The organism is Listeria sp. ILCC792 (assembly GCF_900186135.1).
Classification (GTDB): domain Bacteria; phylum Bacillota; class Bacilli; order Lactobacillales; family Listeriaceae; genus Listeria; species Listeria goaensis.
This window is the reverse complement of record NZ_FYBO01000003.1, coordinates 173,014-230,684: the sequence shown is the minus strand read 5'-3', so window position 1 is coordinate 230,684 and position 57,671 is coordinate 173,014. Positions and strand designations below refer to the sequence as shown.

The window sequence follows — 57,671 nt, the reverse complement described above, 5'->3', positions numbered from 1 at the left end:
AAATAAAATGGTGTTCGTGCGTGCAGAAAGTTCCGCGATAAGCTGCTTCATGCGCTCTTCAAACTGCCCGCGAATCCCCGTACCAGAAACGAGCGAAGCCACATCAAGTAAAATCACTTCTTTGTCTAAAAGTTTGTTAGGGACAGCACCTGCCGCTATCGCTCTTGCCAGTCCTTCAACAACAGCCGTTTTACCGACCCCAGGTTCCCCAATTAAAACGGGATTATTTTTATTGCGGCGATTTAAAATTTCAATTGTCCGTTTGATTTCGTCATCGCGACCAATCACCGGATCTAATTTGCCATCTTTCGCCATTTGTGAAAGATTCGTTCCAAATTCATCAAGCAAGCCTGATCCGCCCTGCCTAGTTTCCGTTTGAACTTGGCTTCCTCTTTGGGCTGTCGCCCCGTTTTGATTCATATTCCCGCTAATTTGACGGAAAAAATCATCAAGCGGAGAAGCTCCGTTTTGCATGAAGTTTGCTTGATTATTTTTAAGTGACGCGTAACAAGATTCGCATAGTGGCATCTCCACGCGCTTTCCATTTACATTCATATAAAGTTGAATTCGTGCATCATTTTGATTACAGTTTTGACATAACATAAATTGATTTCCTCCTTTTAACAATAAGAATCAATTTCAGGTCAACTGACTTTGACTATATTTGACCTTATGTTCATAGTATACACTGACCATTTCTGACTTTCAAGCATTTTGCTCGTATTTTTTGTAACTAACAAACAAAAATTTAGCGTTTAGTCAAAAATAAAAAGCACCCCAAAAGGATGCTTAATAGATTGGCAACGCAGAAAGTAATAAAAATGCAAATAGGAGATGTGACATATATAACATAAGTAAGCTGGGTCGCCAAATGTACAAGGCACCCCAGAAGAGGGAGGCTACGAAAATGGCAATGACCATGGCAATATTACCACTTGCGACGACGAACAAGGCTGATAAAATCGATGAAACGAGTAAGGCGAACCAATTCGCATATGAATCCAGCAATCTTTTTAAAACGAAACCGCGCCAAAAAATTTCTTCACCAGGGACAATGGCGATGACAAGTAAGATCCACACTAACCAGTTATCTGTTGCGTATTTATTAAACGCGCTATGTACGGCTGAATTTAAACCAAAGGGTAAGAATTTAAAAATAAATGCGCCTATATAAAAAATAATATATAAAATGATAGCTGAAAAAATAGCTGGTAAAATACCTTTGAATATGGAAAATTTCTTTCTTAAATCAACATTGAAAATACAAAAACTGAGTAAAAATAACATGCTTGCTCCGTACATATACCAGAAACTTTTTGAAAATTGATACGTGATGAAAATCAGGATGGCTGCTAGTAGAAGCCCGGTAATTAGCTTGAAATCTATTCTGTTGCTCCTCAATACAAAAACACCTCTTAAAAATTCTTCTTTATACCATACTTTAATCGAAAATGGTTAATTTCGCAACAAAACATATTTTAAACGGCTTTTGTCGGCGAATTTTGTTATAATGAAACAAAGATTTTGTTTTTTAGCAATAGAGGAGTGTTGATGTGTTAGAAAAAAACTATAAATTTCTATTGTGGCTATATATTTTCTGGTTTCTAGGAAGCATTTTATTAATTTCAATCGGTGTCCTACCATCAAAAATAACGGGTGTGCATTCCATCTTTCTTATATTTACTGGGATTTTTGCTATGGTGTTTTTCATCGTTCAGTACGGGAAAGGGCTTGGGACAGCTATTACCATTTTAATTTTTGCGGTTACAACTTGTATTGAATGGATGCAATTGAGTTTTGCGGATGATATGTATACGTTTAATTATGGTTTTATGATAAAAGGAATTCCAGTTACATTTGGCTTTATTTGGATAGGGTTAATCGCGGGGACGCACGTTATCGCACGCGAAATTACGCTGAAAGTAAATATTGATTGGCTTCGCGGCGGGATGTACGCGGTTATTGCGGCGACGATGGTGATGGTTTTTGAAGTGCTTGTTGAGCCGATTTCCACACAAGTTAAACAATTGCCTTTTCTCGGAAATGGTTTAACGATTTTACAATTTTCGGATATCACGGATTGGTTTTTGCTAGGATTAATTCTCCATTTGATGATTTACTTTATTTTAAGTTTGACAAATCGTTGGGAGAATTTGAAATATCCCGATTTAAAATCTGAAATTGTTGTGGTCTATTGGATTATTTTAGCTTTCTTCATTTTTTTATCACTATATGCAGATCTTTGGGCAACAATAGTAGTAGGGCTAATTGCAAATGTGATTTTTACAATTTGTTATTACTTAAGCTTGGAAACAAAACCAGATTTCACATCAAAAAAAACGAAAACGTGATAACATCATGTTTTCGTTTTTTTGATTTGTTCGGCAACAAAATTGGCGCTTTCAATAATATAGGGTAAGGTTGTTCCCGGATGGGCGCTTGTGCCAACGACAAATAAATTAGGAAATTTTTTCTGCAAGCGATGCACAGGGTGCCCCGTACCAGTTTGTTTGATGCTCCGAACTAAGCCGTGAATGGCCCCTTGGTAAAGATGAAAATCGTTTTCCCATTCTTTCGGCGTAAGCACCTTTTTTTCGACAATATGTTCTTCTAAATCGGGAATATGAAGCCGTTCTTTAACAACTGAGAGCACTTTTTGTTCGAAAGCTTGGCGTTCTTTGTCCCAATTGATTTGGCTTTCATTATTTGGAACGAGAACCATAATCCGGAGTGCCGTATGACCAATTGGTGCCATTGTTGTATCGGAAACGGAAGGGTTCACGACGTAGACGGTAAAATCCTCTGGTAAAGTTTTCAAATGAATTAATTCATCTTCATATTGCTTGTAGTTTTCAGGGAAAATAACGGACTGATGTTCCAAAGGGAAAGTTTTATTAAGTCCCAAGTAGATCATAAATGCGCTTGTAGAAAATTTCTTTTTCGTCAAGTTTTTAGGTGGCGGCGTGTCATGCATGAGTTCGGTCATCGTATAGGCATAGTCGGTATTAATGATATATTTATCCGCCTGAATGTGTTCACCGCTTTTAAGTGTAAAGCCATCAATTTGTTTGTTGTGGAATGAAAAATGTTCGACTTCCGCATTTAAATGAATGCGACCACCATTTTCGAGAATGACGTCTGAAATGGCTTTGAAAAGCTGGCTATGCCCACCAATTGGGTGATACAGGCCGTAATAAAATTCGGAAAATGGAATGATGCTATACATGCCTGGTGTTGTAGACGGGCTCATGCCCATGTTGCGAACTTGGAAGGAGAAGGCTAGTCGCAAATTTTCATCGGTGAAAAAACGCGAAGTCTCATCTGCCAAATTGCGACCTAAGGAAAGGCTTGGAAGTGCGCGCAGCATGGTAGGTTTGAAATAGTCCCAAAGTGAAGAAAGGCTCGACATCATTAGCGGTGCGAGGTAGAGTGACTTCTTCGCATTTTCATTCATGTAGCGTAAATAGTTTTTCTCATTATTAGGGAAGTGTTCGTTCAGTTCTCTGATGGTTTGAAGTTGGTCGTGATAGGGTGAAAATGTTTGCCCATTATTGAAGAAAAGCTTGTACATAGGTTCTACGGGGACAAGTGTGACGTAATCTTCTAAATTGCGATTTGATTCCATGAAAAGAGCAGTTAAGGTGTGTGGCATTGTAATGGAAGAAGGGCCAATGTCAAATTTATAATCGCCTAGCGTAAGCCGACTGGTACGCCCACCAATAAAAGCGTTTTTTTCATAAATATCGACTTCGTAGCCAGCTGAAGAAAGGCGCATGCCAGCAGCTAACCCACCTGGTCCAGCACCTATGATGGCAATTTTTTCTTTTTTCACAATTTGTTCAGCTCCCATTTTATTTTTGGCATTAAAAAAGCGCCAACCGATAATGCGGTTTTAATGCGCCATTTTTTAATCTTCTTTAGACGAGTGAATAATTTTGTAATTTTTATGATTGACAACGGTTTTTTCTTCGATGCCGAGATCGTTAAAATTTTCCATATAGGTTAAATCAACAATAACCGAGTTTTCATTAATTTTCTCTACAATTCCTGTGAGTCCATCTTTAAATTCAATAATATCGCCAACATTTGCTTTAGCCATTTATTATCACTCCCATATATTTGAGGTGGAAACAAGTTCTTTCACTTATTAAATTAACTCCTAGTTTGCACTAAATTCACAATAATTGCAAATAATACGGTTTCACTGGGGATTCTCAAGAAAATGATTGTTAAAAAAATATCGATATTAGCTATAAAATGTGTTTTATTAAACTGTAATTGCCCGGTGGAACTACTGGAAAATTGCGTTTCGAAAGGAATTCAGCTAAAATAAAAGGGTAGCGATTTTTTTACGCCAAAAATATCAAGAAATGGTTGTAACCGATGCAAAAACATGGTACTCTTTTTAATTGAGGGATAGCCTTTTTTGCTGAGAAATCATTTTGGTGAAAAAGGTCACAATAAATTTCTTTACAAAGGAGAATGTAATTATGGAACAAGCAAGTTTTGTAGTAATCGATGAAACAGGAATTCACGCACGTCCAGCGACTTTGTTGGTGCAAGCTGCAAGCAAATACAGCTCTGATATTCAAATTGAATATACAGGCAAAAAAGTAAACCTTAAATCTATCATGGGTGTTATGTCTTTAGGTATCGGTAAAGGTGCTGACATTACGATTCATGCTGAAGGTAGCGACGAAAAAGAAGCTATTGAAGGTTTAACTGAGGTACTTAAGAAAGAAGGCTTGGCTGAATAATGGTAAAAGAGTTGAAAGGGATCGCAGCATCTGATGGGATTGCCATTGCGAAAGCTTATCTGCTCGTTGAACCGGATCTTTCTTTTGGAAAATCTGAAGTGGCTGACGCAGAAAGCGAAGTAAAACGTTTTCAAAGCGCGGTAGATGTTTCTAAATCTGAACTGACTAAAATTCGTGAGCAAGCGGCGAAAAGCTTAGGTGAAGATAAAGCACAAATTTTTGATGCACATCTACTTGTTCTTAATGACCCAGAACTTGTTGGGCCAATTGAAGAAAGTATTAAATCAACAAAGACAAATGCTGAGGCTGCTCTTCAGGAAACTACGGACATGTTCATTTCGATGTTTGAATCCATGGATAATGAATATATGCGTGAACGTGCGGCAGATATTCGTGACGTTAGAAAACGCGTCCTGTCACACTTACTTGGCGTGACGATTCCGAACCCAGCTTTAATCGATGAAGAAGTGGTTGTTGTGGCAAGTGATTTAACACCTTCTGATACGGCTCAATTAGACCGTAACTTTGTTAAAGGCTTTGTCACTGACATTGGTGGTCGTACTTCTCACTCTGCGATTATGGCGCGTTCTCTTGAAATTCCAGCTGTTGTTGGAACGAAAGAGGTAACCGCTGATACAGCAGAAGGTGAATTAATCATCATTGATGGTTTAGAAGGAAATGTGATTGTCAATCCAACTGAAGAACAAGTGGCTCATTATAAAAAAGTTCAATCTGACTTTGCGGCTCAAAAAGCAGAGTGGGAAAAACTTAAAAATGAGGAAACTGTTTCTAAAGATGGTAAACACGTTGAACTAGCTGCTAATATCGGAACACCTAACGATTTAGAAGGTGTTGTAGCGAACGGCGGCGAAGCGATAGGCTTATACCGTACTGAATTTCTTTATATGGGGCGTGACAACTTCCCAACTGAGGAAGAACAATACGAAGCGTATAAAGCGGTTCTTGAAGGTATGGAAGGGAAATCTGTTGTTGTTCGTACACTCGACATCGGCGGAGATAAAACACTTCCGTATTTAGAATTACCTGAAGAGATGAACCCATTCTTAGGTTTCCGTGCAATTCGTCTTTGCTTTGCAAATGAAGACTTGTTCCGTACGCAACTTCGCGCATTACTTCGTGCAAGTGTACACGGTAAACTGAAAATCATGTTCCCAATGATTGCAACAGTTGGCGAGTTCCGTCAAGCGAAAGCAATTTTACTTGATGAAAAACAAAAATTAGTTGCGGCTGGAACTGATGTAAATGAAAATATCGAATTAGGTATTATGATTGAAATCCCAGCAGCTGCAGTAATTGCGGACCAATTTGCTAAAGAAGTTGATTTCTTCTCCATTGGTACGAATGATTTAATCCAGTACACAATGGCGGCAGACCGTATGAACGAACGCGTTTCCTACTTATACCAACCGTATAACCCATCCATTTTACGTTTAATTAAAAACGTCATTGATGCTTCTCACAAAGAAGGCAAATGGACTGGTATGTGCGGGGAAATGGCCGGGGATCAAACAGCGATTCCATTACTACTTGGCTTAGGCCTTGATGAGTTCTCAATGAGTGCTTCAAGCATCTTGAAATCTCGTTCCCTTATCAAACGTCTTGACCAAACTGAAATGGTTAAACTTGCTGACGAAGCACTAAACAAAGCAACAGCGGAAGAAGTTGTTGAGCTTGTTGAAAAATATACAGCTGAATAAGCTGAATGGAGAAACTAGGAGCGATGATGCTTCTAGTTTCTTTTTATGGTGAAAATAAGTGAATGAACTTTTCTATGTGATATGTTATTATGAAGTGAGGGAGGAGGGATATAAATGAGATTAAAAGTCAATTTTCAATTTACAGAAAATGAAATTCCGAGAGATTATCGGAGAAAGTTTTTGAGCATTATGAAAATGGGACTAGAAAAAGAAAATCCACAACTTTTTGATGAACTTTTTCATTCAAATAGACAAAAAGATTACACATTTTCGGTGTTCTTGCATAACCCAGTTTTTAAAACGGATATGATTGAGTTGGGTTCAAATGAAGGCGTATTCAATTTTTCAACGGGCAATACAGAACTATGTGTCAATTTCTATAATGCATTTTGCGGACTTCGTAATAAGAAATTGAATTTCACTAAAAATAATCAGCTAGTAATAAAGGATATTCAAATTGTTTCTGTGCCTGATATCCATCAGGAGCAAGCGTATTTTAAATTCTTGTCACCGCTTATTATTAAGTCACATAATCGAGAAACGTACAAAGATACATTCTATTATTTTGCTGATGATGCTTTTGAGGCAACATTAAAAAGTAATCTTTGTACAAAATTGCATAAGAAATACGGGAGTTATATTGAAAAAGATATTCAAGATTTGCAATTTGATACACGACAAATGAAGAAAACTGTAGTGGATATTTATGGAATGAAAGTAGTTTGTTCAATCGGGACGATGGGCGTTTTTGGGAAAGCTTATTTGCTGAACGAAATGTTGCGAAATGGAGTAGGCTCAAACACGGGTATAGGTTTCGGTTTCGTCGAGGTTTAGGCTACAGGAGGTGAAAACATATGTTGGAATTTGAAACATCAGATTGGGCTTTTAATTCAGCTCTTTCTGGATTTATTAACATTGTAGGTGAGGGAAATGTAACTTACATTGATAATCAGCGAGTGTCAGTCAATCGGGAATTGTTAGAAGACTTCTCCAAAAAGTATTTTGATTATTTGATTGATACATATGAAAAAGTTTTACCTTGGCATAGGATTGTGTCATATAAAGAAAAAATAACTGAGTTTGAAGAAAATCAATTTGATAATTTTTCAGAAAAAGATTTAGAAAATTTAAATCTTTATATCAAAAATGTAGTAAAATACTACTTTTCAAGCGCTAGCTATAAAGCTGCTTTTTCACTAATTGACACAGACTTTGATCCAGAAATAGAAATAAAAACTTTAAAACCGATTAATTTGAAAAAGAAAGACGTTTTTAGTGAGGTTAAGGCAGATATTCTGCCACAAGTAAAAGAAAACTTCGAGGTTCTGACAAAGCTCATTGATTACGCCTCATCAGAAAAAGGTCGGAAATATTTGGCAGGGAAGAATGTCGTTTATACGTTAATTAAAAATAATTGGGAGGGCGTTTCTTTTTTGAATCGCAATACGAAAGAGAAAGATTTCTACATTGACTTTGAAAATCATTTTGTAGAACCAGCAAAGGCTTATTTAGAGGCGGATAAAACGAAATATAAGTATCACTGTGCCAATTGTGACGCGAAAATAAAAGATTTAAAGCTAGACTACTCTTTTTTAACAAATACAGGGTTTGATGTTGCGAGGAAAGCATCGCATATTTGGAATCAAGATAATGATTTGGCGATGTGTCCAGTTTGTAGACTTGTTTATGCGTGTATGCCTGCTGGTTTTACGTTTATTCAACGCGAGGGAATTTTTATTAACAGCAATGCGAATATTAAAGAGATGGTTCATGTGAATCAAGCCATGAAAAATGACTTAAACACATTATTAAATGACCGCAATAAATCGGTTTATCGTGCACTTGTTTCGTTGGCACAGAAAAAAAGCGCTGAGAAACATCGCTATGAGTTGGCTGATATTCAAGTTGTTCGTTATGAAAATGAAAACTATCGCTTTAATTTGTTATCTAAACCAGTCCTTGAATTGATGAATCGTTTTGAGGACGAACTGAAAAGTTTAATTGGAATGAATTTCAAAGATGGTAACGATAGGTTGTATCTCTTTCAGGAAGTCATTAAAAACTTGCTCGATAATCAAAACCTATTTTTGCTAATTCATAAGCTTGTTTATTATAAAATCGCGAATTATGGTCAATTATTTTATTATAGTCATCATATTATGATTGTGCTTAAAATGAATAGTTATTTTACGGGAGGAGCGGGGAATATGTCGCAAACAATTACGCTTGAAGATTTGGAGAAAGTACGCGCTAATGCCTATTATTTCAAGGAAGATTTAAAATCTCGCAAAAGAGATCAAAAAATACAAGGTATTGCGCATCAGATGCTTAACGCGGTTAAAACAGTGAATCGTGGCTTGTTTATGGATATTTTACTTAAAAATTATTCTGCTGTAGATAAACAAGTACCAAAGATTTTCTTACGGATTTTTGATAATGATGATAATTTTAGAACGATTGGTTATGCCTATTTGACAGGATTAATCGGTGAGACGAATGTGAACAATAAGGAGGAAGCAAAATGAAAACTAAAGGATTAACAGCAACGATTATTTTTCAAGCAGAAAGTGCGAATTACGGAGAATCAATTGGGAATGTATCGGCACTGAAGAAAATTTCACGTGATAATGGTGATTTATATACATACATTTCGCGTCAAGCGCTTCGTTACAATATGATTGAACAGCTTGGTGAGGAGACTGCACCAGTTCAAGCAGAAGGTAGTGGCGATAAAAAAGTGATTCAATTTGACGCAAATGCACAAATTAATAAATATCCAGAAATTGATTTTTTTGGTTATATGAAAACGGAAAAAGGGACGAGTGGCCAAAAGCGTAATGCGAAGGTCCGTCTTTCGAATGCAATATCAATGGAAACATATAAAGGCGATTTAGACTTTTTAACAAATAAAGGTCAAGCGGATAAAATTGGGGAGCATATGAATATTGCGCAGTCGGAAATTCATCGTTCTTTTTATCGCTACACAATCACAATGGATTTGGATCAAATTGGGATTGATGGGGATATTCAAATTGATAATGCGGAAAAGGCGCGCCGGGTGAACAAGTTGCTTGATACGATTCAATTTTTATATCGTGATATTCGTGGTCGCCGAGAGGATTTAAAACCGTTATTTATTATTGGTGGCGTGTACGATATTAAAAATCCAATTTTCCAAAATGAAGTCTTTGTGAAGGAAAATAAGGTTGCGGTTTCCGATGATGTCTTGCCTGAGACGATGCGCCAAGATACGCTTTCAGGTGTTTTGAAAGGGATTTTTGATAATGAAACGGAGATTCGTGAAACTTGGCATGCGACAGCTGTTCCCGTCTTTTTTGATGCTTTAAAATCGAAAGTAAGTGCGTATTATGAAAGCAATTAGGGTGAAGCTTTGGCAGGATTTTGTGAATTACAAAAAGCCGACTAGTTTCCAGTTGAAGGAAACCTATCCGCTTCCGCCTTTTTCAACAGTGATTGGCATGGTTCATGCGCTGGCTGGTTTTGAGTCGTATCATGAGATGGATATTAGTGTGCAAGGAAAATATTTTTCAAAAGTGAACGATTTATATACGCGTTATGAATTTAAATCTGGTATGAGTTTTGAGAAAGGGCGGCATCAAATTGATGTTAATGGGCTAGGCGTTGGTCGGGGGATTGCGACAGCGGAGCTATTAGTTGACGTCGAACTTTTACTTCATATTTTACCCGAAAAAGAAGAAGATTTTGAAGTGATTTTAGATGCGTTTAGCCGGCCGAAAGAGTATCCGTCGCTTGGGCGTCGTGAGGATATTGCGACGATTATAGAAGCGAAGGAAGTTGATGTTGATGTGAAAACACTTTCCAAACAAGCTGGTTTGCCGGAAAATTACGGGGCTTATGTGCCAGTTGAGAGTGAAACTGATGTGAAGCGGACAGAATTATACGGTTTAGAACAGGTCGGAACGCGTTATCGTTTACCAAAGAACTATGTGTTAGAAAATTTTGGAACTGCCAAAAAACCTAAAATTTTCCGTAGATGGAATAAAAAAGATGTGTTTTATATGTCAGAATTTCGTGGCATGCGAAAACGTGATTTCTGGGTGGATTCGGACGGAGATTTAGTGTTTTTTGTATAAAAAAGAGAAACGGGGGATTGTGAGATTCTCCGTTTTTCAAATTTGGAGGGAGATATGAAAACGTTTTATGCGAAATCAAATCCAAAAGAGACGATTCAAGAACATACAGACGAATTACTGCGCAATTATGATATTTTAAAAGCTATTTATCCAGAAATCAAAATTGATTGGTATTTGTTGCGATATGTTTGTTTATTACATGATTTTGGTAAGATGAATGACTTATTTCAAGCTAAATTATTTTCAGGTAAAAAGAAATTAGAAAATGAGATTCCTCACGGTTATTTAAGTTTAGCTTTTATTGACTTAGAGCGTCTGGAAGAGCTTGGGTATAGCAAAAATGATATTAAAGTTGTCTTTCAAGCGATTGCTTATCATCATGAACGAAAATTTCACGGGAAAACAAAAGATATTGAAGCAGGGTTTAAAATGCTGAAAGAAGCTGCGGCAAATTTTGATTATACGAAATGGGAGCAACCAATTGAACCCGCAGATGAACTTGAAACAGAATTTTTCGCTGTGGGGGAACTAACCTTTGAAAATGATTATGATAACTTTAAAAAATACGTCCTCTTAAAAGGTTTGCTGAATCGGATTGATTATGCGGCTAGTGCTGGCGTGCCGGTTGAATGGGAAAATAAGTTTTTGGAGCGGGATTTGGCGGCTTGGAAAGATGAAAAAGAGATTTTAGAGTGGAATCCGCTGCAAAAATTTATGTATGCGCATCAAAATGAGAATGTCGTTGTGGTGGCGCAGACTGGAATGGGTAAGACGGAAGCAGGGCTTTTATGGATAGGCGATGCAAAAGGCTTTTTCACTTTACCGCTAAAAACGGCGATAAATAGTATTTATGAACGGGTGAAAACGGAAATTTCGACCGAGAATACGACTGAAAAAGTTGGTTTATTGCATTCGGATATTTTTTCGCGCTATTTGTTAGATGAAGAAGAACATGATATTGATGAATATATGACGCGGACGAAACAATTGTCGCTACCGCTTACTATTTGCACATTAGATCAGATATTTGATATTGTTTATCGCTATCCGGGTTTTGAGCATAAACTTGCAACTTTATCTTATAGTAAAGTGATTTTAGATGAAGTTCAGATGTATTCACCTGATTTGCTTGCTTATGTTGTCATTGGGCTTAAGTATATTCAAGATTTTGGCGGCAAATTTGCGATTTTAACAGCGACTTTGCCTGGAATTGTTACGCATTACATGAAACAGGAGAATCTTGAGTTTACTATGCCAGAAAAACCGTTTATTACTGACGTATTTCGCCATTCAATACGTGTGTTGCACCGCGAAATAGATATTCAAGATATTTTAGAGCACTCTTTTGGAAAACGAGTTTTAGTCATTTGCAATACGGTGCAAAAAGCGAAAGAAATATTTACTGCCATACGAAATGCTGGCATTAATACCCATTTGTTCCATAGCCAATTTATTCGCGGAGATCGCCGTCAAAAAGAGGAAGCTATTTTTAGTGACGGAGAGCTAGAAGCGGATTTTACGGGTGTTTGGGTCGCGACACAAGTCGTGGAAGCCTCGTTAGATATTGACTTCGATTTGTTGTTTACGGAGCTTTCTGACATAAATGGTTTGTTTCAAAGAATGGGACGTTGTTATAGAAAACGCGAAAATCCGGCTGAAAACAATATTTTTGTGTATGATGGTGGTGAGAAATGGTGTAGTGGTGTTGGTTATGTTGTTGATAAGGACATTTTTAAGTTTTCTAAAGAAGCGATTTCTGGGCTTGATGGGAAATTGTTGGAGTGCGAGAAGATGCGGCTGATTGATGAGGTTTATTCGTATGAGAAGTTAGCTGGGACGATGTATAATGAAGAGCTTGAAAATAATATTAAATACTTGAAGGATATGTGCGCGTATGAACTAGATAAGCAAAAGGCAAGAGAGTTATTCCGCAATATTCAATCGGTGTCGGTTATTCCGAGAAAGATTTTTGAGGAAAATAATATGCTTATGGAAAAATATCAAAATGCTTTTGGCAAACTTGAAAGGCAGAAATTATGGGAAGAAATAAAGGATTTGCAAGTGGATGTTCCGGCGTATTGGTATGATAAATCGGAGAGCGATACCTTTAAACTGTCAGAATATAAACGGCTTAATATTATGGAGTGCTTGTATGATAAAGAAATTGGCGTGACACGAAAAGAAAGGGAGAAAGAAACTCAGTTTTTCTAAGGTGGCATAATGCGAATTAGAAGATTGAGCTGACACGGGATATTTATTTGTTTGGTGAGGTTACGACGAATACGAAGTGTTTAAATTATTTAGCAGAGAAAAAGATTCCCGTACATATTTTTAATTACTACGGTTTTACTCTGGAACATATAATAGGTGATCGATTAATTTTTTCTTTGTTGAATAAAAATACGATTACGGAGGGCGACTTTGAGGAAAAAGCCAATTTCTATTATATGAAACCGAGTGGTCAAAAGAAAGTGCTACAAGCGTATGATGAAAGGCTAAAAGAAACACTTCGTCATCGAGATTTAAAGCGAAATGTTTCCTACCGTCGCTTAATTCGTCTGGAATGTTATAAAATTGTTAAAACTTTAATGGAAGATGAGCCTTATCAAGGTTTTAAGATGTGGTGGTGATTTTATGTATATTATCTTAATCTATGATATTCCAAATGGCGAGGGCAGTGCGAAAGTTGCGCGTAAGATTTTTAAAACTTGTAAAAAATATTTAACACACATTCAAAAGTCCGTTTTTGAAGGGGAGGTTACACCAGCACTTCTCATGCAACTAAAGCTTGAACTTAATCAACATATTCGAAAAGAGATGGACTCTGCCATTATTTTTAATAGTCGCAATCAAAAGTGGCTAGAAAAAGAGTTTTTAGGTCTTGAAGATAGTAAGACATCTAATTTTTTCTAATCTGTCGATGCTAGATAGCGTAAAAACACCTGGGGGTCGACAAAAACTTGTTATCCGTTCTGGCAGAATGGATAACAAGTTTTTTTGTTTGTGAAACTAAGGAAAACTTGAAAAATGACTCCCGAAAATCAGAGGTCGACAGAAAAGCCTTTTTGAGGTAAGATGGGAGTAGGGCTCGCGAGGGTACCTGTTTTAATCTATGTATTATGAAATGTAAATTAAATCTTTTTAATATTTTATAACTTGCCATGTTTCAGTTTTAATCTATGTATTATGAAATGTAAATTGATTTGTTTGTCGGCATAAGCTTGTCCCTGTTGTGTTTTAATCTATGTATTATGAAATGTAAATGAGGGATTTAGACCAAGCGAACGACGCGCGCGAACATGTTTTAATCTATGTATTATGAAATGTAAATACAAAAGTTGACGGTTGGGGATACGCCGAGAAAGACACGTTTTAATCTATGTATTATGAAATGTAAATGCTGTATCTTTGATTTCAAATTGAACTCCAGACAGGTTTTAATCTATGTATTATGAAATGTAAATCCACATCAGAACGTATCTGGCCCAATTCGGCAGTGTTTTAATCTATGCATTGTGAGATGGAAATACAGGAGGCGTATTTTTAGGGTGTTCCATACATAAAGTTTTAATCCGTGCATAAAAACTACAGTTTCTGCATTTTTGTGGTATTCTAGTCTACATATTATGAAATATGGCTGCAATTTAGCATTGGGAAACTAGTTTTTTTAACTACAAAACTACACATTCTAAAAAAGCAAAAATCATTAGAAGCGCAGTGCATCTGCGGAAATGATTTTTGCTTTTATATGTGTTTGTATAGTGATTGCATATGCAATTTGTTTGCGGGGATAAAATGGGTAAAACCCGCTGTTTTTGTAATAATCCGCACTAGCTTTCTTCAAAATGAACAAAAAAGGGGATTATTTTTGCGCGATTGTTCAAAAAATGTCTACAGAAAATGGCGGTGAAGTCTGGTAAGATATTACTTGTGATGAGGAAAACACTGTATGCCTCATCATAAGTATTCCTTTAATTACAAAACGAGCTGTTCAACCTTTTGACCTAGCCATCTTATCTTGGCTAGGGTCTTTTTGTTTTTAGTTGGAATTAACCTTACTTGAGTGCCTAAAAGCACTCTTTTTTTTATGCTCAGCAAATGGCGCGTTTGCGTTTTTTGCCAATGCGGTCCATTTCGATGACTTTTTGAATGTACGTAGATGCCACGGGGACTTTACACGCGGTGTTGCCCATATCCACATAGACTGTGCCGATGTTCTTGGCAACAGATTCCGCTTGCGAAAGAAGGGGTGGGTAATAGGTTCCGGTGCAGATAACAAAATTGTTCATGGTGTATTTGACGTTGTTTCTTGCGTCGTGGATTGTTTTTTCGACTTTTTCTAACAAATGAAGCACTTCGGTTTTATTGATTTCTTCGTCTTTCGCGATGGAAAGGTAATTTGCGTAGCAGCTCCAGCCAGTGCTTTCAAGTTCTTTTGGTGCCTCGTGAAGCCAATAATTGGCGAGGGCAGTAGCGTACGGAGTTTCTGCTGCAAGGCTTGCGACAATTGCTTCACGAATGCTTTTCGAATTGGCAATTTCTGCCCAGTGAAGCAAATCTTCTTTTGTAAGTTGCTTTGGGTCACACGTTAAGCCCGCTAAATACTGCGCATCATAATTTCCGGTTTCGAAAAGGGCGTGTGCCAAATTCGCAGCTTTTACTTTTTTCACAAGTTGTTTTTTCATATCTCCAATTTTCACACCGAACAACGGCTCGTTCACATCATGACGTAGCAAAGTCTTCTTCGTCTGCTCACTCCCTAGCGCCGCAAGCTCGTTCATAACCGACTCAAGATTCATGTTGTTCCTCCTTTTTATAGCGTTTATCCTCAGTATAACGAAGGTTTTTTGGAAAAGCTAGCTGGGCTTCACAAAAAAGAAGCTGAGTGTAGCGAAATAAAGCATGAAAAGTTATAATGAATGGGAACAATAAAAAGGGGATGAAACGATGTTTTTTGCTTTCTTTGCAGCCGTTTTTTTAATGGTTTTTGCTGTGCTTTACGTGTGGGATAGGCGTAGAATTAGTAACGGGATATTTTTGACAATTGGTTTGTTTTTCTTGTTGTTGTCAATTCTTTATGTCGTTTTGACGGTTTCAGACCGAGTTGATCTCGTTCGGGTTATAGTGACGGGGGTTGCGATTATTCTCTTTTTGCTTATTCCGTTCTTTTTCTTCGGTCTTATTTTCGGGCTTATAATGAATGGGCGTACGATGATGAAAAAAGAAGGGAAGCGGCTTGCTAACTTGTTGCCGATGTTCGCTGGTCTAGGGTTGTTAGCTTTGTTTATTTGGGGCATTGCACAAGGGTCAGTAATTTCGATTCCGCAACTTGCGGTCCTTTACGCAGCGATTATTACGATTTTAACGTATTTCACGTTTTTCTTCGTGACGTTTTTAATTTCTTGTTTCGTCTATCAATACAATTTCCCACGCTACAACCAAGATTTTATCATTGTGCTCGGAAGCGGCTTAATCGGTGATAAGGTCCCACCATTACTTGCGAGCAGGCTAGACAAAGCGATTTCTTTTTACAAAAAACAGCTTGAAAAAAAGGGGAAACAAGCGACGATGATCGTATCTGGTGGGCAAGGTGAGGACGAACTGACGTCTGAGGCGAACGCGATGCGGCTTTATTTGCTTGAAAAAGGGATTCCCGAGGACTACATCATGATGGAGGACAAATCAGTGAATACGCTGCAAAATATGCGCTTTTCGAAGGCGAAAATGGACGCGATTTTGCCGAAGTATAACAGCATTTTCACGACGAACAATTTTCACTTGTTTCGAGCAGGTCTTTATGCGAAGAAAGCGGGTTTAAAGAGCCAAGGAATTGGTTCAAAGACGGCCTTCTATTACATGCCAAGCGCTTTAATGCGCGAATTTATTGCGGTTGTGATGATGCATAAAAAATTAAATTTAATGATTGCCGGCTTGATTTTGCTTATGTTCCTAGTGCTATTTCTTATTTCATTTTTATAGAGGAGGAGTTTTGATGAAAAAAATTGGTTTTATTGGTATTGGTGTGATGGGAAAAAGCATGGTTCGAAATTTGCTGAAAGCGGGTTTTGACTTACATATTTATACGCGAACAAAATCCAAAGCAGAGGAGCTTCTAAATGAAGGGGTGACTTGGCATGACAACCCAGCTGAATTAGCGGCTACGGTGGACGTTTTAATTACTATGGTTGGCTATCCGAGCGACGTCGAAGAATTGTACCTATCCGAGGGCGGCTTTTTAGAAACGATGCAACCTGACACACTCGCGATTGATATGACGACCTCCTCACCAGAACTAGCTGCACAAATTGCTGCGGAAGGTATAGAGGCAGGCATTGCAGTTTTAGATGCCCCTGTTTCAGGTGGGGATATTGGCGCGAAAAACGGTACGCTTAGTATTATGGTCGGCGGGGACGAGTCGGCGTTCCAGCGCGCCAAACCGATTTTTGAGGCGCTTGGCGAAAGCATCATTTTACAAGGCGGTGCTGGTTCTGGCCAGCATACGAAAATGGTGAATCAAATTGCGATTGCCTCGAATATGATAGGCGTCACAGAGGCGATTTTTTATGCAGATAAGGCAGGACTTGATCCTGAACGCGTCTTGAAATCCATCGCCGGTGGGGCGGCAGGCAGTTGGTCGCTCAGCAATTTAATCCCACGCGTCCTAAAAGACGATTTCTCACCGGGCTTTTTCATTAAACATTTTATTAAAGATATGCGAATCGCAATTGATGAAGCAAAAAAAATGGGGATTGACTTACCTGGTTTAATTTTAGCTGAACAAATGTATCAAACTCTCGCTGAACGTGGTCTTAGCGAAGCGGGAACGCAGGCGCTAATTAAATATTATAATTAAAAAACATCCCGTAAAACCTATTTACGGGATGTCTTTTTATTTAGTATACGTTTTTAAAATGGCTCTGCTAAAACAGGAGCAAGAAATGGTTCGCTTTTCTTAGTGCGGTTAGCATTCACCGCTGTAAGATAAACGGGAACAGTGTCTCCTTCTTGCCATTTAACATTGTCTGGTACGGGAATCTTGAAGTAACCATTTTTATATTCAATTTCAGTAATAATTGTGTTTGTATAGCCATTTTGAGTATCGAAGACGGCATTAGCATAAATTTTTGTCCCACTAGGAATTTGAGAAGTGTCATCATAAGTGGTATAACCAGAAATGCTAGTAGATGCTGTATTAATAGGATTGACTGATGTTATTTTCCCAATTTGGAAATTTTCCCAATCGTCCTGCACGGTAACGATAATCGTTTTGGTTTCAGTGTTACCTGAAGAATCTGTTACGCTATATGTGACGTCATACGTACCTGCTTTAGTTGTATCAACATTGTTTGAAACGACTTCGATTTTATTGGTAATATCTCCATCTCGGTCATCGGAAGCTGTTACACCTGCTTTTGGATCAAAATTATCTCCGACGGATATCGTTTTATCTGTGGCACTAATAGTCGGTTTTACTTGATCAGGAAGTGTAGTTTCTAATGAGGCTTGTGCCGCATTTGGATTTCCAAGTAGGTTCAAGTTTAAAAGGGTGTCGCTACTTAGTGCAGCAAATTCCAATTGACTATCTGGAGATGAAGGCAATTGAGAAATACCTAAACTTGCTAAATCGATAGTTAGCGTGAAGTTATTTGTTGCCGCAATTCCAACTGAGGCTAGACCATGATTGATTTTTGCCCCAATAGACTGATGTTCTTTATCAATGATTAATTGATCGCCAGTGACCGTTCCTTGATGAGGTGGCAATCCGACTGGTCCTATAGAAAGAATTGGTATAGAGTATGAAAGTGTAGTATTTGCGCGAACTTCAGGTGAATCTAGTAATGACGTAAGTTCGGTAGGCAAAGTAAAGTATGTGTAGTACTCGGAAATTAAGCCAATATTCGCCAGCTGTTGTCCTGTAAGTGTTAATTGTAGTTTCCCGTTTTGATAAGTTGGTTGTAAATGGGCATCTTTAAGTAAATCAATATTTGCAGCACTAGCTTTTTGGTCCCCTGTCTGAATTGTTGGGACAGCGTTCTCAAAATTAGTAGATACGGGTGCTAAAACGAACACTCCTGCTGTAGCTAATGCGGTCACAAATTGTACTTTTTTCTTCATCTTTCTTCCTCCTTTTGATTCCTTGTTTCCAAGGGGATAACTAAAGAAAGGGTCTATATAGTATATTTTTGTGACTATTTTACCTAAGTAATATGCCTTCCCCCCCTCAAAAAATGTGTATTCTTTCCAAATATTAAGAATACAAGCAAATTATAACCACTTTTAAAATACAATTCAATAAATATTGCTTATTGATGCAAAATTTTTATTAGTTTGCGTTTTTATTAATAAGATTGTCATCGCCTTTAAATAATCGTTTTATTAGGTAACAAAATATAAGCATAAATTCAGTAATAATATCATCTGGAGACATGGTTTTTACTGAATTTATGCTTGTTTTTATGTAACAATCTCGATTTTAAATAGAATAATTTTTTTCCATAAATTTAGCCATATTTTCCGTTGCAAGCGCGAGTTTATTAAGTGAAGCGGCATAAGATAAACGGAAGTAGCGGTCGCCTTTTTCGGAAAAGGCATTGCCGGGCACGACTGCTACTTTGGCTTCTTTAGCTAGTTTCAAAGCAAAATCATACGCGTTTTCAGTGACGAAATCGGGTAGCTTGACGAAAAAATAAAATGCGCCGTCTGGGGGGATGACCTGAAAGCCCATTTTCACAAGGCGATCCTGCACGAACTTGGCGCGGACTTTGTATTCTGAGCGCATCAGCAAAGCATCGTTTTCACCTTTTGTCACCGCTTGAAGCGCAGCTTTTTGACTAATCGAAGAAGCGCAAGTTACGGTGTACTGGTGGATTTTCAGCATTTCTGTAAGCAGTGGTTTGGGTGCCATGAGGAAGCCGATGCGAAAGCCAATCATCGCGTGCGATTTCGATAGTCCGTTGATGACAATCGTTTGCTCTGGTAGCATCGGGCGCATGGACGTATGCGGTTTCTCGTAAGTTAGCTCGCTGTAAATTTCATCGGCGACGACGTAAATTCCCGTGCCTTCTAGGACGTTTGCAAGCTCTCTCAGCTCGCTTTCCGTTAGCGTTACGCCAGTTGGATTCGACGGGTAGGGCAAGATAAGTGCTTTTGTTTTGTCAGAAAGGACTCGTTTTAATTGCGACGGGGTTAATTTGAACGCTGACTCCGTCGTGTCGACTTTGACCGGAACGGCGTCCATCAATTTGATGAGCGGTTCATAGCCAGGGTAGATGGGATCAGGCAAAATGACTTCATCGCCTGGTTCTAAAATCGTTTCGAGTGCCACAGCAATGGCTTCGGTTGCGCCAATTGTGACGATGATTTCTTCTTTTGTGAAACCTAGCGCGTATTTTTTGTTAAAATAATCAGCGGCGGCGGAAACAAGTTCAGGCATGCCGGCATTGTTTGTGTAGTTTGTAAAGTTATCTTGAATAGCGTTTATTGCGGCTTGTTTGACATGTTCTGGAGTATCGAAATCTGGTTCGCCAAGTGTTAATTTCATAATGCCTTCAATATTCGCAATTTCATTGTTAAAACGGCGAATTCCGCTAATTTGAATGGCAGCCAGTTCGGGGCGTATATTTTTAGGCATAAGCTTCACCCTTTCTTTCTTTTTCTGCTTCATCATATCATATTTTAGCGGAAATAGGGGCTACTGTTTTCAAAAATAGTAGGTTGAGTTGCTGTGTCTGGCTTTATATTTGTATAGGCTTCGAGGCAATATTTGGCGCGCTTTAATGACAACGATGTTTTGGTCTTATATTGTAAACGAACCTGCTCGCCGAGGTGATGCAGCTCTTTTAAATCGTTTTTTGTGGGCGGGATATGGAAAAGGAAATCGCCACATTTGACCAGCACGAGCGAGTGTTGGCGGCAGTTTTTTGGATTTTTTGAATATTGCAAGCCGACTTTTTCGGCATGGCCATCTGAGAGCAATTTGGTGATGGCGGCTTGTTTTAGCTTGTACAAGTAAGCCGGGTTGGTGGCGACTTTACTATGACGGTTAACGATAAAAATGGCTTCGGCAATTTGTTTCGTCTGGTTCAAATGAAAACCCCCTTTTTGCATGTAATCAGAAAATTTCAATTGAGTATAATAATTTAATTATAACGAAACAATTTGATAACACAAATCAAAAGTTGAAAAAATCTGATAATATTTACATTTTGTTATTGCATATTTTGCTTTTTTACCGTAAAATAGTTTTAATAATGATAATCATTTTCAATTGGAAGTGGTTTGAGAGGGGAAGCGCACATGACAAAAGCTGGTAAATACGAGGCGTTCTTTTTTCCAACAAAAGATGGCCTTTTGAAAATACATGCTTACGGTTTTAACCCGACTGGTTCGTGGGGGGAAGTTTACGCGACTTTAAATGGCGAAACGATTTGTGTGAAGGGCTTTAATCGCCACAAGACAATCATGCGCGCTGTTAAAACGAAGCTGGATATTACGGAAAATCAAAACAACGATTTATAAACCTGGTTGCTTTTCGCACTAGGTTTTTATTTTGATTAAAACGCTGTAGCGCGCACAAAAACTAAAAAGCTCGTTGTGGCAAATTTTATTCAAAGAAAATTGCTTTTTCTGAATTTTTACAGATGACTTGCTTAATAGGTGCTATATGCGCTAAAATTTGATAGTATTAATTTAGTGGTCTTGCGAGTTTGTTTCGTATAGGTGGATTTTTGAGAGGAGAATAAGCGATGTCTCAGTTATTAGGAATTATTCAACGTTTAAACGCGATGCAGGAGGATGAAGCTTCTGAAACGCAAGCACGTCGTTTTGAAAAAGACGGTAAGGTAATCTGTGAAGTGAAATACTTTCGAGCGTCTAATTCGTTTGAAGTCGAAATTTATGAATTAAACAGTAAATATCAATTTGATGATATTGATATGACAGCAATTGAGATTTTTGAAGCGTTACAAGAAAATTAATTTGTAAGGTGTAGCTAGAACGGGGAATCTGTTCTAGTTATTTTTTTTGCGCAACAATAGAGGAAATTCTTGTTTTTCTATGCTAGAATAAGAGTGATGAGACACTTACTTTAGAGAGATAAAACGTGAATTTAATTGAGAAGAGGGTTCCACGTGATTTCAAATAGATTAGGTTATTTTTTCAAAGATAAGCTCGAAGAAAGTATGATTTCTGCTGAGAAGGTTGCCCATGTACAGGTAGGGAATAATTTGGAACATGCGCTTTTAGTGCTTACGAAATGTGGCTATTCAGCTATTCCAGTGCTTGATTTCGAATTTAAACTGCACGGACTGATTAGTGCTGCACGTATTACAGATTCGATTTTAGGCCTTGAGCGAATTGAATATGAAAAGCTTGAAACGTTAAAAGTTGAAGATGCGATGCAAACGGAATTTCCTGTTATTAAAGGGGCAATTAATCCGGAACGTGTCGTAAGCTTGCTTGTAGATAATCCATTTTTATGTGTGGTCAATGAGGAAAATGAGTTTCAAGGGATTATTACGCGAAGAATTATTTTAAAACAGGTGAATCGCTTTATTCATGCACCGTTGGAGGACGAAAAATGATTGTCACAGAATATGAATTGCTTGTTTGTCTAGCTGATGAACTGAATATGCGTCGTAGTGCGGAAAAACTTTTTTTGAGTCAACCGGCTTTATCGCAACGTTTACAGACGATTGAAAGCAGATGGAATACGAAGATTTTTATTCGCACACAAAAAGGCTTGCTTTTAACGCCAGAAGGGGAAGCGATTGTCAAACATGCGGCGAGTGTCATTGCTAGAGAGCATGAAATTCAGGAGCGGCTAGAGGCGATGGAAGGTGTCGTGCGCGGTACGCTTCGAATTGCTTGTGCAAGTGTTGTGGCGCAGATGTGGCTGCCGCGGGTATTAAAAATGTTCACAGAGAAATATCCCGATGTGACGATTTCACTGCAAACGGGTTGGAGTAGCGATGTCCATGAATTGCTTGCTTCTGGTTCAGTACATTTAGGGATTGTGCGTGGCAGTACGCCGTGGAAAAGTGTGAAGCGGCATTTATTTACGGACCGGCTTATTTTAGTGGATCAGGAGATTGAACGAATTGAAGATGTTTTTGAAACGAATCGGCCATTTATTCAATTCCGGAGCGATTCTAACTATTATCAAGTGATTCAGGATTACTGGCAGCGAAACTTTTCGAAGTTGCCGAAACAAGTCATGTTGATGGATCAAATTGAAACATCGAGGCAAATGGCGATAAACGGAATTGGTTTTGCGATTTTACCTGAGGTGACAATGAGTCAAGAAATCGATGCGGTCGTAAATCGTATTCCGCTAACTGAAAAGGACGGGACAGAACTCGGGCGGGATACCAATTTGCTGACGTATGAACAGTCGCTTGAATTACCGCAAGTTGCTGCTTTCCTAGAAGTGACAAATCAATTTCTTGAAACAAGCCGCTAGCTATGGCAAACTAAAAAATAAAAAAGGGGCGTTTAAATATGGAACAAATGGATGCACATCAAATTATTTCTTTTATTCAAAACAGTAAAAAATCAACACCGGTCAAAGTTTATTTGAAAGGTGATTTAGACAAAATTGCTTTCCCCGATGAAGTTAAAACGTTTATTACGGGTAATGCGGGAACAATTTTTGGTGAATGGGCTGACATTGAGCCTCTTCTTGCTAAAAACGAGGCGCATATTGCGGATTATGTAGTGGAAAACGATCGCCGCAATTCAGCTATTCCAATGCTTGATTTAAAAAATATTAATGCGCGTATTGAACCAGGCGCAGTCATTCGCGACCAAGTGACAATTGGAGATAATGCGGTTATCATGATGGGGGCTAGCATTAATATTGGCTCTGTCATTGGAGACGGTACGATGATTGATATGAACGTCGTGCTTGGCGGACGCGCAACAGTGGGCAAAAACTGTCACATCGGGGCGGGATCAGTACTTGCGGGTGTTGTTGAACCACCTTCTGCGACACCAGTTATCGTGGAGGACGATGTTGTCATCGGGGCAAATGTCGTTGTCCTTGAAGGCGTACGAATTGGTAAAGGCGCAGTCGTTGCGGCTGGCGCGATTGTGACGAAGGACGTTGCACCGGGAACAGTTGTAGCCGGCATTCCAGCACGTGTCTTAAAAGAACTTGATGCGAAAACGGCATCGAAAACCGAAATTATGCAAGGCTTGCGACAACTTTAAATCAAATGAAAAGAGGGGCGTGTTCATTTGGCACGTCTCTTTCTTTTAGAAAAGGAGGGTTTTTCGTGAATCGTTTTATTGAGATTAGACGGGATTTACACCAGATTCCGGAAATTGGTTTTGAGGAGCATAAAACGCAGAAATACTTGCTCGATTATATTGCGGGACTGAATCAAGAGTTCCTTGAGGTACAAACTTGGCGCACGGGGATTTTTGTTCGCGTCACGGGGCGAGTTGGTGCGAAAACAATTGGGTACCGGACGGACATGGATGCGTTGCCGCTAGCTGAAAAAACGGGTCTGCCGTTTGCGTCTACGCACGCTGGAGCGATGCATGCATGCGGCCACGATGTTCATATGAGCATTGCGCTAGGGTGTTTGACGCACTTTGCGACGAGTCAGCCTGAACAAAATCTTGTTTTTATTTTTCAACCTGCGGAGGAAGGTCCTGGCGGGGCTTTGCCCATTTTAGAAAGCGAAGAATTTAAAGCATTTTGGCCTGACGAAATTTACGCCTTACATATTGCGCCAGAGTATAAAGCGGGGCAAATTGCGACAAAAGTTGGTCTTCTTTTTGCGAACACATCGGAACTTTTTATTTCGTTTAAAGGGCGCGCTGGGCATGCGGCGTACCCGCATCTTGCGAATGATATGGTCGTTTGTGCGAGTCATTTTGTGACGCAAATGCAGACGATTGTCAGTCGGAATATCGACCCGATGGACGCGGCTGTTATAACGGTTGGAAAAATTTCAGGTGGCGATGCGCAAAACATTATTGCTGAGGTGGCGCACCTAGACGGGACGATTCGGACGGCGAAGAAGGAAACGATGGACGTGATTTGGACGCGTTTAAGACAACTTGCACGCGGTATGGAAGAAGCTTTTCAGTGCGAAATTACGTTCACGCCGGGATCGGATTACTGCCAAGTTTACAATCATGCGGAGGAAACGGAACAGTTTATTGCCTTTTTAAATCGCGAGTTTGAAGGGGCGTTTATTGAGGCGCCGGCTGCAATGACGGGCGAAGACTTCGGGTATTTCTTGGAGGAAATTCCGGGTTGTATGTTTTGGCTCGGGGTGGACTCACCGTACGGTTTGCACCACGCTAAATTAAATCCACAAGAAGATGCGATTCCGTTTGCGATTTCTGTTTTAACGAAGTTTTTATCTGAAAAATAAGGGGTTTTGCATATGATTCGTGTCCTTTTAGCGGACGATAATTCGTTTATTACGGGCGGTTTAGAGATTATTTTGAATACGGAGGAAAATTTGGAGGTTGTGGGCACGGTTCAGAACGGGGAAGAGGCGTACCGATTTTGCTTGGAGCATGCGGTTGATGTGGCGCTTGTTGATATTCGGATGCCCGTTATGGACGGTGTTCTTGCGACGAAAAAAATTGCGCAGGAGACGGACACGAAGGTGATTATTTTAACGACTTTTGATGATGACGCGTTTATTTTGGAGGCGATTCAAAACGGGGCGAAGGGCTATTTGCTTAAAAATAATGATCCGAAAAAAATTGTGAATGCCATCTGTAGTGTGATGCAGGAGCAGAGTATTATTCAGGCGGAAATTTGGGATAAGTTGCGCGCGGTGAATCAGGCGAAGCAGACGGCGTATGCGGATCTTGATGCGATGGGGCTGTCTGAACGTGAGAAGGATATTGTGAAAGCGGTAGCGAAAGGGCTGTCGAATCGGGAAATTGCGAAACTCCTTTTTATTTCAGAGGGGACGGTTGCGAACAATATTTCGGCTTTGCTTGGGAAACTGGGGCTTTCACACCGGACGCAGATTGCGATTTTGTATTTCACGGGTAGCGGAAATGGGGATGCGGAATGAATGCCTATAAAATCCAAATTGATGTGGTTTTTTCGCTTTTCTTGCTGTTATTTGTGTTTATACAAGAGTTGTCGGCTTTTTTAAACGCTTGTTATTTGCTGGCGATATTATTGTATTTATCGCTGACTTTACTAAGTTTTACTCTGCGGCGTGCGCGAATTTTTCTCATTGTGCTGCTTTGCGGCAGTATTTTGGTTTTTGGCTTTCTCATCATGCCGTATTTGCTCTATTTATTCCCGTTTGCTGTTTTTTCGCTTTTTTTACAGGGGGAAAAATGGAGTTTTTCGGTCTACGCATTATACGCGGTTATCGCGATGTTGCCGCTCTTTTTTTTGCGTGATTTCCAGATGAGTGCGCTTTATTTATGGATTGCGGCTTTTGCATTCATTTTTTATATGATTTTAAATAAGCAGTCCTACATGTTGCTACGGAAAGAGGAGACGAATGAAGCGCTTAGGATTCAACTGGAAAATGTGCGGGGGAAAATGGATCAACTTGAAACGCGAATGATGAAAGAGACGAGCCTTGCCAAATTAGAGGAGCGAAACGCGCTTTCGCACCGTATTCATGATGAGCTGGGGCATTCGCTTTCTGGCGGACTCATTCAGCTTGAGGCTTGCAAGGCGATTCTTTACAAAGATGTTGACCAGGCGGCGCTCCTTTTGAACAATGCGATTCAAATTAGCCAAGCGGGCATCGAGGAAATTCGGAAGACTTTGAAGGAAACAAAGCCTGCGCAGGAAAGTTTAGGGGTTACGCGGCTTAAAAATGAGCTGTCCCAATTTGAAAGTAAGTATAAATGTCAAACGCTTTTTTATGCGAAAGGTTCATTGGCTAAAATTACCCAACCGATGTGGTATGTATTTTTACAAAACTTGACGGAGGCATTAACAAATTCGTTAAAGTACAGCGACGCGACGCGCATTGAAGCGAATCTTGTTGTATTGAATAAAGTTGCTCGTTTTGAAATACGTGATAACGGGGTCGGCGCAGAAGTTATTTCTAAACATTTAGGTTTACTAGGTATGGAAGAAAGAACGGCGAAACTAGGCGGTAACGTGATTTTTCAAGGTGAGGACGGCTTCTCTATCATTACTTTAATCCCAATTTCGTGAAAATCTCATGCGAAGAAGTGAGGAATTGCACTAGGCAAAGTCCTCGCTTCTTTTTTATAATAGAGAAAACGAGGAGGTACATTATGAAAATCGTTGAAATAAATGAAGTAACGAAAAAATTTGATAAAACGATTGCGGTTGACCGGCTCACGCTTTCGATTGAGAAGGGGCAAATTTTTGGTTTGCTCGGTCCTAACGGCGCTGGGAAAAGTACGGCGATTAGCATTTTATGTGGCTTAATTAAAAAACCGAGCGGTAATATTACGATTTTCGGAGAGCAGCAAGGGCAAGACGGCTTGAGGATTAAAAGTAAGATTGGCCTCGTGCCGCAAGAAATTTCGCTTTATAATGAACTTTCGGCGCTTGAAAACGTTAAATTTTTTGCTGGGCTATACGGTTTGCGCGGCGCGGAACTTGACAAAGCGGCAAATGAGGCGCTTAGTTTTGTTGGCTTAACGGATAAAGCGAAAGGACGTCCAGAAGCATTCTCAGGCGGTATGAAACGTCGTTTGAACATTGCCTGTGCTATTGCGCATCGTCCGGAACTTATCATTATGGACGAACCGACAGTTGGTATTGACCCGCAGTCTCGTAATTATATTTTACGCTCGATTAAAAAGCTGAATGAAAATGGGGCAACCATTATTTATACGAGTCATTATATGGAAGAAGTCGAGGAAATCTGCGACTATATTGCGATTATTGACCACGGGAAAGTCATTGCAGAAGGCACGGAAGAACAGCTCATTAGTTTGGTGACGGACGTCAAAGAAATGGAAATTATCGTGGATCAAGACGCAAGTGTTACGACAAAAGACATCGAAGGGGTTTCGGGCGTTCAGGCGGTGACGTGGAACGGAACAAATTCGCTTCACATCACATCAAGTAGCGAAGTGAACACGCTAAACTCGATTTTGGCCATTTTACTGCAACATAAAATCGATATTTTGGAAATTAATCAAGAAACGCTCAACTTGGAAACTGTATTTTTAAACTTAACTGGGCGAAAATTGCGTGATTAGAAGGAGGCTGTCAAAATGTTATTTCACATCATCAAAAAGCAAGTGAAACTTTCACTGCGCGATAAAAGCTTCTTCATTTTCATGCTCATTTTTCCAATCGCGCTTATTTTCGTACTCGGCAGCGTCCTTCAAAACGCGTTTACTGACGACAGCGATTTAGGCAAGATGAACATCGTCTACGCCCTTCAGGCAGACGCCAACATGAATACAGCCTTTGCAACTTTTGCGAATGAAGCAAGTACGAAGAGCGTTACTTTTAAACAAGTCGATGGGGTTAAAGCTGGTGAGGCGAAGGTGAAAAACGGTGATGCGACAGCGTTCATTCAGGTGAAGGAAAATGATTTGCGCGTTGTGACAAACAGCCCCGGGACGGTTGAAAAAGCGCGACTGGACGGCTATATCAATGCTTTCGCGTCGCAATATCAACTCGCTGTGACGACGGCAAAAGTGAATCCTACGCAAATGAATGGCGTCATGGCTTTAAACGACGTACCTAAAGACGCGATTTCGGTCCAAAAACTGAAAACGAGCGATAATGTGTCGTCTTTCCAGTACTATGCGATTGCGCTCATCGGCATGACGATGATGTTCGGCATGATGTCTGGTGTGAACGCGTTTCGAATTGAGAAATTGAAACATACGGATATTCGCTTGCTCATTGCGCCGCTTAGAAAAGAAGTGGCGATTACGGGGAATTTCATTGGTGAACTGGTCGTTCAAGCGATTTCTTTAGTTTTGCTTATGACGGTTTCCCAATTGTTCTTTGACGTGAACTGGGGGAGTGCGGTCCTCATCATCGCGGCCGTTTATTTCAGCCTCGCTTTGTTCTCCGTATCATTTGGCATGGCGATTGACGTTCTATCTAACGGTAATGCAGCAGGGGCTGCCGTTTCGAGCATTATTGTCCAAATTTTTGCTTTCCTAGGCGGGGCTTACTTCCCTATGATAAGTCCGACAATTCAAAAGCTCTCCCCAATTGGTTGGGCGAACATTAGTATTCGCGATATTCTTTACAACGGACAACTTTCCGCGGCTATCATGCCGATTGTAATTAATGTCGGCTTTGCCATTCTCTTTATTGGCCTCATTGCTATAACGCAAAAGCGAAAGGAAGTGTATTAAGATGGCGCAAATGGGTTGGATTTTCAAACATAATTGGGACGTATTAAAGAAATCAAAAGTCCGTATGATTATGATTATAGGTCTTCCAATTTTGAGTATTTTAATTTACTTTTTTTCCTACGGCACACAGATGAATGACACGACAGTTTTAAAACTGGGTGTAGTGAATCAGGACTCGGGTGTGTATACGAATCAATTGGTGACATTTTTAAAAGAAGATAACGCCGGCATGAAAGAGGTTTCCTATGAAAAAGGCAAAGCCGAACTAATTGGCGGCCAGCTGGATGCGCTCATTTTAATTCAAAAAGGTGCTAATGATAGTTTAGCGAACCAAACGGCGAGCGACTTTAAAATTGAGTCGATTCAAGGCGAAAATACGATAAACACGACCAAAATGCTACTTTCAAATGAGATTAATAAACTTTTGAAGTTGGAGAAACTAGGCGGGCAAGCAAATTTTGAGCAGACGGTCAAAACGTATGACGCTTCAAAATTACCGATTGAAAACACCGACCTAAAGGATCAATCGGACATTGAAAAGATGATGTCGGCCCAAATTCTTGGCTTTCTATGCATGATGCTGCTTTATGCAGCTGGCAGTCTCGGGGAGCTCATTTTAAAAGAAAAGGAGGAAGGGACGTTTTACCGCTTAATGTCCACGCCGCTCTCCAGCAAAAAGTATTTGCTTGGCAATGCGCTTTTCGCCTATGTGATTGTGCTTGTTGAGGTGCTGATTTGTCTCTTTGCGATGCGTTTTGCCTTCCGGATTAATCCGGGTGTTGCATACGTTGATTTATTTGCAATCCTTGCGGTGTTCTCACTGATGGCGGTCGTGCTGTCACTCGCATTCGGCTTTGTCGCAGGAAGCAGAAGGAGTATTTCAGCGATGCAAACGACGATTTTCACGATTTCAACGCTACTTTCTGGCGCACTAATCCCGATTGCTATCATGCCAGAAATCATGCAAAAAATCGCCGCTTTCATGCCGCAATACTGGGTGATGGACGCCGTCTCAAAACTCCAACAAAACGGAACACTTGCCGATTTAAGTTTAAACATCATCATTTTACTCGGCTACACCCTCCTATTTTTCAGCATTGCCAGCTACAAATTCGCAAAAAACAAGGAGCTCCGGTCGTTTGTTTAAACCAAACATAAAAAATCCCCCACCAGAGTTTTTATTTTGGCGGGGGATTTTAACGGGATTAGGATTTATGGTACATAAATTGAAACAGCGGCGAATGAGTTTGAAAGTAAGGTCACAACAGAATCTACATTTCATAATACGTAGATTAAAACAAAACAACGCGGTTAATTGAACAGTCCGCGAAAGAAATTTACATTTCACAATACATAGATTAAAACAATGTCATCACTCAAAAAAACGAAAAACTGGAATTATTTACATTTCACAATACATAGATTAAAACATTTCCGCTTGATATTCTTTGTCTTCTGTCATGAGAATTTACATTTCACAATACATAGATTAAAACGTAAATATAACCAAGTACTAACTTACCATTTTTGTCATTTACATTTCACAATACATAGATTAAAACGAATTCTCATGTTTCACAAAAGATGAAGAGTACGTATTTACATTTCACAATACATAGATTAAAACGACATCGTACACGTAAAAGTAACGGAAGTATAGGAATTTACATTTCACAATACATAGATTAAAACTGGTACCCTCTCGAGCTCTACTCTCATCATAGCTCAAAAGTGGTTTTCTGTCGACCCTAGATTTTTGGGTGGAAAATGGGATGGAAAAACGAATTGATTGTTCCATTATCTCCTCGTTCTCCTACTCTCCCAATGATTCCCAACTTTCTGTCGTTCCCCCAGCAATTTTACGTTACCGAACATCGACAGAAAACCCCGATATACATCGTACCGGGGCGATAGGTCATTTGTTTTTTAATGCTTGGACTTTTTCTTCGTCAGGCGTTACGAAATAGGTCGTTTGATTATCGTAAATGACGTAGCCGGGTTTGGCGCCGTTTGGTTTTTTCACGTGCTTGACGAGCGTTGCGTCAACGGGGACGGTGCTTGATAGACGTGCTTTTGAGAAATAAGCGGCAATCATGGCGGCCTCTTCGATGGCTGTTTCATCGGGATTCGGGTCTTGGATCACAACATGCGAACCAGGCAAATCCTTGACGTGGAACCACAGTTCGTTGTTTTTTGCGAGTTTATTCGTCAAATATTCGTTTTGTTTGTTGTTTTTTCCGACTAAAATCGGTAGGCCACTTGTTGAGGTGTATTTTTCGAGTTTGGGCGCAGCGTTTTTTTGACGGCTGTTTTTTGGTTTCTTGTAACGAAGGTAGCCTTGTTCGGCGAGTTCTTGCCGGATTTCTTCTACGTCGCTCGGGCCGGCCGTTTCCAGTTGTGCAAGAACATTATCCAAGTAGGCGATTTCTTCCTGCGTCAGTGCGATTTGTTCCTCAACGTACGCCACAGCATTACGGAGTTTCTGGTAGCGCGTAAAATAGCGCTGGGCGTTTTGTGAAGGCGTTAGGCGCGTATCAAGCGGGATTGTCACATCTGGCAAGGCCTCATCATAAAAATTTTGCACCGTCACGTTTGCCATACCTTTTTCCATTTTGTATAAACTCGCCGTAAGCAGTTCGCCTTGAATGCGGAACTCGTCAGCCTTTTCCGTTTCAACAAGCGTATTTTCCAGTTTTTCAATCTTTAAAACGTTGCGCGCCCGTTCGTTCGCCAAAAGACGCTCCAAATCATGCCCCATTTGATGGACGCGGTCACGCCGCGCTTTCCCGCTATAAAATGCATCGAGCAATTCACTCAAAGAATCAAAACGCTTCGCATGAGCCTCAAGCGCTAGCGGCATAAAATAATAATCTTCCTTCTCGTTACGCACGAAAGTATGCGGCACAGCTTTTTGGCCTAAAAAGGTTGGAATTTCCTGCAAAACAGAAAAGAAGGCAGACTGTAGCGAATTTGGACTAGCGTCACCCGCCCGGTGGACAATTTCCAGAGCGAGAAGTGGGCTGAAACCCGCGAAATGTTTCACGAGAGCTTTGGCCGAATCTTCCTCTGGCGAAATGAATGTCTCCAAATCAGCCGCAGAAATCGTGAACGGGTCGATTTTGTTTGCCTTAGGCGGTAAAATATACTCGGCGCCCGGAAGTAGTGTCCGGTAACTATTTTGCGCAGGACTAATATGTTTTATGCAATCAATAATCGTTCCTTTTTGACGATCCACAAGCGTTAAATTGCTGTGACGTCCCATAATTTCAATATACAAATCTAAAAAACGATTTTCTCCAATATCGTCTTTTCCGCGGAACCCCAGCACGAGAATCCGCTCATTCGGCTCCTGCCTAACTTCCTCGATGATGGCGCCTTCCAAATGTTTGCGCAAAAGCATACAAAACATCGGCGGATTCGGTGGATTTTCGGGCACATCTGTCGTCCACTGCACACGCGCATAACTTGGGTGCGCTGAAATGAGCAGGCGTTTATTTTCGCGGTTTTTTCGGATATAAAGCAAAAGTTCGTGCGGAAACGGCTGATGAATCTTCATAATGCGTCCACTTTCCGCGCCTTCTTTAATTTCTTCGGTCATAGCTTTTAAAAACATTGCATCAAATGCCATTTTTATTCTTCCTTTACTTGTTTGTTACGTACTATTGTATCACAATTTTAAGTTTAACTATGCAAGTAGCACGAGCTTTGCTATAATAATTAGGTGAAACTAGTATAAGAGGTGGCGAATCTTATGGTGAAAAGCATGACAGGTTTCGGTCGAAAAACGAAAGAAAATGATGATTGTAAGGTGACGGTTGAATTAAAGGCAGTCAATCATCGATATTTTGAGGCAGTTTTTCGCATACCTAGGCAATTCGCTTATCTCGAAACAAAGCTTAAAAAGACGCTTTCGGGGGTTTTAAAGCGCGGGCGAGTGGAGTGCTTTATTTCGTTTGAAGGGGCACAAATTGCGAAGCATCACTTGGCGGTGGACTTTGAACTGGCCGACGAGTATTACCGGTTCTTGAAACAAGCGGAAGCGCGTTATGAGTTCTCGGAAAGCTTGACGATGCGTGACTTTTTAGCGGATCCTGTTTTTCTTGAAGTTCGTGAAAGTAGCGAGGCTGACTCGGCGCTTGAAGCCCTTGTTTTAGAAACAGTTCACGGGGCAACAAAAAGGCTTGATGAGATGCGCAGTTTAGAAGGCGCTGAAATAGCGCTCTATTTTAAATCGCACTTAGAGGCATTCGAGTCGTGCATGCTTGCGGTGCGTCAGGCGATTCCAGAGATGGAAGCCGCATATAAAGCGCGTCTTCAGGAACGGCTAGCAAAACTCGCGGAAGCCGAATTTGACGAGCGCATGATGCTCACGGAACTCGGTTTATTCCTAGAAAAAGCCGACATTAACGAAGAAACCGAACGGCTGGATAGCCATTTGAAACAGTTTTATAGTATACTTACGCAAGAAGGCGCAGTGGGGCGAAAGCTGGATTTCCTAATTCAAGAGATGAACCGGGAAGTGAATACGATTGGGTCGAAAGCGATGTCGATAACGATTACTGAGAATGTCGTGGAAATGAAAACGACGCTTGAAAAAATTCGTGAACAAGTCCAAAATGTGGAATGACTTTAGAAATGAGGTAAGGGAATGACGGAAAGAGGCCTTTTAATTGTTCTTTCAGGACCGAGTGGGGTTGGTAAAGGAACGGTAAGGGAAGCGGTCTTTCGGGACCCGGAAACGAAATTCGAATACTCGATTTCGATGACAACGAGAAAGCCGCGCGAAGGCGAACAAGAGGCGGTTGACTACTATTTCAGAAGCCGCGAGGAGTTTGAGCAAGCTATCGCTGACGGCAAAATGCTCGAATACGCCGAATATGTCGGCAACTACTACGGAACGCCGCTCGATTATGTCGAGGAAAAGCTTGCTAACGGCATCGATATTTTTTTGGAAATTGAGATTCAAGGCGCGATGCAAGTGAAAAAAAGAATGCCAGAAGGTGTTTTCATTTTCCTAACACCGCCAGATCTCGGCGAACTCAAAAACCGCCTAATCGGTCGCGGCACAGAAACACTCGAAGTCGTCGAAGCGCGAATGAAAACCGCTAAAGAAGAAATTGAAATGATGGCTTCCTATGATTATGCGGTCGTAAATGACGTCGTCCTTGACGCTGTCCGCAAAATTAAAGGCATTGTCGAAACAGAACATTTAAAAACGGAGCGTGTGATTCACCGCTATCAAAATATGTTGGAGGAGATTTAATTATGATGTTATACCCATCGATTGATAATTTACTTTTAAAAATTGATTCAAAATACTCTTTAGTAACTGTTGCGGCTGCTCGCGCTAGAGCGATGCAAGCAGAAAACGACCCAGGCTCGTTACCCACTTACGAATCTCATAAATATGTTGGAAAAGCACTGGAAGAAGTTCACGCTGGCAAACTAGTAATTGCGAAAGACGCTGAATAAAACGAAAAGCGAATGAGAAGTCATTCGCTTTTTTTGTACGAGAAACTATTAAAAGAGACTAGAAACTTGGGCTTTTTTATGTGTAATATATAAGTGTATCTTTACATACATGAAAAATAATCGTATCCAGATGAGCTATTCATCCGTGACAAAAGAGTGCCCAAAAGTAATTGCGGGGCGCTCTTTTATTTTCAAAAACGCAAGCGTAATCTTCCTTGCCAAAACATGTTATAATAAAAAGGATTATGTGGACTTGAGGTGAATCAAAGTGAATGGAAAAAATATTTTACTAGCGGTATCAGGCGGCATTGCGGTTTATAAGGCGGTTGCCCTTACAAGTAAATTGACGCAGGCAGGCGCGAATGTGAAAGTGATGATGACGGAGCATGCGATGGAATTTGTCCCTCCGCTTTCTTTTCAAGTTTTATCCAGAAATGATGTTTATACAAACACTTTTGATGAAAAAAATTCGAAAGTGGTGGCGCATATTGATCTTGCGGACTGGGCTGACCTTGTGATTGTCGCACCTGCAACCGCGAATATTATTGCAAAAATGGCGAACGGGCAAGCAGATGATATGGTGACGACAACGCTTCTTGCGACAGAAGCTCCGGTTTGGGTGGCACCAGCGATGAATGTGCATATGATTCAGCACAAGGCGGTCGTGCGAAACATTAACCAGCTTTATGCAGACGGCGTGCGCTTTATCGAGCCAGAAGAAGGGTACCTTGCTTGTGGCTATGTTGGCCGCGGGCGGCTTGAGGAGCCTGAAAAAATCGTTCTGCGCATTCGTGAGTTTTTTTTAGAAGATGAAACGATACTTTTAGGGAAAAACGTGCTCGTAACAGCCGGTGCGACACGCGAAAAACTAGATCCCGTCCGCTACTTTACGAACCATTCAACAGGGAAGATGGGCTTTGCTGTCGCAGAGGCGGCAAAACGCGCCGGAGCGAATGTAACACTTGTAACGAGTGCACGTGAGCGTTTAGTCCCACCTGGCGTGAACGTTTTATACGTGGAATCGGCTGAGGAGATGTATGCGGCGGTGAAGGAAAATCAGGCGAAACAAGATGCATTTGTGATGACGGCTGCAGTTGCGGACTATACGCCGCAGCGGGTGAGCGAGCAGAAAATTAAAAAGCAACCGGGCGACTTCACGGTTGAGATGAAGCGGACGAAGGATATTTTGGCTGACGTTGGTGAAACGAAATCAGACGCGCAAGTGGTTATTGGGTTTGCGGCGGAGACTGAAAATGTGCGCGAAAATGCGCTTAAGAAATTAAAATCTAAAAACGCTGACTTTATTGTGGCGAATGATATAACAGACGCGGGTGCGGGGTTTGGCACCGATACGAATATTGTGACGATTTACGGGGCAAATGGCGGCGAAGAAAGTTACCCCCTTTTAGACAAAAGTGAAGTGGCGAAAGAAATTGTGAAGCGAATTGCGGACCGATTGGAGCCGAACGAATGATTCAAATTGCGAAAGTGATTGTAGATGTTCCGGCGATGCAAGTCGACAGGCCGTTTGATTATGTTTTGCCGGAAAATTTGGTTGACCTTGTGATGGTCGGGACGCGGGTTTCTGTGCCATTTGGAAATCGGAAGGTGCAAGGCTTTGTTGTTGAGCTAGGCGAGGCGGCAGATGTTGCGAAACTTAAAACGATTGACTCGGTGATGGACGTGCTGCCAGTTTTAAATGAGGAGCTGCTTGAACTGGGCGACTGGCTCGCGAAAGAAACGCTCGCGTTCCGCGTTTCGGTGTATCAGGCGATGTTGCCGGCTGTTCTTCGGGCTAAATATGAGAAATACGTGGTACGACTTGATACGGAAGACGACGAATTAGAGCGGCTTTTTGAAGGATATGAAACGCTGCCGTTTAAAGAACTAGAGGCGCGTGGCATTTTAAAAAGCGTACAGAAATATTTGCGCAGTGGCCAAATTGAACTCGCGCATGCTGTGAAAAATAAAGTGACGAATAAAAAAATGCGTGTTGCTAAATGTGAATTGTCGCTAAGTCAGTTGCATGATGCGCGTTCTGATTTGCCGAAAAATGCGAAAGCGCAGGCCAAATTGCTCGCGTTTTTTGAAACTAGCGATGCGGAATTTGTGCCCGTCAAGCAGCTGAAGGAAGAGCTTGGTGTGAGCCAACAGGCTATTAGTAAGCTAGTTGAACAGGGCGCGCTTAGTCTTGCAGACAAAATTGTGAGCCGGGACCCTTATGAGAGTCGCGAGTTTGAACGGACAACGCCGCTCTCGCTTTCTGAGGAACAACAGACGGCTTGCGACCGGATTCTGCTTTCGGCAAATGAAGCAAGCCCAGAAACTTTTTTGTTGCACGGCGTAACAGGAAGCGGGAAGACGGAAATTTATTTGCAATCCATTGCGGAAGTTTTACAAAAAGGAAAAGAAGCCATTGTGCTCGTTCCAGAAATTTCCTTGACGCCGCAAATGGTCGAGCGGTTTAAAAGTCGATTTGGCGACGCGGTGGCGGTTTTGCACAGCGCCCTTTCGCACGGTGAAAAATATGATGAATGGCGAAAAATTGAGCGGAAAGAAGCGAAAGTCGTTGTTGGCGCGCGTTCGGCCGTGTTTGCACCCTTTGAAAATTTGGGGCTCATTATTATCGATGAGGAGCACGAGGCAACGTACAAGCAAGAAGATAATCCGCGTTACCACGCGCGCGATGTTGCCATTTGGCGGGCTAAACGTCACGGCTGCCCAGTTGTACTCGGTAGCGCCACGCCGTCGCTCGAATCCTATGCGCGCGCAACAAAAAACGTCTACAGCTTGCTAGAGCTTCCAACGCGAATCAACAAACAAGAAATGCCAGAAGTGCACGTAGTAGACATGCGCGAAGAACTACGTAGCGAAAACCGCACAGAATTTTCACGCACACTGCTCGAAAAAATCAAAGAACGAATCGAACGAAAAGAGCAAACCGTCCTGCTTTTGAATAAAAGGGGATATGCCTCATTCGTCATGTGTCGCGACTGTGGATATGTGGTGGAGTGCCCCAATTGTGATATTTCACTTACCTACCATCAAGCGACACATAAAATGAAATGCCACTACTGCGGCCACGAAGAGCGCGTCCCAATGAAATGCCCATCATGCGAGAGCGAGCACATTCGTTACTTCGGGACGGGCACGCAAAAAGTGGAGGAAAGCCTTGCGAAATTAATTCCCGAGGCGCGCGTCATTCGAATGGACGTGGATACGACGCGCAAAAAAGGGGCACACGAAAAGCTTCTCTCGCGCTTTCAAAACGGCGAAGCTGATATTCTGCTTGGCACGCAAATGATTGCCAAAGGGCTTGATTTTCCGAACATTACCCTTGTCGGCGTTTTAAATGCTGACACGATGCTGTTCTTACCCGATTTTAGATCAGCCGAAAGAACATTTCAGTTGCTCACGCAAGTGAGTGGACGCGCTGGGCGGCATGTTTTACCCGGAGAAGTGGTTGTGCAAAGTTATAGCCCTGAACATTACAGCATTCAGTACGCGAAAACGCATGACTACCACGGCTTTTACGGTCACGAAATGTTGATGCGCCGCCGCGGAGAATACCCGCCGTTCTACTTCCTGACGCTTATTAACGTGAGTCACGAAGACGAGCGGAAAGTGATAAAAACGATTCAAGACATGGCGAGCTACTTGCGCTCTAAGCTTGGGCGGGATTCGATTATTTTAGGGCCAGTTCCAAGTACCATCAGTCGTATTAAAAATAAGTATCGCTACCAGTGCATGATTAAATATAAACAAGAACCAGCTTTGAAAGAGGAGCTTAAGATGCTACTTGAGCACTACCAAAAAGAACAAGCGAAAGGACTTGCGATTTCAATTGATGTGGAGCCGTACGTTCTGATGTAAGGAGTGAAAAAATGGAAAAAATTATTTTTATGGGGACGCCAGATTTTGCGGTGCCCGTTTTGAAAAATTTAGCTGAAAAATATGACGTGGTTGCCGTCGTAACTCAGCCAGACCGAGTGCTCGGACGAAAACGCGTTTTAACGGCACCACCGGTTAAGGTTGCGGCAAACGAACTCGGCATTCCTGTTTACCAGCCTGAAAAATTGCGTGCATCAGAAGAATTAGACGCCTTACTCGCGCTTGATGTGGATTTGCTCGTGACAGCGGCTTATGGGCAGATTTTGCCGAACAATTTGCTTGCGCTACCTAAAAAGGGCGCGATTAATGTGCATGCTTCACTGCTTCCAGAGTACCGCGGCGGCGCGCCGATTCATTATGCGGTCATGGACGGGAAGGCGGAAACGGGCGTGACGATTATGTACATGGTGGAAAAACTAGACGCCGGCGATATGATTGCGCAGCGCAGTATGCCAATTACGGACGAAGATGATACGGGCACGATGTTTGAAAAATTAGCAGTGCTTGGCGCGGCACTTTTAATGGATACGTTGCCAGACTTTTTGGCAGGGAAGATAAACGCGGTGCCGCAAAATCCGGAAAAGGTTACGTTTGCACGCAATGTGTCACGCGAACAGGAAAAACTCGATTTTTCTAAAGAAGCGCGGGTTGTGTGGAACCATATTCGCGGGCTTTCGCCGTTTCCAGTTGCGTACACGACATTTGAAGGAAAACCGTTTAAAATTTGGCGGGCGCATCTATCTAGCGAGCAAACTGATCTTTCGCCGGGAAGTTTTGTGCTGCTCACAAAATCAACATTTGGCATTGTGTGCGGTGATGGCAATCTTGTCGTGCCAGAAATTGTTCAACCTTTTGGGAAGCCGAAAATGGACGCGAATGCGTTTATTCAAGGAACGCTCCGAAATATTTCAAAGGAAGTTAGGTTTGGTGATTAAATGAAAAAAGAAGTTCGTGAAATTGCGCTTGAACTAATTGAAAAAGTAGAAAATCAAGGTTCTTATAGCCATTTACTTATTAATGATGCTTTAAAAAAACAAGATTTAAATGTAGCGGATAGAGGGCTTTTGACAGAACTAGTTTACGGGACAATTCAACGGAAAATTACGCTTGATTTTTTCCTTGAGCCGTTTTTGAAAAAGACGCCAGAAGATTGGGTGCAAAATTTGCTGCGGTTGTCAGTTTATCAAATGCAATTTTTGGATAAAATTCCCGAACATGCGATTTTACACGAAGCTGGTGAAATTGCGCGGAAGCGCGGTCATGATGGCGTAACGAAATTTGTGAACGGCGTTTTGCGCAACATCATTCGCCGAGGCGTACCAGCCATTGATGCGATTTCAGACGACGTGACGCGGCTTAGCGTTCAAGTTAGCCTGCCAGAATGGCTTGCAGCACGTTTTATCAAACAATTTGGGTACGAGCGCGCACTTGAACTTGGAGAGGCCTTTTTAGTTCCGCCAAATCAAACGGTACGTGTGAATGTAACTGAAACCAATCCGAAGTCACTCGTAAAAGAGTTTGCGGACCAAGGAATTTCTGCAAAAGTGTCGGAGATTATACCAGAGGCCCTGGAGATTGAAAAAGGAAGCATCGCAAATACGAACGCTTTTAAAACCGGAAAATGTACCATTCAAGACGAAAGTTCGATGATTGTGGCCTATGCGCTCGAGCTTACGGACGACTTGGACGTTTTAGATGCGTGTTCGGCTCCTGGGGGAAAAACCACGCATATTGCGGAGAAGATGAACGGGACTGGCAGTGTGATGGCGCTTGATATCCACGCTCATAAAACGAAACTCGTAGCGAGTGCGGCTAGTCGGTTGAATTTATTAAACGTGCGAACGCTCGCTTTAGATGCGAGAAGTGCAACAAGCGAATTCGAAACAAAAAGTTTTGACCGCGTTTTAGTGGACGCACCTTGTTCTGGGTTTGGCGTGCTAAAACGAAAACCAGATATTAAATACAGTAAAAAGCCTGATGATATTGCGCGACTTAGCGAAATTCAGCTCGCAATTTTAGATGAAGTTAGCCAACTTGTTAAAGAAAATGGTATATTAGTGTATAGTACTTGTACGATTGACAGGGAAGAAAATGCCGAAGTTGTGCAGAAATTTCTGGAGAAGCATCCAGAGTTTGAGGCGAAATCGGTTACTGTCCCGAAATCGTTAGAACATTTAAAGACGGGCAATGACTTACAAATTTTACCGACGGATTTTGGAAGCGACGGATTTTATGTTGCGAGTTTCAAACGGCGCCCTTAAGATTGGAGAGAGAAACTATGCAAGTTGAATTTAGAACGGACAGAGGAAGAATCAGACACCATAATGAAGATAACGGTGGTGTTTTTGAAAATAAAACTGGGAATCCAATTGTCATAGTTGCAGATGGAATGGGCGGTCATCGCGCCGGTGATGTTGCCTCAGAAATGGCCGTTAAACTTCTTAGTGAAGCTTGGCAGGAAACAGAAGAATTTTTACACGCGAATGATGTGGAAGACTGGTTTCGCATTGTGATTCAAAAAATCAATCGCGTCATTACCGCAGAAGCAGAAAAGGAACCTGAGCTAAAAGGAATGGGCACGACGCTAGTCGCTGCGATTTTCACGCGAAGTCAAGCCATCATTGCCAATGTTGGTGACAGCCGCGGTTACTTGCTTCAAGGCGAGAAATTTGTGCAAATTACGGAAGACCATTCACTTGTGAACGAGCTTCTTCGCAAAGGTGAAATTTCGAAAGAAGACGCGGAAAATCATCCACGCAAAAATATTTTACTTCGCGCATTAGGCGTGGAAGGTTTTGTTGACACGGATACGTTTATTACACCATTTCAAACAGAAGATATTTTGCTACTCTGTTCAGATGGGCTAAGCAACATGATTTCGGAGGCAGAAATGCGACAAGTTTTAACCAGCAAAAGAACACTTGCTGAAAAAGCTGATTCGCTTATTACGAAAGCAAACGCAAACGGCGGAGAAGATAATATTACCGTGTTACTACTTAAACGGGATAACGTAAGAAAAGGGGGTGACTCATCATGATGATTGGAAAACGACTAAGCGGACGATATAAAATTTTAAGCCCAATTGGCGGCGGCGGAATGGCTAATGTATTTTTAGCACACGATATGATTTTAGACCGCGATGTGGCAGTGAAAATCTTGCGAATTGATTTAGCTGATGAAAGCAATTTGATTCGTCGCTTCCAGCGTGAGGCGCAGTCAGCAACAAGTTTAGTGCACCCCAATATTGTTGGCATCTATGATGTCGGTGAAGAAAATGATTTGCACTACATTGTTATGGAATACGTGGAAGGCATGGATTTAAAACAATACATTCAAGAAAAACACCCGATTCCATTTGATGAAGCCGTTGAAATTATGAAGCAAATTGTTTCAGCCATTTCGGCAGCGCATAAATATCATATCATTCACCGTGATATTAAACCGCAAAATATTTTAATCGACCATGATGGAGTTGTGAAAATTACGGATTTCGGAATTGCGATGGCGCTTTCGGAAACCTCAATTACGCAAACCAATTCGCTTGTCGGCTCTGTGCACTATTTATCTCCCGAGCAAGCGCGCGGCGGCATGGCGACTCAAAAATCAGATATTTATTCGCTCGGAATTGTGCTTTATGAGCTTCTAAGCGGACAAGTTCCTTATGACGGGGAATCCGCTGTATCCATTGCGATTAAACATTTACAGGGAAGCATTCCGTCTGTTCGAGAGACGAATCCTGCTATCCCGCAAAGCTTGGAAAATATTATTATTAAAGCAACGGCAAAAGATCCTGCTGCCCGCTACCAGTCTGCTGAAGAAATGGAAGAAGATTTAGAAACTTGTTTAAATGAAGACCGCCTGAACGAGCCTAAATTTATTCCGAACACGGACGACGGGGATACAAAAACGATTCCCATTATTGCGACGAAAAACGCGATGCGCAACTTAGATGATACCGTCACACAAACGCCGCTTGCAGAAGAAGAGGCAATCAAAGAAGGCGACGCGGATGGGAAAAAGCCGAAGAAAAAAATGAGCAAGAAAAAGAAAATTTTCTGGATTGTTTTTGGCGTCATTTTGCTATTTGCAGGAATCATTTTAACGCTTTGGTTGCTCGGAAAAAATCCAACAGAATTTGAAGTGCCAGATGTTAGTGGTAAAACCGAATCACAAGCCATTTCTTTGCTACAAAAAGAAGGGTTTACGATTGGAAGAACCATTGAAAAGAATAGCGATTCTGTTAAAGATGGAGATGTTATCAATACCGACCCTGAAGCTGGGGAAATGAAAGAAAAAGGTGCTAAAATAACACTTTATGTTAGTATCGGCTCTAAAAAAGTCACGATGGAAGATTATTCTGGTAGGAGCTATGAGGATACGGAAACAGTTTTAAAAGAACAGGGCTTTAAATCCGTTTCGAAAAAAGAAGAATATAGCGATACCGTAGAAGCAGGGATGATAATCTCGCAAAGTCCTGCTGCTGGAACGGATGTTGTGGCGAAAGATACAGATGTTGAGCTAATGGTGAGTCGCGGTAAAGCACCAATTACATTAAAAGATTTACGCGGCTATAATCAAACAGCACTCGATGACTATGCTTCCTCGGTCGGAATTACGATCCAAACAACAGAACAAAACAGCGATACGGTTGAAAAAGGACAAGTGATTTCGCAGTCACCTGCCGCAGGTACGACGATAAACGCCGGATCAACGGTGAATGTTGTGATTTCCAAAGGACCGAAAGAAAAAGCAGTAAAAAGCGTGACAAAAACGATTCAAATTCCGTATGGTGATGCAGGTTCAGGCGGCGACGGCGACTCGCCGAAACCAAAACATGTTAAAATTTATATTGATGATAAAAATCATTCGATGTCAACCCCGTATCGCGAACTAGATATTACCGAAAATACAAGTGTTACGATTACGTTTGAAATTGAAGAAGGTTCAAAAGGAAGCTATAAAATTTTGCGTGATGATGAAACTATTGATGAAGGTACGGTAGATTATCCGAATTAAAGGAGGTCGTAAAACTGGAAGGACAAATTATTAAAGCGTTAAGTGGTTTTTACTACGTGTTTCATGAAGGTACGGTCTATCAAACGAGAGCAAGAGGAAACTTTCGAAAACGAAAACTAACGCCTCTTGTTGGTGATGACGTCACTTTTCAAGCGGATAATCAGACGGACGGTTATATTTTAGATATTTTACCTCGTGAAAATGAATTAGTTCGTCCGCCTGTTGCGAACATTGATATTGCTATCCTCATTTTCTCAGCAGTGGAACCGGACTTCTCCACCAATTTAACCGACCGCTTTCTAGTTGCGATTGAAAAAGAAGATATTCGTCCGGTGATTGGCATCAGTAAGATGGATTTAGCCACAGAAGAAGAAAGAAAAGCCATTGAAAATTACCGCGATATTTATGTAAATGCTGGATACGAGGTATTTTTGACTGGGAGCGATGTTGATAAAGCTGCTATTTTGGACTTGATTCACGGAAAAACCGCGGTTATTGCGGGGCAATCGGGTGTTGGTAAGTCGACCTTTTTAAATCAATTAAATCCTGATTTAACTTTGCAGACGGGGGAAATTTCAACTTCTCTCGGCCGCGGTCGGCATACGACACGACATGTAGAGCTTTTGCCAATTGGTGATGGTTTTATCGCCGATACACCCGGATTTAGTTCCATTGAATGGGATAATTTAGAGCCTGAAAACTTACAATTTTGTTTTCCAGAAATTGAAGATCGGCGCTCTGGCTGTAAATTTCGCGGTTGTTTACATGAAAATGAACCCAATTGTGCGGTGAAAACAGCTGTTTTAGAAGATGAAATTGCCGATTTTCGTTATGAGCATTACTTACAAATTTTAACGGAATTAAAAAATAGAAAGCCGAGGTATTCATGATGGGAAAAATTGCACCTTCAATTTTAAGCGCAGACTTTGCGAATTTGGAAAAAGATATTGCCGAAGTAGAACGCTTAGGCGCCGATTATTTGCATATTGATGTGATGGACGGCCATTTTGTTCCTAATATTACGTTTGGTCCAGATGTCGTAAAAGCAATTAGACCGCGCACCAAATTGCCGCTTGACGTCCATTTAATGATTGAAAACCCAGATAACTACATTCCGCAATTTGCAAAAGCTGGCGCCGATTACATTTCTGTCCACGTTGAAGCATGCACGCACTTGCACCGCACGCTCCAACACATTCGCTCATTCGACGTGAAAGCGGCTGCCGTACTGAATCCCGCAACACCCATTGACACGCTTTTCCACGTGTTAAATGAGCTTGATATGGTTCTCTTTATGACCGTCAACCCGGGATTTGGTGGGCAAAGCTTTATTCCAGAAGTGCTAGAAAAAATCGCGGCGTTTAAAGCGTTGATTGATGAAAAAGGACTCGATATTGAAATCGAAGTGGACGGTGGCGTTAATCGTGAAACAGCTAAAGCATGCTTAGATGCTGGCGCTAATGTTTTCGTTGCTGGAAGCTACATTTATGGAAATAAAGATCGTAAAATTCCAATGGATAATCTCCGCGTTGTCGTTGGAAACTAGAAGGGGAGCAATAGGCTTAAGTACACCTATTGCTTCTTTTTTGGAAAGGAAGAAAACGATGAAAATTGTCAACATTATGGTCGGCGGTCCTGCGTCTGAACTGCCCGATTTAAAACCCTATACGAACGAAAAAAGCACTTGGCTAGGCGTCGATGGTGGGGCAAAACGCCTGCTCGATTTAAATATCCCCTTTGAAATAGCTTTAGGAGATTTCGACTCGCTAACGAAAGCGGAACTTGCCGACTTAAAAACAAAAGTAGCAGACGTACGCGTTTTTCCAGCTGAAAAAGATCAAACCGATACGGAAATCGGATTAGAAGCCGCAATTGCAATGGAGCCCAACTTGATTCGTATTTTCGGCGCGACAGGTGGCCGAATGGACCATTTACTGGCGAATTTAATGATGCTCGCACAACCAAAGTTTTTTGATGCAATTCCGCTCGTTGAAATGATTGACCGCTACAATTACATGAAAATGTATGCGCCTGGCGAGTATACGCTTGTCAAACAGGCGGACAAAAAATATGTAGCCTTTACGACCATGTCAAACGTCAGCGGTTTAACTTTAAAAGGGTTTAAATATCCGTTAGAAAATGCCGATTTCCCGTTTGGTAGGGCGCTGTCGAGCAATGAATTTAGCCAATCCAAAGCCGCTTTTTCGTTTCAAACCGGCTTGATATTAATGACACAAAGTAAGGATGAGTAAAAATGCCATTTTGGAAAAATAAAAGAAATTTAGCACTTATTTTCGGAGGACTCGCGATTTTGTTTAGCTTTTACATTGAAGTCGTCTCCGCAAAAAATGTTTTCTCAGGAAACTATTCGGCTGATTTAAAAGTGCCAATCATGCTTATGTTTATCGCAAGCATCATCTTTTTTGCGAGTTTCGTTGTTGGATACAGCTTTTTATGGCAAAAAAAATACAAAATCGCCATTCCGATTTTGGTTGTAAGCGGCGTTCCCGCCTTTATTTTCCTACATATTTTTTCAGGTATGTTTATGATTATTTGCGGAGTGCTTGCAAAATCAGTAAGTGATAATCTGCCAAAAGAGTCTGGGCATAGTTAACATTTGTTCTGTAAAAGAAATAAGTCTAAATTTAGTCATAACGCCATCTTTAAAAATGGGTTTCACTGAATTTAGGCTTATTTTTTATGTAAGTACCAGTGTTTTTTTTGTAAGCGTTTTACAAAAAGAAAAGAAAAAATGCACCGAATGGAATCGCTGCATTTATCTTGCTTCAATTAAACGCGTTCTACTTTACCAGATTTAAGCGCACGAGTAGAAACCCAAACTTTTTTCGGTTTACCATTTACGAGGATACGAACCTTTTGAAGATTAGCTTTCCAAGTACGTTTGCTTGAATTCATCGCATGCGAGCGACGGTTACCAGAACGAGATTTACGACCTGTAATTACGCATTCTTTTGCCATAACTTAACCCCTCCTTACCAGAAGTTCTCATAAGACGTTTATATCAAGACAGACAGAAAACATCTTTTGTTAATTTCATACACTAGAATAATTTATCATACCTAGATGTTTCTTGCAAGTGTTTGCGCGAAATTAGTGCTAAGTTTTTTTACTTGACAGCAGGAGGACTTGAAATTAATAAGGTGAAAAAACAGATACTTTCAATCACTCATGGATTATAGTAAAATAGATGCGAACGGATAAAAACGTAGAACGAAAGTGAAAGAATGTGTGAGGAGGAGTTAAAATGTCACTTGAAATAGAAACAAAACTCGGCAAAGTAGATATTACAGATGAAGTTATTGCAACAATTGCTGGTGGGGCGGCAGAAGAAAACTTTGGGATTGTCGGCATGGCAAGCAGACACCAAATTCGCGACGGCTTAACAGACATTTTAGGAAGAGAAAACTATACAAAAGGCGTCATCGTTAGAAAAGAAGAAGATAGCCTTCATATTGATATGTACATCATTGTTCGTTTTGGAACGAAAATTTCAGAAGTAGCCTATAACGTGCAAGATCGCGTCAAATATACTTTAGAAAAAACACTCGGTTTAATTGTTGATTCAGTTAATATTTATGTGCAGGGTGTTAAAGTGCTAAACGAGGACTAAGGAGGATTATTTAACTTGAATACTTATCAGTTAGATGGAGAAAAATGGGCAACAATGATTGCGATGGGAGCGGAAAATTTATCAAAAAATGCTGATTTTGTTGATTCTTTAAATGTTTTTCCTGTCCCAGACGGCGATACTGGAACCAATATGAATTTATCGATGACAAGTGGCGCAGTGGAAGTTTCGGCGAATGACAAAACTAATGCCGGAGCCGTCAGTGCTAATTTAGCGAAGGGACTCTTGATGGGCGCGCGAGGAAATTCTGGCGTTATTTTATCCCAACTTTTTAGAGGGTTTTCAAAAGCTGTTGAAAATAAAGAAACATTATCGCCAGAAGACTTTGCAAGAGGCTTCGCAAAAGGCGTTGAAACCGCATATAAAGCTGTTATGAAACCGGTCGAAGGAACGATTTTAACTGTCGCGCGCGAGGCGGCAAAAGCTGGCTTACAAGCTTCTTTGGAGGAAAAGGCTACGATTGAAGTGGTCTTGGCGGAAATTATTGCAAAAGGCAAAATTGCACTGGATAATACGCCAAATTTATTGCCAGTTTTAAAAGAAGTAGGCGTTGTAGATAGCGGCGGCCAAGGGCTTATGATTATTTATGAAGGATTCTACGGTGCGCTAACTGGAAAAATGGAGGTGCCAAATTATATGGCTTCCATGAATGAACTCGTCAATGCTGAACACCATAAACACGTGCAAGATTTCATGTCCACTGAGGATATTACTTACGGGTATTGCACGGAAATTATGGTGCGCATTAATGAAAATAAACCCGGACAAAAAGCATTCAATGAAGAGGAATTCCGCAATCATTTGAGTACGATGGGCGATTCGCTTTTAGTCGTTTCAGATGATGAAGTGGCAAAAGTTCATGTGCACACTGAGCATCCAGGCGATGTGTTTAATTACGGTCAAGAGTTCGGTAGCTTGATTAAAATGAAAGTGGAGAATATGCGCGAGCAGCATGATGCGATTGTCGGAAAAAATGAAGATGTGAAACCGAAAACGCCGTTTGGAATTGTGACGGTTTCAGCAGGTGACGGAATGAAAGCCCTTTTTGAAAGCCTTGGGGCAGCAAATGTACTTTCAGGCGGTCAAACGATGAACCCTAGCACAGAGGATATCGTGGCTGCAATTAAAGCGGCGAATGCTGAACAAGTTTTTGTTTTGCCAAACAATAAAAATATTTTAATGGCGGCGGATCAGGCGGCGGCATTGCTAGGCGAAGAGCATGTGCAAGTGATTCCTACGAAAACGATTCCGCAAGGTCTAGCAAGTATGCTCGCTTTCCAAGCTGATGCGGATTTCAGCACAAATGTTGGGCAGATGAAAGAGGCGATCCAAGATGTTGCCAGTGGCCAAGTGACGACAGCCGTTCGTGATACAAGCGTGTCAGGCGTGGACATTAAAAAGGGTGATTATATCGGCATGGTAGAAGGTGCGATTAAAATTAGTCAAGCTGGACTGGAAGATACGGCCGTTGAAACGCTTCGTTTAATGCTAGATGAAGATAGCGAAATTGTGACGCTTATTTTAGGCGAAGGTGTATCAGAAGAAGATGCAGCCAAAATTGAAACGCGCATCACAGAAGAGTTTAGCGATGTAGAATTTGAAATCCATGAAGGCGGACAGCCCGTTTACCCGTATATTTTTTCAGTAGAATAAAGAAAAGAGGTGCCTCGTGAAATTTAATAGTGTATTTGATGTCATTGGCCCAGTGATGATTGGCCCGTCAAGCTCCCACACAGCAGGCGCGAGCCGCATTGGCGCCATCGCAAGAAGCGTCTTTAGTGAACAGCCCGCCCAAGTTGAAATTCATCTTTATGGTTCGTTTGCTAAAACATATAAAGGACACGGCACAGATGTTGCGCTCATCGGCGGACTTCTCGGATTCTTGCCGGACGACCCGCGCATGAAAGAGTCGCCAAAACTCGCTGAAGAGTGGGGCATGCACATTCAATTCATTGAAGAAACAGAAGAAGCACCCCACCCTAACACCGTTAAACTTGTGTTGAAAAATGGGATGAAGCAGATGACGCTCGTAGGCGCCTCTATTGGCGGCGGAAAAGTAGAAATCATTCGCCTTAATGAGTTTGAACTGGAGTTTACGGGTACTGCGCCAGCACTGCTCGTGCTACATGAAGATAAATTCGGCATTATTGCCTCGGTTACGAAAATTATTGCGGATTATGAAGTCAATATTGGCGCAATGAAAGTGTCACGCAAAATAAAAGGCGATGACGCGCTCATGGTCATTGAAGTGGACCAACAAGTGGATGAATCACTTACGCTTGAAATCGCCAAACTAGACGGCATTTTCCAAGTGGCAAGTATCGTTTTGTAGGTCTTTTGGAAGGAGTTAGATAAGATGTTCCGGACAGTGAAAGAACTCGTGGACATAGCAAATCGGGAAGCGAAACCGATTTCTGAAATTATGATTGAGCGCGAAATGAACGTTTCCGGCTTAAGCCGTGCGGAAGTCACTTCGGCGATGGCAAAAAATCTTCAAGTGATGGAAGACGCCATTTTAGAAGGTGAAAAGGGCGTTCAATCCACTACAGGCTTAACTGGCGGTGACGCCGTCTTAATGAAAGAGTATATCCAAAAAGGACAGTTTTTATCCGGAGAAGTTCTTTTGGATTCTGTAGCAAAAGCGATTGCGACGAATGAGGTGAACGCGGCGATGGGAGTTATCTGCGCAACGCCCACAGCTGGCAGCGCAGGTGTTGTTCCAGGCGTTTTATTCGCGGTAAAGGAGCGCCTAAATTTAACGCACGACCAAATGGTGAACTTTTTGTTTACCGCTGGCGCATTCGGTTTCGTCGTTGCCAACAATGCGTTTATAAGCGGCGCGGCAGGTGGCTGTCAAGCAGAAGTAGGTTCGGCAAGTGCGATGGCATCAGCGGCCGTAGTTGAAGCAGCAGGCGGTACGCCCGAGCAGTCCGCCCATGCGATGGCCATGACGATGAAGAACATGCTCGGCCTTGTTTGTGACCCAGTTGCTGGCCTTGTAGAAGTACCTTGCGTCAAACGCAATGCGCTAGGTTCCTCACAAGCGATTATTTCAGCCGATATGGCGCTTGCTGGAATTGAAAGCCGAATTCCGTGTGATGAAGTCATCGAAGCGATGCACCGCGTTGGTCTTCAAATGCCTAGCAGCTTAAGAGAAACAGCAGAAGGAGGATTGGCGGCAACCCCAACCGGTCGAATGATTCAAGCGAAAATCTTCGGCCTGTCGCCAGAAGGAATCGGTGAGTAAGCTTTCGCGCATTCCACTCACAGAACTAAAAGGCATTGGTGAAGAAACCGCGAAAACGTTTCGCGAACTCGGTATCCAAACGATATATGATTTGCTTTGGAACTTCCCGTATCGATACGAAGACTATCGCATGCGGGATTTGTCCGTCGTAGAGAACGGAAGCCGCATCACCGTTTATGGCGAAGTTTTAACCGAACCAACCGTCGCTTTTTATGGTCGAAAAAAATCAAAGCTATCGTTTCGTTTATCGGCAGACGGTCAAATTTTAAAAGTCGACTTTTTTAACCAGCCCTATTTAAAAAGCAAGGTGACGCTTGGAGATGCGGTCACAATTTCCGGTAAATGGGACAAAAATCGCGCGCAAATTACGGCTAGCAAATTTCAAAGCGGCCAAAAATCTACCGAAGAGAGTTTGGAGGGCGTCTACCGTCTAAAGGGCAATATGCGCAACAAGACCATTCAAAAACATTTGAAAAATGCGTTTGAGCTATTTGGGCAGGGCATTGAAGAAATCTTGCCGCAAGAATTGCTCGACAAGTACCAATTAATCGGTCGCTACGAGGCGGTTGCCAAACTCCATTTTCCAACAAACGATGACGACTTGAAGCAGGCGCGTCGCCGAATGGTGTACGAAGAGTTTCTACTTTTCCAATTGAAGATGCAGTATTTCCGTAAAATTGAGCGCGAGCGTTCTGGTGGCATTCAGATTGACTACAATGTCGAAGAATTGCGTGCATACATTGACGCGCTGCCATTTCCGCTGACCGACGCTCAAAAACGCGTTGTCAATGAGATTTGCGGGGATTTAAAATCGCATCTGCATATGAATCGCCTCCTGCAAGGGGACGTTGGTTCTGGAAAAACGGTAGTGGCAAGCATTGCGATGTTTGCGGCGGCAAAAAGCGGCTTTCAGAGCGCGCTCATGGTACCAACAGAAATTTTAGCCGAACAACATGCGGATTCGCTTGTCGAGTTGCTTCAGCCATTCGATATTACGGTCGGACTTTTGACGAGTAGTGTGAAAGGCAAAAAGCGCAAGGAACTCTTAGCTTTACTCGAAACGGGTGAAATTGATATTTTAGTCGGGACGCATGCGCTTATTCAAGACGAAGTGATTTATCATCGCCTAGGCCTTGTCATTACTGATGAACAGCACCGCTTTGGCGTGGATCAGCGGCGCATTCTCCGCGAAAAAGGCGAGTATCCAGATGTGCTCTTTATGACGGCAACCCCAATTCCGCGGACGCTAGCGATTACGGCTTTTGGCGAAATGGACGTTTCGATTATTGATGAACTGCCAGCAGGGCGCAAAAATATTGAAACGTTTTGGGTCAAACATGACATGTTAGAACGCGTCATCGGTTTTATCGAAAAAGAAATCGAAAAAGGACATCAAGCCTACGTCATTTGTCCGCTCATCGAGGAATCGGAAAAACTAGATGTGCAAAATGCAGTCGATTTTTATAATTTACTGCAAAATAAATGGCGCGGTCGTCATACGCCAGGACTCATGCACGGAAAGCTTCTGCCGGCCGACAAAGAGACGCTCATGCGTGCTTTTTATGATAAAAAAATCGATTGCCTCGTGTCCACCACGGTTGTCGAAGTCGGCGTAAACGTGCCCAACGCGACAATGATGGTCATTTACGACGCAGATCGGTTTGGCTTGTCACAACTCCACCAATTGCGCGGACGGGTCGGCCGCGGTAGCAGTCAGTCGTATTGTATCCTGCTTGCCGATCCTAAAACCGAAGTCGGGAAAGAACGCATGACCATCATGACCGAAACGAACGACGGCTTCGTACTTAGCGAACGTGACTTAGAACTGCGCGGACCAGGCGACTTTTTTGGCAAGAAACAAAGCGGCATTCCGGAATTTAAAGTCGCAGACATGGTGCACGACTATCGCGTTTTAGAAGTAGCGCGCACAGATGCACTCGTTTTAATGACCGAAAAAAATATGCTCGAAAACCCGGAATACCAGAAACTAAACGAAATTTTAGACGAACTTGGCGTTTTTTCTGAGCAAAAGCTCGATTAGGTTTTATAGAAAAAACTTGCAAGTAAGGCGCTTTTTTTATAACATATTAGCGTACGAGTTTTTCAAAAGGTGGCAGAAGGAAAAATGTGCGTTCGTCTATTCAAAATTTAGTAGCAGGTATTAGTATCACAAAATAAAGGGATGTGTAGCCTGAATGAAAAAATATTCAAAGAAAGAGCGACAAACAAAGTTGCAAGACGTGTTAGCGTCCAACCCGTTTATTACGGATGAGGAACTTGCTACGGAATTTGATGTGAGTGTGCAAACTATCCGTCTTGACCGCGTGGCGCTCTCTATCCCAGAACTTCGCGAGCGCATCAAGCATGTTGCTAGCGAAAACTACTCAGATTCTGTGAAAAGTATCCCGCTTGAAGAAGTTATCGGCGAAATTATTGACATTAAACCAAGTAAAAGTGCCATTTCATTGTTTGATGTAAGCTCGGAACACGTGTTTAAACGAAATCAAATTGCGCGTGGTCATCATTTGTTCGCGCAAGCCAATTCGCTCGCAACAGCGGTCATTCCAAATGACTTAGCGCTCACAACGCAAGCAACGGTTAGGTTTGTTCGCCAAGTGAAACAAGGTGAGCGAGTGATTGCGAAGGCAACTGTCAGGCCGCAAACAAACGAAAGATCCATCACAATTGTAGATGTGAAAAGCTATGTGGGTGATGAAATTATTTTAAAAGGAAAGTTTGAAATGTATCACGCCACTGAAAAAAATAAAAAGGACTGACGATAATGAAAATAGCAATCGATGCAATGGGCGGTGACAATGCACCAAAAGAAATTGTTCTTGGTGTTATGCAAGCAGTAGCCCAGTTTAAAGATCTTGAGTTTCTGCTTTTTGGTGATGAAAAACAAATTTTAGAATTTTTAACGGATAAAACGCGCGTAGAGATTATACATACAGATGAAAAAATTGAAAGTGATGATGAACCAGTGCGGGCGGTCAAACGTAAGAAGAATTCTTCGATGGTGCTTGCGGCACAAGCTGTGAAAGATGGTCAAGCGGATGCTTGCATTTCAGCTGGGAACACAGGCGCGCTCATGTCCACTGGGCTTTTCGTCATTGGACGAATCAAGGGAATCGACCGGCCAGCACTAGCCCCCACTTTACCTACAATAAGTGGGAAAGGGTTTGTGATGCTTGACCTTGGCGCGAACTCGGAGGCGAAGCCTGAGCATTTGTTGCAGTTTGGGCTGATGGGTTCGGTTTATGCGGAAAAAGTGCGGAAAATCGAACGACCGCGTATTGGGCTGTTAAACATTGGTACGGAAGAAACGAAAGGGAACGAGCTGACGAAAAAAGCGTTCGCCCTCATGAAAGAACAAACGGCGTACAACTTTATCGGCAACATTGAGTCACGTGATTTGCTCATGGACGTGGCGGATGTCGTTGTAACAGACGGCTTCACGGGCAACATGGTTTTAAAAAGCCTCGAAGGCACTGGTGCGGCTTTCTTCTCGATGCTAAAAATGAGTTTGATGAACGGATTTAAAAATAAACTCGCTGCGGGCGTACTTAAAAAGGACTTGCTCGAATTGAAAGCGAAAATGGATTATAGCGAATACGGCGGTGCGTGTTTATTCGGCGTTTCAGCACCAGTTATTAAGGCGCACGGCTCGTCTAATGCGCACGGGATTTTCACAACGATTCGCCAAGCGCGCGACATGGTACAAAAAGATATGGTTGGTACGATTAAAGCCGAAATTGATAAAGGGAAATTAGGAGGAAGCGAGTCATGAGTAAAATTGCATTTGTATTTCCGGGACAAGGGTCACAAAAAGTAGGTATGGGAATGGACGTTAGAGAGGCGTATCCTGAAGCAAAACACGTGTACGACGCGGCGGACGCAAAATTAGGGTTTTCGTTAACGGACATCATTCAAGAAGGACCTATCGAACGTTTAACAAAATCAGAAAATGCACAACCTGCTTTAGTTTCAACAAGTGTTGCGATTTTACGTGCGCTTGAAACGTATGGTGTGAAAGCTGATTTTGTTGCTGGGCACAGCCTTGGCGAATATAGCGCACTAGTTGCGGCGGGCTTTTTAGATGAAGCGGATGCGGCATTTTTAGTACATGAACGTGGCAAATTGATGGAAGCGGCCGTTCCAAACGGAGCAGGTGCGATGGCGGCTGTACTTGGTCTTGATGCAGATGCAATTTCGGCTGAGCTTGCTGAAATTAGTGAGCCGGTTCAAATCGCCAACTATAATTGCCCTGGACAAATTGTTATTTCTGGTACGGCAGCGGGCATTGAAGAAGCGTCCACTCGTCTTAAAGAGCGCGGTGCGAAACGCGTCTTGCCACTTGCTGTAAGCGGGCCGTTTCATTCGGCGCTTATGAAACCAGCAGCCGAAAAATTCGGCGCAGTTCTTGATCAAGTGACATTTAAAACTGGCTTTATTCCCGTAGTAAATAATGTTGATGTGGCCTTTACGACAAATGAAGCAGACTTGCACGAAAAATTGGTTGCACAAATTTACTCACCAGTTAAATGGGAGCAAACAATTGAAGCGCTTATCGAAAAAGGCGTGGATACTTTTGTTGAAATTGGCGCTGGAAAAGTGGTTTCTGGCTTGATCAAAAAAATCAATCGCGATGTAACGGTTCTTGCGGCAGGTGACGCGGCGAGCATTCAAGAAGTTGCGCAAGCACTAAAGGGGGATTTAGCATGACATTAAAAGGAAAAGTTGCGGTTGTAACAGGTGGCTCACGTGGCATTGGTCGCGAAATCGTTTTGGCGCTTGCAAAAGAAGGCGCAAATATTTTCTTCAACTACGGCGGCCGCGCTGATGCGGCTAAGGAAACACTTGATTTAGTGAGCGAATTCGGCGTGGAAGCGGAAGCGATGAAGGCTGATGTTTCGAGTGAAGAAGAAGTGCAAGCTTTCTTTAAAGAAGTCACGAATCGTTTCGGTCGTATTGACATTTTGGTCAACAACGCTGGCATTACACGCGATAATTTACTCATGCGTATGAAAGAAGACGAATGGGACGATGTCATCAACATCAACTTAAAAGGGACATTTCTTTGCACGAAGGCAGTTGCGCGGACGATGATGAAGCAGCGCGCTGGGAAAATCATCAATATGACTTCTGTCGTTGGGATTATCGGTAACGCTGGTCAAGCGAACTACGTGGCAAGTAAAGCGGGCATGATTGGTTTGACGAAAACGACTGCGCGTGAACTAGCGCCAAGGGGTATTAACGTCAACGCTGTCGCACCTGGTTTTATCGAAACTGAAATGACCGACGAACTAGATGAAAACACAAAAGAGCTTATGCTTGCGCAAATTCCGCTCGGGGCGTATGGTAAAACGAAAGATATCGCAAATGCAGTGAAATTTTTGGCGAGTGATGAGTCTAGCTACATTACAGGTCAAGTGCTTTCTATCGACGGCGGCATGAGCATGTAAGGGATTTAATGACTTTGTCAGGAGTCTGATAAAATAATAGTTTACGCCACGCGTGAAATACTTTATAATACTTGGAGGGAGGTGAAGTAATAATGGCAGAAGTATTGGAAAAAGTTACAAAAATCATCGTTGACCGTTTAGGTGTCGAAGAATCCAAAGTAACTTTAGAAGCTTCCTTCAAAGATGATCTAGGTGCTGATTCCCTAGACGTTGTTGAACTTGTAATGGAACTTGAAGACGAATTTGGAGTTGAAATCTCTGATGACGACGCTGCTGAAATTGCTACAGTTGGTGACGCAGTGAAGTACATAGAGGCAAATGCATAATAATGTGACGAGATAAATGAGGGTGTCTTAGTCGCTTTGTTCAGGCCTCGGCGCGAGCAAAACGATTTTAGGCAGCCTCTTTTTCGACTGAGGTTCATTTTCTAAGCAGCTAAATTTAGGCTGTTTAGAAAATGAACTTGTGAATTTAACGCCGAACAGCTAGACGAATGACAATTTGTCACGACGCTAGAAAGATTTGGAGAGGAGCAAGTTGATGAATAGATGGGAAGAATTACAAGAAAGTGTGGGGTTTGACTTCGCGAATGTGGCGCTTTTGCAAACCGCATTTACACACTCTTCTTATGTGAACGAACATAGACATGAAGAATTACAAGATAACGAACGACTTGAGTTTCTAGGCGATGCCGTGCTAGAACTTACTGTTTCTGATTATTTATTTAAAAAATACCCTGATATGGCAGAAGGACAAATGACGAAAATGCGCGCTGCAATCGTGTGTGAGCCGTCGCTCGTTGAATTTGCCGAGATGGTCCATTTTTCGAAATACATTCGCTTAGGAAAAGGAGAAGAAAAAGCGGGAGGCAGAACAAGACCAGCGCTCCTCGCTGACGTTTTTGAGTCCTTTATTGGCGCACTTTATTTGGATAACGGCATTCAGGCGGTCATTCGCTTTTTAGAACGGCTTGTCTTTCCGAAAATCGATACAGGCATTTATATGCAAACGGTTGATTTTAAAACGCAGTTGCAGGAAATTGTGCAGCGGGACCGCGACGTCCTTATTCAATATGATATTTTAGGCGAAACAGGGCCAGCTCATAACAAAGCGTTTGAAGCGCAAGTTGTTGTGAACGGGCAAGTCCTCGGGAAAGGGACGGGGCGAACAAAAAAACAGGCAGAGCAAAATGCGGCAGAGTATGCGATACGGCAAGTTTTGCGCGTAGACTAGGAAGGGGGATTCTTGCGTGCTTTTAAAACGACTTGAAATGAATGGCTTTAAATCATTTGCGGACAAAGTGGCGATTGATTTTGTACCGGGTATGACGGCGGTTGTCGGGCCAAACGGAAGTGGAAAAAGTAATATTACGGAAGCGATTCGCTGGGTTCTTGGTGAGCAATCTGCGAAGAGTCTTCGCGGCGGTCGAATGGGCGATGTTATTTTTGCGGGTAGCGATACCCGTAAGCCAATCAATTTTGCGGAAGTTTCCCTCGTTTTAGACAACAACGATCATTTTTTGCCGCTTGAGTATAGCGAAGTTTATGTGACGCGGCGGATTTACCGAAACGGCGATAGCGAATTTTTGATTAACAAACAAAGTTGTCGTTTAAAAGATATTGTCGACTTATTTATGGATTCTGGGCTTGGGCGCGAATCGATGTCGATTATTTCGCAAGGGAAAATCGATGAAATTTTAAATAGTAAGCCGGAAGAGCGCCGTTCAATTTTTGAAGAGGCAGCTGGTGTTTTGAAATATAAAAACCGCAAAAAACAAGCGGAAAATAAATTGTTTGAAACGGAAGAAAATTTAAATCGCGTGCAAGATATTTTATACGAATTAGATGGGCAGCTGGAACCACTTGAAATGCAAGCTTCCATTGCCAAGGATTATTTGTATCAAGTGGAGGAACTCGAAAAGTTCGAAGTCACGCTTTTAAGTTCGGAAATTGAGACGATTACGGAAACGCTTAGTTCGTGGCGCACAAATTTTCAGGAAAATCAGACGGCGCTTATTGCACTTCGAGAAGAAACA

The 57,671-nt window shown here is 41.7% G+C and carries 58 protein-coding genes and 2 CRISPR repeat arrays (2 of these 60 only partly in view); of the genes, 48 read left to right on the top strand and 10 right to left on the bottom strand.

Going from position 1 to position 57,671, the window contains the following annotated elements:
• Together CFS60_RS05875 and CFS60_RS05870 are read right to left on the bottom strand one after the other, a co-directional pair.
• Positions 1-603, bottom strand: partial view of an ATP-dependent Clp protease ATP-binding subunit gene (locus CFS60_RS05875; protein WP_088838978.1) — the 5' portion only. 1,551 nt of this gene lie to the left of the window's left edge; only the first 603 of its 2,154 coding nucleotides appear in the window; it begins with the start codon at positions 601-603; its stop codon lies beyond the left edge, outside the window.
• A gap of 186 nt (positions 604-789) precedes the next feature.
• A complete protein-coding gene (locus CFS60_RS05870) occupies positions 790-1,401 on the bottom strand; it encodes a CPBP family intramembrane glutamic endopeptidase (RefSeq protein ID WP_088809472.1) in 612 nt (203 codons plus the stop codon).
• Positions 1,402-1,553: 152 nt separating this feature from the next.
• Here CFS60_RS05870 and CFS60_RS05865 point away from each other — a divergent pair, with 152 nt between their 5' ends.
• Positions 1,554-2,351: a DUF422 domain-containing protein gene (locus CFS60_RS05865; protein WP_088809473.1), complete on the top strand. Its 798-nt coding sequence runs from the start codon at positions 1,554-1,556 to the stop codon at positions 2,349-2,351.
• A gap of 5 nt (positions 2,352-2,356) precedes the next feature.
• Here CFS60_RS05865 and CFS60_RS05860 read toward each other — a convergent pair whose 3' ends face one another.
• Both CFS60_RS05860 and CFS60_RS05855 read right to left on the bottom strand, forming a co-directional pair.
• Positions 2,357-3,850, bottom strand: coding sequence for an NAD(P)/FAD-dependent oxidoreductase (locus tag CFS60_RS05860; RefSeq protein ID WP_167373842.1), 1,494 nt, complete (start codon positions 3,848-3,850; stop codon positions 2,357-2,359).
• 57 nt (positions 3,851-3,907) lie between these two features.
• The gene (locus tag CFS60_RS05855; RefSeq protein WP_088809475.1) at positions 3,908-4,099 is read right to left on the bottom strand and encodes a DUF2187 family protein; all 192 of its coding nucleotides are present in this window, start codon (positions 4,097-4,099) and stop codon (positions 3,908-3,910) included.
• A gap of 391 nt (positions 4,100-4,490) precedes the next feature.
• Here CFS60_RS05855 and CFS60_RS05850 point away from each other — a divergent pair, with 391 nt between their 5' ends.
• From CFS60_RS05850 to cas2, 9 genes are all read left to right on the top strand, one after another.
• A complete protein-coding gene (locus CFS60_RS05850) occupies positions 4,491-4,757 on the top strand; it encodes a phosphocarrier protein HPr (protein WP_007472257.1) in 267 nt (88 codons plus the stop codon).
• Positions 4,757-6,475, top strand: coding sequence for a phosphoenolpyruvate--protein phosphotransferase (ptsP, locus tag CFS60_RS05845; RefSeq protein WP_088809476.1), 1,719 nt, complete (start codon positions 4,757-4,759; stop codon positions 6,473-6,475). Before CFS60_RS05850 ends, ptsP begins: the two co-directional genes overlap by 1 nt.
• 114 nt (positions 6,476-6,589) lie before the next feature.
• Entirely contained in the window at positions 6,590-7,309 is a 720-nt protein-coding gene (cas6, locus tag CFS60_RS05840; protein ID WP_088809477.1) for a CRISPR-associated endoribonuclease Cas6, read from the top strand.
• 20 nt (positions 7,310-7,329) lie between these two features.
• A complete protein-coding gene (gene cas8a1 / locus CFS60_RS05835) occupies positions 7,330-9,000 on the top strand; it encodes a type I-B CRISPR-associated protein Cas8b1/Cst1 (RefSeq protein ID WP_088838977.1) in 1,671 nt (556 codons plus the stop codon).
• Positions 8,997-9,857 carry a type I-B CRISPR-associated protein Cas7/Cst2/DevR gene (gene cas7i, locus CFS60_RS05830; RefSeq protein WP_088838976.1) on the top strand — a complete coding sequence of 287 codons (861 nt, stop codon included), beginning with the start codon at positions 8,997-8,999 and terminating at the stop codon, positions 9,855-9,857. The genes cas8a1 and cas7i overlap by 4 nt, the downstream gene beginning before the upstream one ends.
• A complete protein-coding gene (cas5, locus tag CFS60_RS05825; protein WP_220387233.1) occupies positions 9,835-10,590 on the top strand; it encodes a CRISPR-associated protein Cas5 in 756 nt (251 codons plus the stop codon). The genes cas7i and cas5 overlap by 23 nt, the downstream gene beginning before the upstream one ends.
• A 54-nt stretch (positions 10,591-10,644) precedes the next feature.
• Positions 10,645-12,801 (top strand): CRISPR-associated helicase/endonuclease Cas3, encoded by a 2,157-nt coding sequence (locus CFS60_RS05820; protein ID WP_088838974.1) that lies wholly within the window; start codon positions 10,645-10,647, stop codon positions 12,799-12,801.
• A 23-nt stretch (positions 12,802-12,824) separates the two neighbouring features.
• On the top strand, positions 12,825-13,220 hold the full coding sequence (locus tag CFS60_RS05815) for a CRISPR-associated endonuclease Cas1 (protein WP_088816247.1): 396 nt from the start codon (positions 12,825-12,827) through the stop codon (positions 13,218-13,220).
• Positions 13,221-13,224: 4 nt separating this feature from the next.
• Positions 13,225-13,503 (top strand): CRISPR-associated endonuclease Cas2, encoded by a 279-nt coding sequence (gene cas2 / locus CFS60_RS05810; RefSeq protein WP_088838973.1) that lies wholly within the window; start codon positions 13,225-13,227, stop codon positions 13,501-13,503.
• Between the two features lie 189 nt (positions 13,504-13,692).
• A CRISPR array of direct repeats spans positions 13,693-14,118; the repeat unit is 30 nt; unit sequence GTTTTAATCTATGTATTATGAAATGTAAAT.
• A gap of 563 nt (positions 14,119-14,681) precedes the next feature.
• On the opposite strand, the gene CFS60_RS05805 is transcribed toward cas2, so the two are convergent.
• Positions 14,682-15,389, bottom strand: coding sequence for a DNA alkylation repair protein (locus tag CFS60_RS05805; protein WP_088809484.1), 708 nt, complete (start codon positions 15,387-15,389; stop codon positions 14,682-14,684).
• 148 nt (positions 15,390-15,537) lie between these two features.
• Here CFS60_RS05805 and CFS60_RS05800 point away from each other — a divergent pair, with 148 nt between their 5' ends.
• Together CFS60_RS05800 and CFS60_RS05795 are read left to right on the top strand one after the other, a co-directional pair.
• Positions 15,538-16,569 carry a YdcF family protein gene (locus CFS60_RS05800; RefSeq protein ID WP_088838972.1) on the top strand — a complete coding sequence of 344 codons (1,032 nt, stop codon included), beginning with the start codon at positions 15,538-15,540 and terminating at the stop codon, positions 16,567-16,569.
• A 13-nt stretch (positions 16,570-16,582) separates the two neighbouring features.
• Entirely contained in the window at positions 16,583-17,443 is an 861-nt protein-coding gene (locus CFS60_RS05795) for an NAD(P)-dependent oxidoreductase (protein ID WP_088838971.1), read from the top strand.
• A gap of 53 nt (positions 17,444-17,496) precedes the next feature.
• Here CFS60_RS05795 and CFS60_RS14045 read toward each other — a convergent pair whose 3' ends face one another.
• The 3 genes from CFS60_RS14045 to CFS60_RS05780 all read right to left on the bottom strand — a co-directional run bounded on the left by CFS60_RS14045 (position 17,497) and on the right by CFS60_RS05780 (position 20,676).
• Positions 17,497-18,705 (bottom strand): immunoglobulin-like domain-containing protein, encoded by a 1,209-nt coding sequence (locus CFS60_RS14045; RefSeq protein WP_255387554.1) that lies wholly within the window; start codon positions 18,703-18,705, stop codon positions 17,497-17,499.
• 358 nt (positions 18,706-19,063) lie between these two features.
• Positions 19,064-20,221, bottom strand: coding sequence for an aminotransferase class I/II-fold pyridoxal phosphate-dependent enzyme (locus tag CFS60_RS05785; protein ID WP_088816250.1), 1,158 nt, complete (start codon positions 20,219-20,221; stop codon positions 19,064-19,066).
• Between the two features lie 44 nt (positions 20,222-20,265).
• The gene (locus CFS60_RS05780) at positions 20,266-20,676 is read right to left on the bottom strand and encodes a YkyB family protein (protein ID WP_088809488.1); all 411 of its coding nucleotides are present in this window, start codon (positions 20,674-20,676) and stop codon (positions 20,266-20,268) included.
• Between the two features lie 210 nt (positions 20,677-20,886).
• Here CFS60_RS05780 and CFS60_RS05775 point away from each other — a divergent pair, with 210 nt between their 5' ends.
• The 11 genes from CFS60_RS05775 (at position 20,887) to CFS60_RS05725 (ending at position 30,043) form a co-directional block, all read left to right on the top strand.
• Complete coding sequence (locus tag CFS60_RS05775; protein ID WP_088809489.1) at positions 20,887-21,108, top strand: hypothetical protein; 222 nt, start codon at positions 20,887-20,889, stop codon at positions 21,106-21,108.
• A gap of 227 nt (positions 21,109-21,335) precedes the next feature.
• Positions 21,336-21,566, top strand: coding sequence for a YkuJ family protein (locus CFS60_RS05770; RefSeq protein ID WP_088809490.1), 231 nt, complete (start codon positions 21,336-21,338; stop codon positions 21,564-21,566).
• A gap of 153 nt (positions 21,567-21,719) precedes the next feature.
• A complete protein-coding gene (cbpB, locus tag CFS60_RS05765; protein ID WP_088809491.1) occupies positions 21,720-22,172 on the top strand; it encodes a cyclic-di-AMP-binding protein CbpB in 453 nt (150 codons plus the stop codon).
• Positions 22,169-23,050: a LysR family transcriptional regulator gene (locus CFS60_RS05760; protein ID WP_088809492.1), complete on the top strand. Its 882-nt coding sequence runs from the start codon at positions 22,169-22,171 to the stop codon at positions 23,048-23,050. Before cbpB ends, CFS60_RS05760 begins: the two co-directional genes overlap by 4 nt.
• 38 nt (positions 23,051-23,088) lie before the next feature.
• Entirely contained in the window at positions 23,089-23,799 is a 711-nt protein-coding gene (gene dapD / locus CFS60_RS05755; RefSeq protein ID WP_088809493.1) for a 2,3,4,5-tetrahydropyridine-2,6-dicarboxylate N-acetyltransferase, read from the top strand.
• Positions 23,800-23,804: 5 nt separating this feature from the next.
• Positions 23,805-24,977 (top strand): N-acetyldiaminopimelate deacetylase, encoded by a 1,173-nt coding sequence (locus tag CFS60_RS05750; protein ID WP_179946603.1) that lies wholly within the window; start codon positions 23,805-23,807, stop codon positions 24,975-24,977.
• Between the two features lie 12 nt (positions 24,978-24,989).
• Positions 24,990-25,637, top strand: a complete 648-nt coding sequence (locus CFS60_RS05745; RefSeq protein ID WP_088816251.1) for a response regulator transcription factor — start codon at positions 24,990-24,992, stop codon at positions 25,635-25,637.
• Positions 25,634-26,752 (top strand): sensor histidine kinase, encoded by a 1,119-nt coding sequence (locus tag CFS60_RS05740; RefSeq protein WP_088809496.1) that lies wholly within the window; start codon positions 25,634-25,636, stop codon positions 26,750-26,752. Before CFS60_RS05745 ends, CFS60_RS05740 begins: the two co-directional genes overlap by 4 nt.
• Before the next feature lie 83 nt (positions 26,753-26,835).
• Complete coding sequence (locus tag CFS60_RS05735) at positions 26,836-27,774, top strand: ABC transporter ATP-binding protein (protein ID WP_088838970.1); 939 nt, start codon at positions 26,836-26,838, stop codon at positions 27,772-27,774.
• Between the two features lie 15 nt (positions 27,775-27,789).
• Complete coding sequence (locus CFS60_RS05730; RefSeq protein ID WP_088809498.1) at positions 27,790-28,896, top strand: ABC transporter permease; 1,107 nt, start codon at positions 27,790-27,792, stop codon at positions 28,894-28,896.
• 1 nt (position 28,897) lies between these two features.
• Positions 28,898-30,043 (top strand): ABC transporter permease, encoded by a 1,146-nt coding sequence (locus CFS60_RS05725; RefSeq protein ID WP_255377771.1) that lies wholly within the window; start codon positions 28,898-28,900, stop codon positions 30,041-30,043.
• Between the two features lie 122 nt (positions 30,044-30,165).
• A CRISPR array of direct repeats spans positions 30,166-30,588; the repeat unit is 30 nt; unit sequence ATTTACATTTCACAATACATAGATTAAAAC.
• 223 nt (positions 30,589-30,811) lie between these two features.
• Here CFS60_RS05725 and CFS60_RS05720 read toward each other — a convergent pair.
• Entirely contained in the window at positions 30,812-32,524 is a 1,713-nt protein-coding gene (locus tag CFS60_RS05720; protein WP_088816255.1) for an NFACT RNA binding domain-containing protein, read from the bottom strand.
• 123 nt (positions 32,525-32,647) lie between these two features.
• Between CFS60_RS05720 and CFS60_RS05715 the strand changes: the two genes are divergently transcribed.
• The 13 genes from CFS60_RS05715 (at position 32,648) to CFS60_RS05655 (ending at position 45,889) form a co-directional block, all read left to right on the top strand.
• Positions 32,648-33,523: a YicC/YloC family endoribonuclease gene (locus CFS60_RS05715; protein WP_088838969.1), complete on the top strand. Its 876-nt coding sequence runs from the start codon at positions 32,648-32,650 to the stop codon at positions 33,521-33,523.
• Positions 33,524-33,544: 21 nt separating this feature from the next.
• A complete protein-coding gene (gmk, locus tag CFS60_RS05710) occupies positions 33,545-34,159 on the top strand; it encodes a guanylate kinase (protein ID WP_088809502.1) in 615 nt (204 codons plus the stop codon).
• A 5-nt stretch (positions 34,160-34,164) separates the two neighbouring features.
• On the top strand, positions 34,165-34,368 hold the full coding sequence (gene rpoZ / locus CFS60_RS05705) for a DNA-directed RNA polymerase subunit omega (protein ID WP_088809649.1): 204 nt from the start codon (positions 34,165-34,167) through the stop codon (positions 34,366-34,368).
• 268 nt (positions 34,369-34,636) lie between these two features.
• Positions 34,637-35,842 (top strand): bifunctional phosphopantothenoylcysteine decarboxylase/phosphopantothenate--cysteine ligase CoaBC, encoded by a 1,206-nt coding sequence (coaBC, locus tag CFS60_RS05700; protein ID WP_088809503.1) that lies wholly within the window; start codon positions 34,637-34,639, stop codon positions 35,840-35,842.
• The gene (gene priA, locus CFS60_RS05695; protein WP_088838968.1) at positions 35,839-38,241 is read left to right on the top strand and encodes a primosomal protein N'; all 2,403 of its coding nucleotides are present in this window, start codon (positions 35,839-35,841) and stop codon (positions 38,239-38,241) included. The genes coaBC and priA overlap by 4 nt, the downstream gene beginning before the upstream one ends.
• Positions 38,242-38,252: 11 nt before the next feature.
• Entirely contained in the window at positions 38,253-39,194 is a 942-nt protein-coding gene (fmt, locus tag CFS60_RS05690; RefSeq protein ID WP_088809505.1) for a methionyl-tRNA formyltransferase, read from the top strand.
• Positions 39,195-40,520 (top strand): 16S rRNA (cytosine(967)-C(5))-methyltransferase RsmB, encoded by a 1,326-nt coding sequence (gene rsmB, locus CFS60_RS05685; RefSeq protein ID WP_088825429.1) that lies wholly within the window; start codon positions 39,195-39,197, stop codon positions 40,518-40,520.
• Between the two features lie 17 nt (positions 40,521-40,537).
• Positions 40,538-41,296 carry a Stp1/IreP family PP2C-type Ser/Thr phosphatase gene (locus CFS60_RS05680; protein ID WP_088809507.1) on the top strand — a complete coding sequence of 253 codons (759 nt, stop codon included), beginning with the start codon at positions 40,538-40,540 and terminating at the stop codon, positions 41,294-41,296.
• The gene (gene pknB / locus CFS60_RS05675; protein WP_088838967.1) at positions 41,293-43,275 is read left to right on the top strand and encodes a Stk1 family PASTA domain-containing Ser/Thr kinase; all 1,983 of its coding nucleotides are present in this window, start codon (positions 41,293-41,295) and stop codon (positions 43,273-43,275) included. Before CFS60_RS05680 ends, pknB begins: the two co-directional genes overlap by 4 nt.
• A 14-nt stretch (positions 43,276-43,289) precedes the next feature.
• Positions 43,290-44,165 (top strand): ribosome small subunit-dependent GTPase A, encoded by an 876-nt coding sequence (rsgA, locus tag CFS60_RS05670; protein WP_088816261.1) that lies wholly within the window; start codon positions 43,290-43,292, stop codon positions 44,163-44,165.
• A complete protein-coding gene (rpe, locus tag CFS60_RS05665) occupies positions 44,165-44,821 on the top strand; it encodes a ribulose-phosphate 3-epimerase (protein WP_088809510.1) in 657 nt (218 codons plus the stop codon). Before rsgA ends, rpe begins: the two co-directional genes overlap by 1 nt.
• A gap of 58 nt (positions 44,822-44,879) precedes the next feature.
• On the top strand, positions 44,880-45,527 hold the full coding sequence (locus tag CFS60_RS05660) for a thiamine diphosphokinase (protein WP_088809511.1): 648 nt from the start codon (positions 44,880-44,882) through the stop codon (positions 45,525-45,527).
• A 2-nt stretch (positions 45,528-45,529) separates the two neighbouring features.
• Positions 45,530-45,889 carry a hypothetical protein gene (locus CFS60_RS05655; protein WP_088838966.1) on the top strand — a complete coding sequence of 120 codons (360 nt, stop codon included), beginning with the start codon at positions 45,530-45,532 and terminating at the stop codon, positions 45,887-45,889.
• Between the two features lie 176 nt (positions 45,890-46,065).
• Here CFS60_RS05655 and rpmB read toward each other — a convergent pair whose 3' ends face one another.
• Positions 46,066-46,254, bottom strand: coding sequence for a 50S ribosomal protein L28 (gene rpmB, locus CFS60_RS05650; protein ID WP_036096174.1), 189 nt, complete (start codon positions 46,252-46,254; stop codon positions 46,066-46,068).
• A gap of 286 nt (positions 46,255-46,540) precedes the next feature.
• On the opposite strand from rpmB, the gene CFS60_RS05645 reads away from it, so the two are divergent.
• The 12 genes from CFS60_RS05645 to smc all read left to right on the top strand — a co-directional run.
• Positions 46,541-46,906: an Asp23/Gls24 family envelope stress response protein gene (locus CFS60_RS05645; protein ID WP_088809513.1), complete on the top strand. Its 366-nt coding sequence runs from the start codon at positions 46,541-46,543 to the stop codon at positions 46,904-46,906.
• Between the two features lie 15 nt (positions 46,907-46,921).
• A complete protein-coding gene (locus tag CFS60_RS05640) occupies positions 46,922-48,577 on the top strand; it encodes a DAK2 domain-containing protein (protein WP_088809514.1) in 1,656 nt (551 codons plus the stop codon).
• A gap of 16 nt (positions 48,578-48,593) precedes the next feature.
• Positions 48,594-49,256, top strand: coding sequence for an L-serine ammonia-lyase, iron-sulfur-dependent subunit beta (gene sdaAB, locus CFS60_RS05635; protein ID WP_088809515.1), 663 nt, complete (start codon positions 48,594-48,596; stop codon positions 49,254-49,256).
• A gap of 24 nt (positions 49,257-49,280) precedes the next feature.
• Positions 49,281-50,171: an L-serine ammonia-lyase, iron-sulfur-dependent, subunit alpha gene (gene sdaAA, locus CFS60_RS05630; protein ID WP_088809516.1), complete on the top strand. Its 891-nt coding sequence runs from the start codon at positions 49,281-49,283 to the stop codon at positions 50,169-50,171.
• Positions 50,164-52,212: an ATP-dependent DNA helicase RecG gene (gene recG / locus CFS60_RS05625; protein WP_088809517.1), complete on the top strand. Its 2,049-nt coding sequence runs from the start codon at positions 50,164-50,166 to the stop codon at positions 52,210-52,212. The genes sdaAA and recG overlap by 8 nt, the downstream gene beginning before the upstream one ends.
• A gap of 154 nt (positions 52,213-52,366) precedes the next feature.
• Positions 52,367-52,948: a transcription factor FapR gene (fapR, locus tag CFS60_RS05620; protein WP_088809518.1), complete on the top strand. Its 582-nt coding sequence runs from the start codon at positions 52,367-52,369 to the stop codon at positions 52,946-52,948.
• 5 nt (positions 52,949-52,953) lie between these two features.
• Positions 52,954-53,961, top strand: a complete 1,008-nt coding sequence (gene plsX / locus CFS60_RS05615; RefSeq protein ID WP_088809519.1) for a phosphate acyltransferase PlsX — start codon at positions 52,954-52,956, stop codon at positions 53,959-53,961.
• Positions 53,958-54,896, top strand: a complete 939-nt coding sequence (fabD, locus tag CFS60_RS05610; RefSeq protein ID WP_088809520.1) for an ACP S-malonyltransferase — start codon at positions 53,958-53,960, stop codon at positions 54,894-54,896. The genes plsX and fabD overlap by 4 nt, the downstream gene beginning before the upstream one ends.
• Positions 54,893-55,636 carry a 3-oxoacyl-[acyl-carrier-protein] reductase gene (fabG, locus tag CFS60_RS05605; protein ID WP_088809521.1) on the top strand — a complete coding sequence of 248 codons (744 nt, stop codon included), beginning with the start codon at positions 54,893-54,895 and terminating at the stop codon, positions 55,634-55,636. The genes fabD and fabG overlap by 4 nt, the downstream gene beginning before the upstream one ends.
• A gap of 92 nt (positions 55,637-55,728) precedes the next feature.
• Positions 55,729-55,962 (top strand): acyl carrier protein, encoded by a 234-nt coding sequence (locus CFS60_RS05600; protein WP_007476458.1) that lies wholly within the window; start codon positions 55,729-55,731, stop codon positions 55,960-55,962.
• A gap of 214 nt (positions 55,963-56,176) precedes the next feature.
• A complete protein-coding gene (gene rnc, locus CFS60_RS05595) occupies positions 56,177-56,869 on the top strand; it encodes a ribonuclease III (RefSeq protein ID WP_088809522.1) in 693 nt (230 codons plus the stop codon).
• 16 nt (positions 56,870-56,885) lie between these two features.
• On the top strand, positions 56,886-57,671 hold the beginning of the coding sequence (smc, locus tag CFS60_RS05590; protein ID WP_088838965.1) for a chromosome segregation protein SMC. It continues 2,775 nt past the right edge of the window; only the first 786 of its 3,561 coding nucleotides appear in the window; its start codon is at positions 56,886-56,888; the stop codon falls past the right edge of the window.

Excerpts from the sequence above, each read along its gene's own strand:
- CFS60_RS05860 (WP_167373842.1), bottom strand. The coding sequence starts at position 3,850 with ATGGGAGCTGAACAAATTGTGAAAAAAGAAAAAATTGCCATCATAGGT.
- CFS60_RS05855 (WP_088809475.1), bottom strand. The coding sequence starts at position 4,099 with ATGGCTAAAGCAAATGTTGGCGATATTATTGAATTTAAAGATGGACTC.
- CFS60_RS05850 (WP_007472257.1), top strand. The coding sequence starts at position 4,491 with ATGGAACAAGCAAGTTTTGTAGTAATCGATGAAACAGGAATTCACGCA.
- ptsP (WP_088809476.1), top strand. The coding sequence starts at position 4,757 with ATGGTAAAAGAGTTGAAAGGGATCGCAGCATCTGATGGGATTGCCATT.
- cas6 (WP_088809477.1), top strand. The coding sequence starts at position 6,590 with ATGAGATTAAAAGTCAATTTTCAATTTACAGAAAATGAAATTCCGAGA.
- cas8a1 (WP_088838977.1), top strand. The coding sequence starts at position 7,330 with ATGTTGGAATTTGAAACATCAGATTGGGCTTTTAATTCAGCTCTTTCT.
- cas7i (WP_088838976.1), top strand. The coding sequence starts at position 8,997 with ATGAAAACTAAAGGATTAACAGCAACGATTATTTTTCAAGCAGAAAGT.
- CFS60_RS05820 (WP_088838974.1), top strand. The coding sequence starts at position 10,645 with ATGAAAACGTTTTATGCGAAATCAAATCCAAAAGAGACGATTCAAGAA.
- cas2 (WP_088838973.1), top strand. The coding sequence starts at position 13,225 with ATGTATATTATCTTAATCTATGATATTCCAAATGGCGAGGGCAGTGCG.
- CFS60_RS05805 (WP_088809484.1), bottom strand. The coding sequence starts at position 15,389 with ATGAATCTTGAGTCGGTTATGAACGAGCTTGCGGCGCTAGGGAGTGAG.
- CFS60_RS05800 (WP_088838972.1), top strand. The coding sequence starts at position 15,538 with ATGTTTTTTGCTTTCTTTGCAGCCGTTTTTTTAATGGTTTTTGCTGTG.
- CFS60_RS05795 (WP_088838971.1), top strand. The coding sequence starts at position 16,583 with ATGAAAAAAATTGGTTTTATTGGTATTGGTGTGATGGGAAAAAGCATG.
- CFS60_RS14045 (WP_255387554.1), bottom strand. The coding sequence starts at position 18,705 with ATGAAGAAAAAAGTACAATTTGTGACCGCATTAGCTACAGCAGGAGTG.
- CFS60_RS05785 (WP_088816250.1), bottom strand. The coding sequence starts at position 20,221 with ATGCCTAAAAATATACGCCCCGAACTGGCTGCCATTCAAATTAGCGGA.
- CFS60_RS05775 (WP_088809489.1), top strand. The coding sequence starts at position 20,887 with ATGACAAAAGCTGGTAAATACGAGGCGTTCTTTTTTCCAACAAAAGAT.
- CFS60_RS05770 (WP_088809490.1), top strand. The coding sequence starts at position 21,336 with ATGTCTCAGTTATTAGGAATTATTCAACGTTTAAACGCGATGCAGGAG.
- CFS60_RS05760 (WP_088809492.1), top strand. The coding sequence starts at position 22,169 with ATGATTGTCACAGAATATGAATTGCTTGTTTGTCTAGCTGATGAACTG.
- dapD (WP_088809493.1), top strand. The coding sequence starts at position 23,089 with ATGGAACAAATGGATGCACATCAAATTATTTCTTTTATTCAAAACAGT.
- CFS60_RS05750 (WP_179946603.1), top strand. The coding sequence starts at position 23,805 with ATGAAAAGAGGGGCGTGTTCATTTGGCACGTCTCTTTCTTTTAGAAAA.
- CFS60_RS05745 (WP_088816251.1), top strand. The coding sequence starts at position 24,990 with ATGATTCGTGTCCTTTTAGCGGACGATAATTCGTTTATTACGGGCGGT.
- CFS60_RS05740 (WP_088809496.1), top strand. The coding sequence starts at position 25,634 with ATGAATGCCTATAAAATCCAAATTGATGTGGTTTTTTCGCTTTTCTTG.
- CFS60_RS05735 (WP_088838970.1), top strand. The coding sequence starts at position 26,836 with ATGAAAATCGTTGAAATAAATGAAGTAACGAAAAAATTTGATAAAACG.
- CFS60_RS05730 (WP_088809498.1), top strand. The coding sequence starts at position 27,790 with ATGTTATTTCACATCATCAAAAAGCAAGTGAAACTTTCACTGCGCGAT.
- CFS60_RS05725 (WP_255377771.1), top strand. The coding sequence starts at position 28,898 with ATGGCGCAAATGGGTTGGATTTTCAAACATAATTGGGACGTATTAAAG.
- CFS60_RS05720 (WP_088816255.1), bottom strand. The coding sequence starts at position 32,524 with ATGGCATTTGATGCAATGTTTTTAAAAGCTATGACCGAAGAAATTAAA.
- CFS60_RS05715 (WP_088838969.1), top strand. The coding sequence starts at position 32,648 with ATGGTGAAAAGCATGACAGGTTTCGGTCGAAAAACGAAAGAAAATGAT.
- gmk (WP_088809502.1), top strand. The coding sequence starts at position 33,545 with ATGACGGAAAGAGGCCTTTTAATTGTTCTTTCAGGACCGAGTGGGGTT.
- rpoZ (WP_088809649.1), top strand. The coding sequence starts at position 34,165 with ATGTTATACCCATCGATTGATAATTTACTTTTAAAAATTGATTCAAAA.
- priA (WP_088838968.1), top strand. The coding sequence starts at position 35,839 with ATGATTCAAATTGCGAAAGTGATTGTAGATGTTCCGGCGATGCAAGTC.
- fmt (WP_088809505.1), top strand. The coding sequence starts at position 38,253 with ATGGAAAAAATTATTTTTATGGGGACGCCAGATTTTGCGGTGCCCGTT.
- rsmB (WP_088825429.1), top strand. The coding sequence starts at position 39,195 with ATGAAAAAAGAAGTTCGTGAAATTGCGCTTGAACTAATTGAAAAAGTA.
- CFS60_RS05680 (WP_088809507.1), top strand. The coding sequence starts at position 40,538 with ATGCAAGTTGAATTTAGAACGGACAGAGGAAGAATCAGACACCATAAT.
- pknB (WP_088838967.1), top strand. The coding sequence starts at position 41,293 with ATGATGATTGGAAAACGACTAAGCGGACGATATAAAATTTTAAGCCCA.
- rpe (WP_088809510.1), top strand. The coding sequence starts at position 44,165 with ATGGGAAAAATTGCACCTTCAATTTTAAGCGCAGACTTTGCGAATTTG.
- CFS60_RS05660 (WP_088809511.1), top strand. The coding sequence starts at position 44,880 with ATGAAAATTGTCAACATTATGGTCGGCGGTCCTGCGTCTGAACTGCCC.
- CFS60_RS05655 (WP_088838966.1), top strand. The coding sequence starts at position 45,530 with ATGCCATTTTGGAAAAATAAAAGAAATTTAGCACTTATTTTCGGAGGA.
- rpmB (WP_036096174.1), bottom strand. The coding sequence starts at position 46,254 with ATGGCAAAAGAATGCGTAATTACAGGTCGTAAATCTCGTTCTGGTAAC.
- CFS60_RS05645 (WP_088809513.1), top strand. The coding sequence starts at position 46,541 with ATGTCACTTGAAATAGAAACAAAACTCGGCAAAGTAGATATTACAGAT.
- sdaAA (WP_088809516.1), top strand. The coding sequence starts at position 49,281 with ATGTTCCGGACAGTGAAAGAACTCGTGGACATAGCAAATCGGGAAGCG.
- fapR (WP_088809518.1), top strand. The coding sequence starts at position 52,367 with ATGAAAAAATATTCAAAGAAAGAGCGACAAACAAAGTTGCAAGACGTG.
- plsX (WP_088809519.1), top strand. The coding sequence starts at position 52,954 with ATGAAAATAGCAATCGATGCAATGGGCGGTGACAATGCACCAAAAGAA.
- fabD (WP_088809520.1), top strand. The coding sequence starts at position 53,958 with ATGAGTAAAATTGCATTTGTATTTCCGGGACAAGGGTCACAAAAAGTA.
- fabG (WP_088809521.1), top strand. The coding sequence starts at position 54,893 with ATGACATTAAAAGGAAAAGTTGCGGTTGTAACAGGTGGCTCACGTGGC.
- CFS60_RS05600 (WP_007476458.1), top strand. The coding sequence starts at position 55,729 with ATGGCAGAAGTATTGGAAAAAGTTACAAAAATCATCGTTGACCGTTTA.
- rnc (WP_088809522.1), top strand. The coding sequence starts at position 56,177 with ATGAATAGATGGGAAGAATTACAAGAAAGTGTGGGGTTTGACTTCGCG.